Source organism: Pseudomonas sp. 20P_3.2_Bac5, assembly GCF_025466035.1.
Classification (GTDB): domain Bacteria; phylum Pseudomonadota; class Gammaproteobacteria; order Pseudomonadales; family Pseudomonadaceae; genus Aquipseudomonas.
In genome coordinates this window covers 57,672-113,772 of record NZ_JANLOA010000061.1, presented here as the reverse complement: position 1 = coordinate 113,772, position 56,101 = coordinate 57,672, and the positions used below count along the sequence as shown (strand labels likewise).

The following is a 56,101-nucleotide window of genomic DNA, read 5'->3' as shown; positions in this document are numbered from 1 at the left end:
CACCTGTTCCTCGACCTGGGTCGGGAACACGTTGACCCCGCGGATGATCAGCATGTCGTCGCTGCGCCCGGTGATTTTGTCGATGCGTCGCATCGGCCGCGCGGTGCCCGGCAGCAGGCGGGTCAGGTCGCGGGTGCGGTAGCGCACCATCGGCAGCGCTTCCTTGCTCAGGGTGGTGAACACCAGCTCGCCCAACTCGCCGTCCGGCAGCACTTCGCCGGTCACCGGGTCGATGATCTCGGGGTAGAAGTGGTCTTCCCAGACGGTCGGCCCGTCACGGCTTTCGGCGCATTCCATGGCGACACCCGGCCCCATGATTTCCGAAAGACCGTAGATATCCAGGGCGGTGATGCCCAGGCGCGCCTCGATCGATGCGCGCAGTTCCGGCGTCCACGGCTCGGCGCCGAAGATGCCCAGGCGCAATGCCAGCTTGTGCGGGTCGATGCCCTGGCGTTCGATCTCGTCGGCCAGGTTGAGCATGTACGACGGCGTGACCATGATGATGTCGGGCTGGAAGTCGCGGATCAGTTGCACCTGTTTCTCGGTCTGCCCGCCGGACATCGGAATCACCGTGCAGCCCAGGCGTTCAGCGCCGTAGTGGGCGCCGAGGCCGCCGGTGAACAGGCCGTAACCGTAGGAGACATGCACCTTGTCGCCCTTGCGCCCGCCCGCGGCGCGGATCGAGCGGGCCACCAGGTCGGCCCAATTGTCGATGTCCTTCTGGGTGTAGCCGACCACCGTCGGCTTGCCGGTGGTGCCGCTGGACGCGTGCAGGCGGACGATGTCGTGCTGCGGCACGGCGAACATGCCGAACGGGTAGTTGTCGCGCAGGTCGTTCTTCACCGTGAACGGGAAGCGCGCGAGGTCATCGAGGCTCTTCAGGTCGGAAGGGTGAACGCCCAGTTCGTCGAAGCGCTGCCGGTACATCGGCACATTCTGGTAAGCGTGCTCCAGGCTCCAGCGCAGGCGCTGCAACTGGTGGGCGCGCAGTTCGTCGACGCTGGCGGTTTCCATCGGGTCAAGCACGGGGGCGGGGGAAAGCTGCATGTTCATGGGTTCACTCTAATGTTGTTGTTGTCTGCGGCCGGCACGTCGGCCCGAGTGCATGGCGCCAAGCATAACCCGGCGCCATGGAGCGTTCAGTGTTCAGTCGTCGAGGCGTTCGATAATCATCGCCAGGCCTTGGCCGACGCCGATGCACAAGGTGCACAGGGCATAGCGGCCATGGCGTTGCTCCAGTTCGGTGAGGGCGGTGGTGACCAGCCGTGCGCCGCTCATGCCCAGCGGGTGACCCAGGGCAATGGCGCCGCCGTTGGGGTTGACCCGCGGATCGTCGTCGGCCACGCCGAGTTCCCGCAGGACCGCCAGGCCCTGGGCGGCGAAGGCCTCGTTGAGTTCGATCACGTCCATGTCGGCCAGCGCCAGGCCGGCCAGTTCCAGTACCTTGTGGGTCGCCGGCACCGGGCCGATGCCCATGATTCGCGGTTCGACCCCGGCGCTGGCCATCGCCACCACCCGGCCCCGGGCCTTCAGGCCGTAGCGGCGGGCTACTTCGCGGCTGGCGAGGAGCACGGCGCAGGCCCCGTCATTCACGCCCGACGCATTGCCGGCGGTGATGCTGCCGCCTTCGCGGAACGGCGTGCCGAGGCGTTGCAACTGTTCCAGGGTGGTGTCGGCGCGCGGGTGCTCGTCCTGTTCCACCAGTTTCGCCGGGCCTTTGCGCTGCGGGACCGGCACCGGCACGATTTCCAGCCCGAGGCGGCCGCTGGCCTGGGCGGCTGCGGCGCGCTGCTGGCTGCGCAGGGCGAAGGCGTCCTGGTCGGCGCGGCTGATGTTGAACTGCGCGGCGACGTTTTCGGCGGTCTCCGGCATGCTGTCGATGCCGTACTGTTGCTGCATCAGCGGATTGACGAAGCGCCAGCCGATGGTGGTGTCGAACAGTTCCGCCTGGCGCGAGAACGCCTGTTCAGCCTTGCCCATCACCAGCGGCGCGCGGGACATCGATTCGACGCCGCCGGCCAGCACCAGCCCGGCTTCGTTGCAGCGGATCGCCCGCGCGGCGGCGCCGACCGCTTCCAGGCCGGAGGCGCAGAGGCGATTGAGCGTGACGCCGGGTACGCTGATCGGCAGGCCGGCCAGCAGCGACGACATGCGCGCGACGTTGCGGTTGTCTTCGCCGGCCTGGTTGGCGCAGCCGTAGAACACATCGTCCACCTGGCTCCAGTCCACCTGCGGATGGCGTTGCATCAGGGCGCGCAGCGGCACCGCGCCGAGGTCGTCGGCGCGCACGCCGCTCAGGGCGCCGGCATAGCGCCCGATGGGGGTGCGCACGGCGTCGATGATCAGGGCGTCATTCATGTCAGGGTCTCCGGTTCGAGTACGCTGCCGCGTACCTGGTAGGACTTGCCGCGAAACAGCGCGATCAATTTGCCGTGCTGGTTCTCGATGCGGACGTCATAAGTGCCGGTGCGTTTGCCGCGGCTCAGTTCAGTGCAGTCGGCGGTCAGGGTGTCGTCGAGAAACGCCGGGGCGATGTACTCAATGCTGCAACCCTGGGCCACCGTGGCGTCGTTGTGGCTGTTGCAGGCGAAGGCGAACGCCGAGTCGGCGAGGGTGAAGAGGAAGCCGCCGTGACAGGTGCCGTGACCCTGCAACATGTCGGCGCGCACGCTCATGCCGACCCGCGCGGTGCCCGGGCCGCTGGCGAGCAGGCGCATGCCCAGGCCCTGGCTGGCGGCGTCGCGGTCGAACAGGGCCTGGGCGCAGCGGCTGGCCAGATCCAGACGGTCATTCATGAAAGCGTGCTCCTTCGGCCCGTTGCCGACGCAGTTGCAGGGAGGGGCGATAGCGTTCTTCGCCATAGGCGGCTTGCAGGTGGTCGAGCACGCTCACCAGGGTGTCGGCGCCGAGCTGGTCGGCCCAGGCCAGCGGGCCGCGGGGGTAATTGACCCCGGCGCGCATCGCCAGGTCGATGTCCGCCGCCGAGGCCACGCCTTGCAGCAGGGCGTCGGCGGCCTCGTTGGCGAGCATGGCGACGGTGCGCAGCACGCACAGCGCCGGGCTGTCGCGCAGCGGGGTGACGGCGATGCCGGCGGCGTTCAGCAGCGCGGCGACCTGGTCCACGGCGTGGGTCGAGGTGCCATTGGCCCAACTGATGCCCACCCGGGTGCAGCGCCGGTAATCCAGGGCCAGGTCCAGCAATACCAGTTCGGTCAGGCCGTCATCGGCGGCGCGCTGGCTGGCGAGGCGGCCGTCGCTCAGGGCCAGGGTGGCGTCGCCGACCCGCAGCAGCCCGCGTCCGGCGCGGCGGCTGATGCTCACGCCGTGTTCGCTCAGGCGCTCCAGCAACGGCTGCAGCAGTCCGGCGTCGCCTTCGACGATCACGGCCGGCGTTTTCGCCGGGCTGATGAGGCTGGCGGCGGACGGGCGCACGGCGCCTTCGCGGTAGTCATAGAAACCGCGGCCGCTCTTGCGCCCGAAGTGACCGGCGTCCACCAGTTCTTTCTGGATCTGCGAGGGCTGGAAGCGCATGTCCTGGTAATAGGCGTCGAACACCGAGCAGGTCACCGCGTAATTGACGTCGTGGCCAATCAGGTCGGTCAGTTCGAAGGCGCCCATGGCAAAGCCACCGGCCTCGCGCAGCAGGGCGTCGAGGCTGGCGCAGTCGGCGGCGCCTTCCTGCAGCAGGCGCAGGCTTTCGGCATAGAACGGCCGGGCCACGCGGTTGACGATGAAGCCGGGCGTGGAGCGCGCCAGCACCGGTTGCTTGCCCCAGGCCAGGGCGGTGGCGAGCACGCGCGCGGCAACGTTCGGATCGGTGGCCAGGCCCTTGATCACTTCCACCAGGGCCATGACCGGCGCCGGGTTGAAGAAGTGCATGCCGACCAGGCGCTCGGGCCGGCGCATGCCGGCGCCGAGACGGGTGATGGAGATCGACGAGGTGTTGCTGGCGAGGATGCAGTCAGGGGCGCAGAGCGATTCCAGTTGGTGCAGCAGCGCCTGCTTGACCTCCAGATTTTCGACGATGGCTTCGATCACCAGCCCGGCATCGGCCAGGCGTTCCAGGCTGTCCGCCGGCACCAGCGCGGCAAGGCAGGCGTCGCGGGCGCTGGCCGCCAGTTTGCCGTTATCGACCCGCTTCGCCAGTTGCCGGGCGATGCCGTCGATGGCTTGGGCGGCGGCGCCGGGGCGGTTGTCGTAGAGCCAGACCCGGTGCCCGGCGCTGGCGGCCACCTGGGCGATACCGGCGCCCATGGCGCCGGCGCCGATCACCGCGACGGGCACGTTGCTGTTGAGTGCGCTCATCGACTCAGTACCCCTTGAACTGCGGCGTGCGTTTTTCCATGAAGGCGGCGACGCCTTCGCGGTAGTCCTCGCTGCGTCCGGCCAGGCGCTGCAGGTCGCGTTCGAGGGTCAGTTGCTGTTCAAAGCTGTTGTCCAGGCTGGCGTGCAGGCTGCGCTTGATCAGGCCGAGGCCATAGGTTGGCTGGGTGGCGAGCTGGCGGGCGAGGGCGATGGCCTGGTCGCGCAATTCGGTGTCATCGACCACGCGGTAGATCAGCCCCCATTCCAGCGCCTGCTCGGCGCTCAGGCGTTCGCCGAGCAGGGTCAGTGCCTTGGCCCGGGCCATGCCGACCAGCCGTGGCAACGCCCAGGTGCCGGCGGAGTCGGGAATCAGGCCGATCTTGCAGAACGCTTGAATAAAGCTCGCCGAGCGCGCGGCCAGGACCAGGTCGCAGGCCAGCGGGATGTTGGCCCCGGCGCCCGCGGCGACGCCGTTGACCGCGCAGATCACCGGGATCGGCAGTTCGCGCAGGGTGCGGATCAGCGGGTTGTAGAAGCGCTCGATGGACAGGCCGAGATCGGGCATTTCCGCGCCGGGGGCGACGTTGCGGTCGCTGAGGTCTTGCCCGGCACAGAAGCCGCGGCCTTCGGCGGTCAGCAGCAGGACGCGGACGTCGCTGTTGTTCTGCACGGTCTTCAGGGCGTCACGCACTTCCTGGTGCATAAGCGTATTGAAGCTGTTCAGTTGCTCGGGGCGGTTGAGGCTCAGGGTGGCGACCCCGGCTTCAATGGAAAACAGGATGTGCTGGTAGCTCATGGCGGGTCCTCTTAACGGCCTTTGAAATCGGCCGGGCGTTTTTCCTGGAAGGCGCGGATGCCTTCGTTGCGGTCGGCGGTGCCGGCCAGCAGGGTGAAGGCGTGGCGTTCGAAGCGCAGGCCGCTGGCCAGGTCCAGGTCCTGGGCCTTGAGCAGAGCTTCCTTGGCCAGGCGCACCGCCAGCGGCGCTTTGGTAGCGATGCGTTGGGCGATCTGCAGGGCGCGTTCGACGGTCAGTTCCGGCAGGGTGATTTCGCTGACCAGCCCGGCATCGAGGGCGCGACGGGCGCTGATGGATTCGCCGGCGAGGACCATCTGCATTGCCAGCGACTTGCCCACCGCCCGCAGCAGACGCTGGGTGCCACCGGCGCCGGGCATGATGCCGAGGTTGATTTCCGGCTGGCCGAACTGGGCGTCGTCGCCGGCGATAAGGATGTCGGCGTGCATCGCCAGTTCGCAGCCACCGCCCAGCGCGTAGCCGTTGACCGCGGCGATCAGCGGTTTGGGGAAGCGGGTGATTTGTTGCCAGTAGGCCTGGCGCGGGTCGTCGAGCATGCCGACGAGGTCGCGCTCGGCCATCTCGTTGAGGTCGGCGCCGGCGGCGAAGGCCTTGCGGCTGCCGGTGATGACCACGGCGCGGACCTCAGGGTCATCGGCGCAGCGTTGCAGTTCGTCCGCCAGCTCGCCCAGCAGTTCGGTGGTCAGGGCATTCAGTGCATGTGGACGATGCAGGGTGATCAGGCGGGTGGCCTGATGCGCCTGCACCACAAGGGTGTGCGGCATGACGACTTCCTCGCAAGGCTCGCCGGACCCGAGGGTCGGCGTTTTATTGTTGGACGGGCTCGATGGCCGTTTCGCCAAAGTATAGGCATAATGCGATACAGAAAAACAATATAGACAATGAAAAATGTGTCCAATGATCGATTGTAATACTCAGGGAAGTCCGTTATTCCTAAGTAAAACCTCGTGTTAAGGGTTTTCGTTAGTCCGCCTGTTGCGTATCGTTTTCGAGGAGAAATGGCATGACTTGTTACAGCATTGACGGCCTGACCCCGGTCATTCACCCCACCGCCTACGTGCACCCGTCGGCGGTATTGATCGGTGATGTGATCATCGGGCCGAACTGCTACGTCGGCCCGCTGGCCGCGCTGCGCGGTGACTTCGGACGGATCGTCCTGGAGGAGGGCGCCAACCTGCAGGACACCTGCGTCATGCACGGCTTTCCGGCCAGCGATACGGTGATCGAGCGCAACGGCCATGTCGGCCACGGTGCGGTGTTGCACGGGTGCCGGGTGGGCGAGGACGCGTTGATCGGGATGAACGCGGTGGTGCTCGACAACGCCCGCATCGCCCCGCGCTGCATCGTCTCGGCGGGCGCGCTGGTCAAGGCCGGGTTCCACTGCGAGGAGCAATCGCTGGTGCTGGGCTCGCCGGCAAAGGTGACCCGGCGCCTGAGCGACGACGAAGTGGCCTGGAAACAGACCGGCACCCGCGCCTATCAGCAACTGACCAGGCGTTGCCTTGAAAGCCTGCGCGAGTGCGAGCCGCTGAGTGAAATCGAGGCCGGCCGCGGCCGTTACCGTGACGACGCCGTGCGCCCGAAATTACCGGGCGGCGCCTGAACCGCCGGCGCGCGCCGAGCATGGTCATGCCGCGGGCGCGCGGGTATATTCCTTCCTTTTCTGACCGGAACGCTTATGTCGTCCCTCACGCCACTCGACCACCTGATCGACCGCTTCCAGCAGCAGACCCCGGTTCGCGCCAGTTCCCTGATCATCACCCTCTATGGCGATGCCATCGAACCCCGTGGCGGGACGGTCTGGCTGGGCAGCCTGATCCAGTTGCTCGAACCCATGGGCATCAACGAACGGCTGATTCGCACCTCGATCTTTCGCCTGACCAAGGAAAACTGGCTGACCGCCGAGAAAGTCGGCCGGCGCAGCTACTACAGCCTCACCGGCACCGGGCGGCGGCGTTTCGAAAAAGCCTTCAAGCGTGTCTATGCCGCTAATCCACCGGCGTGGGACGGCTCCTGGTGCCTGGCGGTGCTGACCCAGTTGCCGCAGGACAAGCGCAAGGAAGTCCGCGAGGAACTGGAATGGCAAGGCTTCGGCGCCATTTCCCCCGGCGTGCTGGGTTGCCCGCGCTGCGAGCGTGCGGATGTCAGCGCCACCCTCGCGGACCTCGGCGCCCAGGAAGACACCATCCTCTTCGAAACCACCGCCCAGGACGTGCTGGCCTCCAAGGCGCTGCGCATGCAGGTGCGCGAAAGCTGGAAGATCGACGAGCTGGCGGCGCACTACAGCGAGTTCATCCAGTTGTTCCGGCCGCTGTGGCAGAGCCTCAAGGAACAGGACACCCTCGACCCGAAAGCCTGTTTCCTGGCGCGGGTGCTGCTGATCCATGAGTACCGCAAGCTGCTGCTGCGCGATCCGCAACTGCCGGACGAACTGCTGCCGGGTGATTGGGAAGGCCGCGCGGCGCGGCAGTTGTGCCGCAATATCTACCGGTTGATCCACGCCGCCGCCGAGCAGTGGCTGGAGGCGGCGATGGAGACGGCAGACGGGCCGTTGCCCGAAGCGGGTGAGGGGTTTTACAAGCGGTTTGGCGGGTTGACCTGATAAAAATGCCAGTTGTGTCGCTCATGCCCCAAGAGGCTTACTGAAGTCCTTCTGAGAGGGGCTTCAACATGGCCAAACCTTCGCTGGCGCAACTGAAGTCCTGGCTTGCAAGCGGGCCCAGAGGTCTGGGCTGGGAGATGATCGTTGCCTATGATCGGGACATGATCAACGAACTGCTTCAACAGCAGTACATCCATCGGTTCAGCCAAAGCGACTTCATACCGGCAATTTCTCAAAGCATCGACCTCACGCACTCCACCGAACACATGCAGGGCATCAGGCTCAGGGCGCCGGTGGCTTCATTTGAAGGTGACTCGCTGCGCCTGAGCATGGACTGCATCAGCGGAACGATCATCACGGAGGTAACGATAACGGGCGCCGTGCCTTACATCGGCACGGTCCGAAACCTGCTGCCCGTTGGCGGGCCTCAACTGACCTTGGGCGTGCCGCTGACGGAACTGACCGGGCAGGTGGGTGACGGTCGAAGAATTGTCCTGGATATCAGCAAGGGCACCGAGTTCTCGGCCAACTTCGTGCTCGACACACAGTCTCAGCAGGTAATTGGCCAGCGCTTCAAGCATGTCTTTCAGAGCCTGCCTGAAGCACAACGGATGTACGATCTGGGCCAGCTCGCCGATGATTTTCCCGTGCCGAAAAAGGTTGTCATGCGCGTCATGCCCGTCCCCGGAACGCGGGATAGCTCATCTTCCACGCTGGGAGGCGGCGCACTGCTGATGTTCGTGCGTTTCGAAAAGAACGCCGACGGTTCATTTCCTGGCCCGGACTTCCTGTACCCGATACCAGAGCACACCGCGTCCAAGCGCTACACGATATCGACCCTGACGTTCTGGGACTCCGCGAAGGAGTTTCCCGGGGATACCGGTGGAGGAGCCCCCCCCGAAGTCATGAGTAGCATCGGTTTTGGTGACCACTATCAGGTGTTAGTGAACGACATCAGCTTTAGTGGGCAACCGGCGGCGCATCAAGGGTGGTACGGCGACCTTCAACTGTCGAGCAGTGTGTATGACGTCACTCCGGCATTTCCGGTTATCTGGGCGGGGGCCTATTTCGGCTTCTCCACAGTACCTCCGGTGAGTAACTGGGTACTGAGCTGGAGTGCGCGTGGAACGGATCCGGCCAACAGCAACGTCGGCTCTATCAGCACCGTTGGCAATTACGTTCCGCCTGAGCCCGCGTCGATGAAGAGTGATTGCGAGAACGTCACGGTATCGGCCAGTTGGAAAGTCGCAGGGCGGGATTTGCGCTCTTGCGCACTGGTTTCCATTTTGAAACACCCCTTGGCGGTTTCACCGACGTTTGAGGTCTGCAGCGCCGGGAAGAGCGTCAGCATGACGGCGGCAATTCCCTCCTCGCACGCGTCGACGCTGTCCTGGCGGATTGTTTCCCCTGGCATGGGCGGAACGCTCAGTACAGCAACCAACCGGCTGAGCTGTACCTACCAGGCGGCCGCTCCAGGCACGCAAAAGCAGGCCATTTATCTGGAGAGGGTGCGCGTCAAAAGCACGTATTCCCATGCCCCGGAAGACGAACAGGACATCACGATACTGGTACTGAACGTTACCCCCTCGGTGCCGATGTTCATCAGCGCGCAGAGCCAGCCTGAAACCAATCGCGTCCAGCTTCAGGTTCTGCGCAAAGGCGTTCCGGTCAATCTGAACGAGGTGGGCGACTATGTGCTTGAGCGAATGCTCATGCCCGCTACCTGCAACGTCACGGAGGACGGTATTTTTTCGGCGGCTTCCACGGCGAGCGGTATTGCCATCTTGCACCTGACAGTGCTCGATGACTTCTCCGACCATCACGGCTTTATTGTCATTCCCTTGCCATTGTGGGCTCATGGCGAGATTTTGCAGCGGGCGAATCTATCGATCCAGCAACACGCCATGGCGAGCGCAGTGAACTGATCCGGTTCACTCCACGTGAGCCGGTATCGACGCATCGGGTGCCCGCCACAACACATAGCGGTCCTTGCCCTCATGCTTGGCGTCGTACAGCGCGGCATCCGCCCGGCCGAGGGCGTTGCTCAGGTTGTCACCGGCCTCGATGCGGGTCAGGCCGATGCTGATGGTCACCGGGTGGTCGCCCGGAGTCTCGCGCACCAGCGCGCACAGCGCCGCCACGCGTTCTTCGGTAGCCTGCTGGTCGAGGCCCCAGAGGTAGATCACGAACTCCTCGCCGCCCAGCCGGGCATAGACGAACTCGTTCATGCTGGCCTTGATATTGGCGGCGATGCGCTTGAGCACGACGTCGCCGCTGTCATGGCCGAACTGGTCGTTGACCCGCTTGAAGTTGTCGATGTCGATCATCGCCAGGTAGCGGCCCTGGCCTTCCTCGTCGGCGCTGAGGTGCTGCTCGGCCTGGGTCATGAACGAGCGGCGATTGGGGATTTCCGTGAGCACGTCGATGTAGGCCTGGTCCAGCAGCAGGCGCGACATGTAGAAATTCTGCAGCTTGGACTCGCGCAACACGCTGTAGCTGTGGAAGGTCAGGCCGGTGATGAAGGCGGCATAGCTGATGATCATCAGGCCGCGCAGGTCGAACAGCACGGTGCCGTCGGCCTGGAACGGGTTGAGCAGCAGCCAGGTGACCAGGGCGCTGGCGAAATAGGACCAGCGCCGCACAGGCAGCACCGAGATCGAGTAGAGGATGCTCGACGCCGCCATGATCAGCCAGCCGGCTTGCAGGTCTCCCAGGGTGTCGTCCACCACCCAGTGCACGGCGAAGGCCATGAGGCTGACGAACAGCAGGTTGAGCACGCTGAAGTGATCGGCCTTGCGCACGAACAGCAGGACCACCGTGAGGATGCACATGCCGCTGATCAACAGCATCGAGCGGTAGGTGAAGCCCTGGCCGCCGATGAAGCTCAGCAGCAGGTCGAAAAGCACCCAGATGGCGATGCTCAGGCAGAACACCAGCAGGCAGAAACCGCGCAGGCGATCGAAGTCGTGCTGACGGAACTCGGCGCGGATCGCGGCGGGGGCGGTGTGTTTGCGGAGCTGGTTTTCGATGGTTTTGTACATGGCTTCTAAATGTATGGAGAGCTTGAGGGCCTCATCGCGGCGCACTGGGCAGCACTTTAGCCCAAGGCCGGTAATTCAGCGCGAACACCGCTTCGGTATGACACCTCGCACCCATGGTCGGGGCGCGGGGTACCGCGCGGAAGGCCTCGCCCTCGGCGCTGACCTGGCGAAACGCTTCGCGAATGATGCCCACCTCGCACGGCAGGGCGTCGGCGTATCGTTGCCGCACCAGCGGGCTGAGGCGGCCGGTGCCGCTGCCGTCCTGCCACCAGAGGTTGAGCTTGAGTGCCGCCAGTTCGGCGAACCAGCTCGCCTGCACCCCCGGTGCCAGCTTGCCGGTGCTGAAGGCGCTCAGGTGCAGCGGGCCATCGAGCTTGCGGTTGAATTCCTGCAGTTGCGTGTACAGCACCTCGCGGCGATCGGAGGCCTGAAAGTGCAGGTCGTCCAGCTCCATCGGCAGGTACCAGCCGGCTACCGGCAGTTTCCACTGGTCGCGTACTTCGCGCTGCTGGGTCAGGGACTCGCCGAGCTGCGCTTGCCAGTAGGCGGCCAGGCCCGCGCTGTCCAGTTCATTGATGCGGGTGTAGTACGCGCTGTCCATATGCAGCCCGACCACCAGTTCCAGCCCCTGGGCATGGGCTTCGCGCAGGCTGGTGGCAAGCCAGCCGGAGCCGCCGCCGAAGCGCTCGTCGCCGTAACGCGTCCATTGCACGATCAGCGTTCGCCCACCGTTCTGCACGGTGTCGCGCCAGAGCTGGCGCCACTGTTCGGCGGTCAGGACGGCATCCTGGTTCAGGGGTTGATAGATCACCCGCTGGTCAGCGACGACCGGCAGGCAGACCAGCAATAACAGCAGCAACAGTCGACGCATCAGAAAGTCAGCTCCACACCCAGCAGCACGCCGTTGGCGCGTTCGTAAAGATTGCCGCCGAGGGACTGCTGGTACTCGGTGCGTACCTTCAGTGAACCGCGATAGGCGTTGTAGCGGTCGTCGTCGAACCACCATTGCCAGCGCAGGCCGACCCCGGCGCGCAGGTCCTGGCGCCAGTCGTTGCTCGGGTCCTGGCTGGCGAATTCGACGAAGCCGTAAGGCATCAGCGTTTGCGGCGACTGGCTGTCGAGCTTCCAGGTATGACCCTGCTGGTAGCGCGACAGCCATTGATGGTCGCCGGCGCGGGTCCACCAGGCGGCATCGAGGTAGAGGAAGCGCTCGTTCCAGTCGTCCTCATCGACGCGCCAGTCGGCGCGGTAGTCGCCCTGGTCGAAGAACGAGGCGGTGGCCCGCAGCAGCAGGTCGTTGCTGCTTTCGGCGTGGCTGCGCAGGTCTTGCCAGTTGTCGCCGACCTTGGCCGGGCTGAGCAGTTGCCCGAGGCTCAGGCCGTTGTAGTGCTCGGCGTCGGTCTGGCGCTGGTGATACAGCTCGGCGTAGAGGTTGAGGTTGGCCTGGCCCAATGGCTTGTAGCGCAGGCCGACGCCGGTGCCCATGCTCTGCGCGTAGTCGCTGCGGCCGCTGCCGCCGAACAGCACCCGCCCATACACCGACAGGGTGCTGCCGTTGCGGCTGGGTTCTTCGCCGAGGGCGTGGTCCCACATGGCCAGTTGCACATTCTGCGACTGGGCGCGGCGTTGCGGGTTGTCGGCGGCGCGGAAGTTGTCGTTGGTCGAGACTCCGGCCGGTGACCAGGTGCTGGCCAGGGTCACGCTGTCGCGCCGCGACAACGCTTCGTGGGCGCGGCGTTGCCGGTACTTGCGCGCTTCGAGGCTGCCGTATTCGTCGCCGCCGCCCACCAGGTCCTGTTCCACGTCGAGCACCCGGCGCAGTTCCTTGCGGGCGGCGGCGCTGTCCTCGACCTCATCGTAGCGCCAGGCCAGGGTTTCGCCGATCCGGTAATCCTCGGGGAAGCTGCGGGTGGCCTGTTGCAGGTACGGGATGGACTGGCGGCGCACGGCCGGGTCTTTGTCTCCGGCCAGGCGCATGCCGTAGTCGGCGCGGTAGCGCGGTTGCTGCGGCGCCAGGTGCACGGCTTCGGCCAGCCAGGCGGTGCTCTGGGCCAGGTCGCCGTTTTTTTGTGCGGTGATCGAGGCGTCGTAGTAGTGCTCGGCACGGGGTTGGTGTTGCAGGGCCTGGCGACGCCGTTCCAGCGCCAGCGGCAGGTCGCCACGGTGTTCGGCGATGGCGGCGCCCAGCGCCCAGTCGTCGGCGTGCGGATGGGCCGCGCTGTTCCAGTGTTGCCCGGCGCTTGCGGTGTTGCCGGCTTTCAGCGCACTGCTGGCAGCGGTCAGGCGGGCATTGTCGGTCCATTCGGCGGCAGGCAGGCTGTCGAAGATCCGCACAGCCGCAGCCGGGTCGCCGGCGGCGTCGAGGGCATAGGCCAGCGGCAGGCGGCTGCCACGGTCGCCCAGGCGTTCGGCGGCCTGGTAATAGATCACCGTTTCGCCCGGTCGCTCCGGCATTGCGCAACGGCCCAACGCCCGAAGTTGGCCGACCTCACGCGGTTCGCCGGGCATCGCCGCGCGCACGGCATCGCACTGGCCGCTTTCCGCCAGCCGCGCCAGCAGCAAGGCGCGGCTGGCCGGATCGACACGCGGGATCAGGCTGCTGACACGTCGGGCATCGAGGGGCGTATCGGTCTGGCTGTAAAGCCCGGCCAGGCGTTGCAGTAGCGGGGCGGACAGGCGTCCCTGACGGCGGTCGTAAGCTTGTTCCAGCAAGCTCCGCGCCTCGGCCTTGCGGCCAGCTTCGAGCATCAGGTAGGAGGCCTGATTCAGGGCGTCGAGGCTGCCGGTCTGACGATAGAGGGTGATCCAGGTGGTGCTGGCATCGCCTCGACGGCCGCTGTTCTGCAGCAGTTCGGCGCGTTGCTGGAGCACCGTCGGGGTCTGCGGCTGCGCGGCGAGCCAGTCCATGACCTGGCGGGTCTTGCCTTCTTCGCGCCAGACCTCCAGCAGACGCTGTTGCCGCTGGCTGTCCCACGGTTGCGGCAGGCGCTGGTTCTGTAACAGGTCGTCGGCGTGCAGGCGCTGGGCGAGCACCAACCAGGTTTTCGGATCATCCTCGGCATTGCACTGGCGCAGTTGCTCCAACGCCTGTTGCGAGTCATGCCGCGACAGCCACTCGGCGGTTTCCAGGCAAGGGCGCTGGAGGTCGTTGCTGAGTTCCCGGACCAGTGCGCTGTCCTCGCTCTGGCGGGCCAGTTCCAGCAACTGCTGGCGTTGTTGAGGGGGGTTGCGGTCGGCTTCCGGCAACGACTGCAGCCAGCGCCGGGCCTGCTGTTCGTGGCCCATGGCGACGGCGCGGTCGACCATCGCCAGGCGGGTCTTGCGCGCGACCTCTTCCGAGGGCGCCTGTGCGAGCAGCTTTTGCAGCGGCGCATCATCCAGCCGCTGCACATAGGCATTGGCCAGGCGTTGCCAGTCGTCGGCAGCGAGGGTGCCGCTGGCGGCCAATGGCGCGAGCTGATCGACGGTTTCGTTCCAGTCGCTGACCTGCTCTGCCCAGTTGGCCCGGGCCTGGCGCAGTACATTGTCGTCGCCATGGGGGCGCAACTGGTTGAGCCAGGCCAGGGCTTTCGCCGGACCGCCGGACTTGCCCAGGCTCAGGCTGTAGGCCTGCCACAGGCGCACGCGCTGGTTGAGGTCGCTGTCCTGCAGCCAGCGCTCCACGACACTGGCGTCGGGCGGGTCTTGTTCGATCCAGACCAGGCGCAGTTCCAGCAGTTCATCGTGCTGCGTGGCAGCGGCCTGGGCTTCGGCCAGTTGCGCGGCGTCGCGGTAGCGGCCCTGGTGCGCCAGCGCCTGGATCAACAGGCCGCGGGCCTCGTCGTTGTTCGGCACACGTTCCAGCAGGTGCCGAGTGAGACGCTCGACCTCGGCCCAGTTGTTGTTTTTCGCCTCGCGGTAGCTGCGGTCCATATAGGGGAAGCTGCGGAAGCGGTCGAAGTCGCTCATCGGCGCGGCGACCGTGGGCACGCCATACAGGCACAGCAGCAGGCCGGTGAGGGCCAGGGGCGCGCGGCGGCTCATGCCACCTCCTGGATGAGCCGGAAGGCGGCCTGTTGTTCGGCGGCCTGTTCGGCGAGGGCGTCCTGCAGCACCTGTTCGGTGATGATGCCGCGTTCGATCAGGTGCTCGCCCAGGCTTGTGCGCTCCGGGTCGAAGTCGATCAGTACCTGGTTGAACAGGGTGGCGGGGACCATGCCGCGGGTCTGCAGCAGGGTGCCGAGCAGTACCTGGTGATGGCTGACCCGTTCGATCAGCGCGGCGTCATCGCGATGCTGTTCCAGTGCGGCGAGCATCTGCCGGGTGTCCTCCTTCTGCCAAGGGCTGGGGTAGTGATAGCGCAGGCCGAGGGTGACCCGGCCCTGAGGCGCCAGCCGACAACTGACCGGGCGTTTGAGCTGGCGGGCGATGGCCCCGAGCGACACCTGGCTGACCGGGCTTTCGCTGGCCAGCACCAGGGTCTTGCCGTCTTCGGCCACCGGCAGCACGCCGTAATGCACGGCGAGTTTGCGCGGCAACTGGGCGATCAGGTGCGGCTCAATGGCGAAGGGGTCCAGCGGCGCCCATGGCAAATCCAGTTGTTCGGCGAGGGTTTCGGCCAGTTGTTCGCTGGTGATCAGCCCGCGGATCAGCAATTCGCGGCCCAGGCGCCGGCGTTCCGGGGAGGTGATCGCCGCCTGCAGCTGCTGCTCGGTGAGCAGGCCTTTTTCGATCAGGCGCTGGCCCAGCGGGGTGCGCGCCGGCGCGGCCAGGGCGGGGAACTCATGGGTGGTCTTGTCCCAGGCCACTCGCCGCGAATCACCCATTTCCAGCACCTGGCGCAGGGCGCGGACGTTGGCGAAGAAGTTGACGAAGTTGCTCCACATCATCCGTGGTGCCGACAGCAGGCCCTGGAAAATGCCGTAGTAGCGGGTGACGAACCAGGCGCGCTGGAACAGCCGGTTGAGTAGCAGGAAACCGTTGAGCCAGAGCAGGGTGCTGAGCAGCGCACTTTCGCCGAGGATCGACGGGAAGCGCCAGGACTCGGGGAAGATCACGGTGATCAGCAGCATCACCAGCAGCACCAGCAACAACAGGTTGACCAGGAACCCCAGCAAGTAGGCGAACAGCCCGCGGCGGTCGCGCCAGAGGAAGTAGTTGAGCGCGCCCTTGCGGCTCCAGCCGAGGTTGGTGGTGCCCTGGAAGACGATGCCGACGATCCACCGCGATTTCTGCCGGATCGCGTGCTGCCAGTCCCGCGGGAAGTGTTCGCGCACGCAGATCACCTGGGCGAACGCCTTGCTCATGCCCGGCGCCCAGACCCGCTCCAGGGCCAGTTTCGGATCGCTGATGGAGTAGCGGGCGAAGATGCACTTCATGCCTTTCTGCTTGAGGCGAAAACCGATGTCGTAGTCCTCGGTCAGGCTCTGCACGTCGAAGGCGATGCCGTCGCCGTCTTCCAGCAGGGCGCTGATCGCGCGGCGGCTGAAACAGGTGCCGACCCCGGCGCTCGGCACCTGGCCGGTGAGGGCCTCGCGGACGATAACGTCCTTGCCGTGGTTCTCGGCGAACTCGTCGACGTAGTGCCCGGCCGTGAACCCGTTCCACTCGGGGGCGAAGGGGTAGACCGGGATCTGGATCATGTCCTTGGCCGGCAGCAGGTAGTTGAACAGGCGCAGCTCCATGGGCGAGATGACGTCTTCGGCGTCATGCAGGATGAAGCCTGCGAACTCGATACGGGCGTCGCTCTCGAAGCGCAGGATGGCGTCGATCACGTTGTTCAGGCAGTCGGCCTTGCTGGTGGGGCCGGGGCGGGCGCAAACCACCTTGTGCACGTTGGGGTAGTGCAGGCACACGGCATCGACGTCGGCCTGGGTCTGCGGGTCGTTGGGGTAGGTGCCGACGAAGATCTGGTAGTTCTCGTAGTCGATGGTCGAGGCCGCCAGCCGCGCCATTTCGCCGACCACGCCGACCTCGTTCCAGGCCGGAACCATGATCGCCAGTGGTTTTTCCGCCACCTCGAACAGGCGTTTTTCGTCGGCGCGCGCGTGTTTGTCGTAGATGCGCAGGCTGCGAAACAGCTTGCGCGACCAGTAGACGATATCGATGAAGAGGTCATCCAGGCCGAGCAGGAACATCAGGCTGGCGAGGATGATCGCCAGCCATTTCAAACCGAACAGGATATAGGTGAGGGCATCGACCCAGAACAGACTCATGAGGCCGCAGGCCCGTTGGCGTCTTCCTCCAGCCAGCGGCTGAGTCGTTCTGCGATGCGTTCACTGGCGTGGCCGTCACCCACGGGGAAAAACACCCGGCTCATGCGTGCGTAGGTGTCGGGGTCATCAAGCAGATGACTGGTCTCGCGGACGATGCGCTCGGTCAGGGTGCCCACCAGCATGACCGTGCCGCCTTCCAGCACCGCCGGCCGCTCGGTGACCTTGCGCAGCACCAACACCGGTTTGCCCAGCGCCGGGGCTTCTTCCTGGACGCCGCCGGAGTCGGTGAGGATCAGGTAGGCGCGGTCCATCAGCCAAACGAAATGCTGATAGTTCTGCGGCGGGATGAGCAGGATGTTGGGCTGGTTCGACAGCAGCGAGTACACCGCTTTCTGTACTTGCGGGTTGAGGTGCACCGGGTAGACGAACTGCACGTCCGGGTAGCGCAGCGCCAGCTCGGCCAGGGCCAGACAGATGCGTTCGAAGCCCGGGCCGAAGTTCTCGCGGCGGTGGCCGGTGATGAGGATCATCCGCTGGTCATCGCGCAGGGCGCGCAGCGGCGAGTCGGCGGCCGGTTGCCAGGCGTTGCGGTGCAGGTACTCGCGCATCCACAGCAGCGCATCGATTACCGTGTTGCCGGTGACTTCCAGGTGCTCCAGCGGCACGCCCTCGCGCAGCAGGTTGTCGCGCGAATCCCGGGTGGGCGGAAAGTGTAAGTCGGCGATGACCCCGGTCAGGCGGCGGTTGGCTTCCTCCGGCCACGGCGCGCGCAGGTTGCCGGTGCGCAGGCCGGCCTCGACATGGGCGATGGGAATCTGCCGGTTGAAGGCGGCGAGGGCGGCGATGAAGCTGGTGGTGGTGTCGCCGTGGACCAGCACGATCCGCGGCTTGAAGCGCTCGTAGGCGGAGTCGATGTGCCCGAGTAGCTGCTGCGAGAGGCTGTTGAGGGTCTGGTTCTGGGTCATCACCTGAAGGTCTTCGTCGACGTTCAGGCCGAAATCGTTGAGGACCTGCTGGAGCATTTCCCGGTGCTGTCCGGTGGAGCAGATGTTCAGGTCGATGTCCGGCCATTGGCGCAGGACCCGCGCCAGCGGCGCCATCTTGATCGCTTCGGGGCGTGTGCCGAATACCATCATGACTTTGTAAGGAATCCCTGCGCTCATGGTCCGGCCCCTCAGAGGCTATGAGTTATCCGCGTCTTGCATGTGTGTAGGACCTAGATACAAGCAGGGGAGTTGGAGGTTGTCCAACCAACGGCCGGCTTTTGCGGGACAGTCGCCAGAGGCGTTGGCAGGTGGCTGCCGGAAGCTTTTTGAATCAATCGTTGACTTGGTAAAGGCACTTCGCTAGTTTCGCTGGTATGACGAACCTCCCGCTTGTGCCGACCCGCAGCATTATTACCGCCATTATCAGATTGGCGGGTTAGCTGGCACTTGCACCGAACCCGCCCTGGAGGCGGGTTCTTTCTCTCGACTCCTGGGCTTTTTGAAAAAACCAGGAGTTACCGATGACCAGCCTCACCGCATGCCCCAGTACAGCCGTTGTCGCACCGAACCTGCTGTCGGACTATGTGCGCCGGATTCTTGCCGCTCCGGTGTACGACCTGGCCATTGAAACCCCGCTGCAACCGGCCCGCGCCCTCTCGGCGCAACTGGGCAATCAAGTGCTGCTCAAGCGCGAAGACCTGCAGCCGACCTTCTCCTTCAAGATCCGTGGCGCCTACAACCGCCTTAGCCGGCTGACCCAGGCCCAGCGTGATCGCGGCGTGATCACCGCGTCCGCCGGCAACCATGCCCAGGGCGTGGCGCTGGCGGCCCGCGAGCTGGGCATTGTCGCCACCATCGTCATGCCGGAAACCACCCCGGCCCTCAAGGTCGAGGGCGTTCGCTCCCGCGGCGGCAACGTGGTGCTGCACGGCGACGCCTTCCCCCGTGCCCTCGCGCATGCGCTGCAACTGGCGCAGAGCGAAGGCGCGACCTTCGTCCCGCCCTTCGACGACCCGGACGTGATCGCCGGGCAGGGCACCGTGGCCATGGAAATCCTTCGCCAGCAGCAGGGCCCGCTGGATGCAATCTTCGTCCCGGTCGGTGGCGGCGGCTTGATCGCCGGCATCGCCGCCTACGTCAAATACCTGCGGCCCGAGGTCAAGGTCATCGGCGTCGAACCCCACGACTCCAACTGCCTGCAGGCGGCCCTGGCGGCCGGCGAGCGGGTGGTGCTGCCGCAGGTCGGCACCTTCGCCGACGGCGTGGCGGTGGCGCAGATCGGCGCGCATTGCTTCGATGTCTGCCGGCACTACGTGGACGAAGTGATCACCGTCAGCAGTGACGAACTGTGCGCGGCCATCAAGGACATCTACGACGACACCCGCTCCATCACCGAGCCGTCCGGCGCGCTGGCGGTCGCCGGGATCAAGAAATACGTGGCCGCCCGTGGCGTGCGCGGGCAGACCCTGGTGGCGATCGACTCCGGCGCCAACGTCAACTTCGATCGCCTGCGCCACGTCGCCGAGCGCGCCGAACTGGGCGAGCAGCGTGAAGCGGTGATCGCGGTGACCATCCCCGAGCGCCCCGGCAGCTTCCGCGCCTTCTGCCAGGCCCTGGGCCGGCGGCAGATCACCGAGTTCAATTACCGCTACTACCCCGGCAAGGAAGCGCGGTTGTTCGTCGGCGTGCAGACCCATCCAGTAAACGATCCGCGCGACGCACTGCTGGCCAGCCTGCGTGAACAGGGCTACGAGGTGGTGGACCTGACCGACAACGAACTGGCCAAGCTGCACATCCGCCACACCGTGGGTGGGCACGCCGGGCCAGGCGCGGACGAGCGCGTGCTGCGTTTCGAATTCCCCGAGCGGCCGGGCGCGTTGCTGGGCTTCCTCGAAAGCCTGGGCAAACGCTGGAACATCAGCCTGTTCCATTACCGCAATCACGGCGCCGCCGAAGCCCGGGTGTTCGCCGCCCTGGAAGTGCCAGCGGAGGAGCGCGACGGCCTGCCGGGCGCGCTGGATGCCATGGGTTATCGCTATTGGGACGAGACCGATAATCCGGCATACCGGCTGTTTCTTGGCTGAATTGTCGTAGATCAACACGTGCTGATCAGGACAGGTGGATGCTTGAAAGTACCGAGATAAAGCCACTGAGGGACAAGACCATGAGCAGCACGTTTTTCATTCCAGCCGTGAATATCATGGGTATCGGCTGCCTTGACGAGGCGATGGCCGCGATTGTCGGCTACGGCTTTCGCAAGGCCTTGATCGTCACCGACGCGGGCCTGGCCAAGGCCGGCGTCGCCGAGCGGATCGTCGAGCAACTGGCGCTGCGCGATATCGATGCCGCGGTGTTCGATGGCGCCAAACCGAACCCGAGCATCGCCAACGTCGAGCAGGGCCTGGCGATGCTGCAACGCGAGAAATGCGATTTCGTGGTTTCCCTGGGCGGCGGTTCGCCCCATGACTGCGCCAAGGGCATCGCCCTGTGCGCCACCAACGGCGGCAAGATCGCCGACTACGAGGGTGTCGATCGCTCCGCCAAGCCGCAACTGCCGCTGGTGGCGATCAACACCACCGCCGGCACTGCCAGCGAAATGACCCGTTTCTGCATCATCACCGACGAAGCGCGCCACGTGAAAATGGCCATCGTCGACCGCAACGTCACGCCGATTCTCTCGGTCAACGACCCGGCGCTGATGGTCGGCATGCCCAAGTCACTGACCGCTGCCACCGGCATGGATGCGCTGACCCATGCAGTGGAGGCCTACGTGTCCACCGCGGCGTCGCCGATTACCGATGCCTGCGCCTTGAAGGCCATCGAACTGATCAGCGCCAACCTGCGCCAGGCCGTGGCGGACGGCACCGACATGCAGGCGCGCGAGAACATGGCGTATGCCCAGTTCCTCGCCGGCATGGCATTCAACAATGCGTCGCTGGGCTATGTGCACGCCATGGCGCACCAGTTGGGCGGCTTCTATGACTTGCCGCACGGCGTGTGCAACGCGGTGCTGCTGCCCCATGTGCAGCGCTTCAACGCCCGTGTGGCTGCGGCGCGGCTGCGGGATGTCGCGGCGGCGCTGGGTGCGCAGGTGGGCGAACTGGACGCGGAGCAGGGCGCGGCGGCGGCGATAGCCGCGATCGAGCAACTGAGCCGGGATATCGACATCCCGCCGGGATTGGCGGCGTTGGGGGCGAAGGTGGAAGACGTGCCGATCCTCGCGGCCAACGCCCTGAAAGACGCCTGCGGCCTGACCAACCCACGGCCGGCGAGCCAGGCGGAGATCGAGGCGGTGTTCAAAGCGGCGTTTTGAGTTTGGGTTGAGGGAGATTTCATCGTGACCAGGCGCTAGCCGAGGGTTTTTCTTCGCTCTCAAGATCGAGCGCTGTCCGCGCATCGCGAGCAAGCTCGCTCCTACAGTCGTGCATGCGCCAAGGCCCGCAACGCTATTTCCGCAGGCCATGGTGCGGTAGGAGCGAGCTTGCTCGCGATGCGCGGGTAGCGCTCGATCTCAAGAGCGCTGGAAAACTTCCGGCATACGCCTGGTGGCTACTACCCTCAATCACACCAAAAACCTACCCGCCTGAATCCTTGCCAGCCCGCCGCCGCATCTCTAACCTTGCCGGTCTTTGCGTCTTGCCCCCGAGCCCCCATGACCCGCAGCACCTCCCGCACCACCGGACGTCCCACGCTGGCCGAAGTGGCTCGGCTTTCCGGGGTTTCCCCGATCACCGTGTCCCGCGCCCTGCGCGGTGTCGCCACGGTGGCGCCGGATCTGGTGGAAAAGGTCCGCGCCGCTGCCACTGAACTGGGTTACGTCGCCAACCCGGCCGCCCGCGCCCTGGCGTCGGCGCAGAGCCAGTCGGTGGTGGTGCTGATTCCTTCGCTGTCCAACCAACTGTTCGTCGAAACCCTCGACGCCATTCATGACGTCCTGCGCCCTCGCGGCCTGGAAGTGCTGATCGGCAATTACCACTACGACGTCACGGTGGAAGAAAACCTCATCCGCAATTACCTGGCCTATCAGCCCCGCGGCCTGCTGCTCACCGGTTTCGAGCGCAGCGACGCCGCCCGGCAGATGCTCGCCGCCAGCCGCGTGCCTTGCGTGCACATGATGGAACTGAGCCACGCGCCGGGAACGCTGTCGGTGGGTTTCTCCCAGCAGGACGCCGGTCGTGCCGTGGCCCGCCACTTGATCGAGCGCGGGCGGCGGCGCCTCGGCTTTATCGCCGCGCAACTGGATGCACGGGTTATGCAGCGCGCCGAAGGCTTCCGTCAGGCCCTTCTTGAGGCAGGGTTGTACGATCCGTCCCTGGAATTGCTGGTGCCGCAGCCGTCGTCCATCGGTCTGGGCGGTGAGTTGTTCAGCCAGTTGCTGGCCCGCCACGGCGATATCGACGGCCTGTTCTTCTGTAACGACGACCTCGCTCAAGGCGCGATCTATCAAGCACAACGCCAGGGCATCGCGGTGCCGGAACAGGTGGCGATGGTCGGTTTCAACGACCTGCCGGCCTCGGCCCATATGGTCCCGCGACTGACCTCGATCCGCACGCCACGGGCCGCCGTAGGCCATCACGCGGCGCAAGCGCTGCTGGCCTTGCTCGACGGAAAGAGTGGGCAAGCGCTCACCCGCGACCTCGGTTTCGAGCTGATGGTGCGGGAAAGCAGTTGATTAAAGCCGATAAGCGGTGCTGGCAGACTGCTTGCAGCGCGCTTTGGCGCATCTACGCTTAGCTCAATTCCGCCCATGGAGTGAGCGCGACATGTTTGACTCCCATCGCAAAACCGATCTTGCAGAAATCGAGCGGTGTAACCGGGCCTTGGCTGAGGCCAACGCGAAACTGGCCGCGATCAGCCGTTCCATGGCGATGATCGAGTTCAGCCCCGACGGAGTAGTACTCGACGCCAACGAGCACTTTTGCAACACCATGGGCTACCGCCTCGAAGACATCCGCGGTCAACACCACCGCATGTTCTGCGAGGAAGCCTTCACCAAGACCGAGGACTACCGCCAGCTCTGGCGCGACCTGGCGCGGGGCGAGCCGCGCAGCGGGACCTTTGTGCGACTGAACCGGCAGCACCAGGAAATCTGGCTCGAGGCCAGCTACATGCCGGTGTTCGGCACGGGCGGGCAGGTCACCAGCATCATCAAGGTGGCGACCGATATCACTGAACGGGTGGTTCACGAGCACGAGGCTGACTGCCTGCTCGAAGCCATCGGCCGCTCGATGGCGGTCATCGAGTTCACCCCCGACGGGCGGGTGATCAAGGCCAACGACAATTTCCTCACCACCATGCGCTACCGCCTCGACGAGGTGGTCGGCCAGCACCACAGCCTGTTTTGTCACAAGAGCGAAAGCGAGTTGCCGGCCTACAAGGCGTTCTGGGCTTCGCTCAACCGCGGCGAATACCATTCGCACCGCTTCGAGCGAGTCAACAAGCTGGGTCAGATGGTCTACCTCGAAGCCTCCTACAACCCGATCTTCGACACCCATGGCCGGCTATACAAAGTGGTCAAGTTCGCCAGCGACATCACCCAGCAGGTCTGCACCCAGCAATCCGCCGCCGAGGCCGCCCACGCCACCTCGGTGCAGAACGACGCCTGCGCCCGCAAGGGCTCGGAGGTGGTGCAGCAGACCGTGCATGTGATCGAAGAAATCTCCCACGACCTCAACGAAGCGGCGCGCAGCATCGATGCAGTGAGTCGCCAGTCGGAACTGATCGGGCAGATCGTCCAGACCATCCGCGGCATCGCCGACCAGACCAACCTGCTGGCGCTCAACGCCGCCATCGAGGCGGCCCGGGCCGGTGAGCACGGGCGCGGGTTCGCGGTGGTGGCCGATGAGGTGCGCAACCTCGCGGCGCGCACCAGCAAGGCGACGCTGGAGATTGTCGAGGTGGTGCGGCAGAACCACGACCTGTCGCTGAATGCCGTGGCCAGCATGCAGTCAAGCCTGAGCCGCACCGGGCTGGGGGTGGAACTGGCCAATGAGGCCGGGGAAGTGATCCTTGAGATCCAGCAGGGCTCGCAGCATGTGGTGGATGCGATCAGCCAGATCAATTCGACGTTGCAATTGCATTAGCCTGTCGGGGCCTCATCGCTGGCTTGCCAGCGATGGGGCCCTCAGCTCAAACAGCCGCCGCCAACTGCGCCACCACATGCTCCCGGCGAATCCGCGCCAGCGGCACGCTGACCAGCGCCAGGGTCAGGATCACCGTCACGGCGATGCCCCACGCCGCAAGGGTGAAGCCGCCGAGGGAAATCAACCCGCCAGAAATCGCCGGACCCACGGCCAGGCCGAGGCTGAGGAAGCTGCCGGCCGCCGCCACCACGCGACCTTCACGGTCCAGTTCCGCCGCCAGGCCGGTCAGGTAGCTCAGGGCGTAGAAATAGGTGATGCAGATGGTCATGACGCCGGCGGTGTACATGGTCTTGGAGTGTTCGCCCAGCACATAGGCGAGGCTGGTGCCGCCGGTCAGCAGCACCGCGAGGATCACCGGGGTGCTCATGCCGAAGCGCTTGCCGATCATCGCCGCCAGCAGCGGGCCGATCAGGCCGACCACCGATTGCACCGACAACAGCACGCCCAGTTCATCGCCGCTGTAGCCGACCATGGTGCCAATGCGTTCGACGAAGGCCCAGCCCATGGTGTCGCGGGCCTGAAAGACGAACATGGCGAGCATCATGCAAACCGCGGGCAGGCTCAGCAGCACATTGCCTTTGCCGCCGGCCGGGCTGGCGATAACGGTTTCTGGCAGCGGTGCCCGTTGGGCCATCGCCGGAATCGCCAGCAGCATCACTGCCATGGTCGCCGCCATCGCGTAATACAGGCCGGGCAGGCCGTACAGCGCCATGACCTTGGCGTAGCCGAGCATGACCACGATCATCAGCAGCACCGACAGTACGTTCATGTGCCCGGCGATGCGGTCCGGGTGTTTGGCGCTGGCCACCGCGGCGTTGCCGCAGGCCAGGGCCAGGCCCGCGCCGATGCCGGCGATGCAGCGCACGGCGGCGAGGGCGTAGAGGTTCTCGATGTTGGCGCTGACCAGGTTGGCGGCGATCGCTAGCAGGGTGCCGGCCAACGCCAGCGTGCGGCGTGGCGCGCGGCCCATGAACGGCGCGACCAGCAGCGAAGCGAGCATGGTGAAGCCGAATTCCGCCGACATCAGCAACCCGGCCTGGGCTTCGTTGAGTTGCAGGTCGTGGATGATGGCGCTGATCAGGAACGGCAGGGCCCAGAGTCCCAGCAGGCCAACCCCGTAGGCGGACCCCGCGGCGGAGAACACCAGGCTCCAGCTTTCAGGCAGGACGTTGCGTATTGTTTTCATTGTGTATTCCCGGAGTGCACGCAAAAAAGCGCGCCATTATCGGCGCGCTGATGGAGATTTACTGCTGACTTTCGTCGACTGGCGTGCCGTCGTCGTACTGCGACAGCCAGGTCACCATGGCCTCGCGGTAACGGGTGAAGCCCTTGTAGTCCACCAGTTCCTGGTCGAGGTCGCGGATTACGCGGTGCATGCGCTTGGCCCATTGCGGGGCGAACTCGGCCAGTTGAGCGAGGCTGACCAGGTAGGTGCGTACCGGGAACAGCACGGCGTTGCTGCGCGGCAGGCGGTGCAGCGGTTGCAGCTCGATTCGCAGGTTGACCAGCTCGCCGGCGTTTTCTGCGGTGACGATGGTGCGGTCCGGCGCCCAGTCCGGCAGGGTCTCGGCGGAGGTTTCCAGACGCGGGTTGACGGTGATCGACCAGTTGGTGCGGCGCACCGGGTGGCCGGGACGCAGGCGCAGGAGGAATTTCAGCGCGCGCTGCAGGATGCCCATTTCATGCAGCTTGGGCACCGGGCCGTGGAATTCCATGAAGCTCATGCCGAGGTTGAAGCGCAGCGAGTAGTCGGCGCGCTGGGTCGCCATGCCGGCGCCCATCACCAGGGTGTCGTCGCGCTCTTCGAGCAGGATGAATTCGCCCTGGGCCTGGCGGGTGATGTATTCCATCGGGTCCATCGGCAGGGTGCTGGCGTCGCCGAACACGAAGGTGTCGTCGAGCTGCAGCGGACGGTTGATCCAGTGCCACTGGGTGCCTTTCTTCTCCAGGGTGAAATGCTCGGGGTAGTCCCGGGAATAGGACTCCATCAGCAGTTCCAGCAAGTCCCACTGCGCTTCCATCATGTGCGGCAGGGCGGCGTAGTGCACGCCCGGCTGGCTTTCGAGGATCTGCGCGCGGTGATGGCATTCGGAGATGTAGTGTTCGTCGATGTCGAACTGGCCGCGCAGCGCGCCCTCGCCGAACGGCACATGCGGCTCGACGTTCATCGAGTACATGTACTGGTCTTCCGGATAGGGGAAGGGCAGGCGCAGCACCGCGTCACGGCTGTTGCTGTAAGTGAAGTCGCTGGCGTCGACGTCGGCGTAGGTTTCGATCGGCTTGAATACGGTCATGTGTTGTCTTCCTGTCTCAGAGGTCTACGACCAGGCGGCTGCAGTTGGCGCGGGATACGCAGGGCATGAATTTGCGCTTGCTCAGCTTGTCTTCGTCGCTGAGCCAGTCATCGCGGTGGTCGAGTTCGCCCTCGACTTCCAGCACTTCGGTTTCGCAGTAGCCGCAGGCGCCGCCGCGGCACAGGTACGGCACGGTGTAGCCGGCCTGTTCGGCGGCTTCGAGCAGCGACTGTTCGGCCGGCACTTCGATGGTCACGCCCTGGCGCGCCAGGGTGACGCTGAACGGCAGGCCGTTGGAGCCTTGCTCGACGAAGCGTTCGTAGTGGATGTGGCTGTCGGTCCAGCCCAGGGCGTGGGCGCTTTCGACGGTGTCGTCGATCATGCTGTCCGGGCCGCAGACGTAGACGTGGCTGCCCAACTGACGGCCGGCGAGGATGCGCGGGATGTCCATGCGCTCGTCCTCGCCCTGCACATACAGATGCACCCGGGCGCCGTAGCGGGCTTGCAGTTCGCGACCGAGGGCGAGGTGCTCCGGGCCGCGCACGGCCAGGTGCAGCTCGAAGGTGGACTGCTTGAGTTGCAGCTCTTCCAGTTGCGAATACACCGGGGTGATGCCGACGCCGCCGGCGATGAACAGGTGCTGGCGGGCGTGCTTGGCCAGCGGGAACAGGTTGGCCGGTTGCAGGATTTGCAGCAGGTCGCCTTCGCTCACGCGGTCGTGCAGGTAGCGCGAGCCGCCGCGGCCTTCGCTGACCCGGCGCACGGCGATCTGGTAGGCGCTGGCGTCGTAGGGCGAACTCATCAGCGAGTAGGCGTTGCGGTGAGTCTTGTCGCCGTCTTCGAGGACCACCACCACATGGCTGCCGCCGGAGAAGGCCGGCAGGCTCTTGCCGTCCGGATCGACCAGGGTGAAGCGGGTGATTTCCGGGGTCAGCGGTTCGATCCGGGCCACGCGGACGGCGAGGGTGCCGTTATGGGTATTCATGTGTCGAGCTCCTCGGCAGCGGGCAGTTCGCCTGGGACTTCGCCGTCGGCCTTGATGCCCTGGAAGGCGGCCAGACGACGGGAATAGTGGTCGCGTACCACGAGGTTGAGCTGGCAACCGGGGCAGGTGAAGACACGCTGCGCGACGTTTTCGGTGTAGGTGTCGCAGTGCGCGCACCAGACCCGGCGAACCAGGGTGCCGCTGTGTTCACGCAGCACTTCGTCGCGGTTCAGGTCGACTTCGTTGGCGGCCTGCATGGCGGTGCCGATAAAGCTTTCCGAGCCGCTCAGGTACAGGCGGGTGCCCATGCGGGCGGCGCCGAGGCGTTCGCGCAGGGCGTCGAGCAGCGCCTGGTTGCTGGGGAACACTTCCAGTCCCGCCACGTCGGCGTCTTGCAGGTCCTGCAAGTGGGTGTGGCCGGAGAAGGATTCGGTGGAGTAGAGCAGGGCGCTGTTGTGGCGCTGTTCGGCGGACATGTCCGCGATCAGGCGCAGCATGGCCGCGCCGCCGCTGCCCTGGCCCGCGATCAGGTGGCGCAGGCCGCCCGTCATGGGTTGCAGCCGGTCGTAGACCGGACGGCTCTTGATGCCGGTGATAAGCATGGGTGACACACCTCGTAAGTCGTTACCCCGGTTTTGGGCCGGTGGGTAACAATGGCGACCGGTTTCTGCTTCGTGTCGGGGATAAAGCAGAACCTATGCCATATTGCCTATGGTTTTATATGTTTTATCGCAAAGGCCGGTTTTGGGCCGGTTTCATCAGGTGGTGCAAAGGTGAAGGGTGGTGCCGCGAAATGGGGCGCAAGGCACCCCTTCGGTGCGAATCAGTGCTTGAACATCACGTGGCGGACGCAGGTGTAGTCTTCCAGGCCGTACATCGACATGTCCTTGCCGTAGCCCGACTGCTTCATGCCGCCGTGGGGCATTTCGCTGACCAGCATGAAGTGCGTGTTGACCCAGGTGCAGCCGTATTGCAGGCGCGCGGCCAGGCGGTTGGCGCGGCCGACGTCGCGGGTCCAGACCGAAGAAGCCAGGCCGTAGTCGGAGTCGTTGGCCCAGGCCAGGGCCTGCGCTTCGTCGTCGAACGGGGTGATGCTGACCACCGGCCCGAAGACTTCGCGCTGGACGATTTCATCGTCCTGGCGGGCATCGGCCAGAACGGTCGGCTCGAAGAAGAAGCCCGGGCCGTCGACGCGGTTGCCGCCGGTGACCACACGGATATGCGGCTGCGCCTTGGCGCGCTCGACGAAGCCGGCCACGCGCTCAAGGTGATCGCGGGTGATCAGCGGGCCGAGTTCAGTCTCCGGGTCGTCCTGCATGCCCATGCGCAGGCTTGATACCGCCTCGCCCAACTGGCTGACGAAGCGCTCGTAGACCCCTTTCTGAACGTAGAGGCGGCAGGCGGCGGTGCAGTCCTGGCCAGCGTTGTAGAAGGCGAACGCGCGGATGCCCTCGACGGCGGCGTCGATATCGGCGTCATCGAAGATCAGCACTGGCGCCTTGCCGCCCAGTTCCATATGGGTGCGCTTCACGCTGCTGGCGGTGCTGGAAATGATCCGCGCGCCGGTGGCGACTGAACCGGTCAGCGACACCATGCGCACCTTGGCGTGGTTGACCAGCGGCTCGCCGACGCTCGGGCCGCGACCGAAGAGGATGTTGACCACGCCGGCGGGGAACAGCTCGGCGATGATTTCGCCGAGGGCCAGGGCGGTCAGCGGCGTCTGCTCGGACGGCTTGAGCACCACGGTGTTGCCGGCGGCCAGGGCCGGGGCGAGTTTCCAGGCGACCATCATCAGCGGGTAGTTCCACGGCGCGATGGAGGCGACCACGCCCAGCGGGTCGCGGCGGATCATCGAGGTGTGGCCCGGCAGGTATTCGCCACCCGCGGAGCCCGACAGGCAACGGCTGGCACCGGCGAAGAAGCGGAACACGTCGGCGATGGCCGGGATTTCATCGTTGAGGGCCGCCTGATAAGGCTTGCCGCAGTTCAGCGATTCGAGGCGCGCGAGGGTTTCGGCCTCGGCCTCGATGCGATCGGCCACTTTCAGCAGCAGGTGCGCGCGGTCCTTCGGCGGGGTCTGCGACCAGCCGTCGAACGCCTGGTCGGCGGCCTGCACCGCGGCGTCAACCTGGGCGCTGCTGGCTTCGGGGATGTTCACCAGAACGCTGCCCTCGGCGGGGTTGTACACGGCGTAGGGAGCACCTTGCCCATCGATCAACTGGCCATTGATCAGGAGTCGGGTTTGCATGGCGTATTCCTTGGTTGGATTTGTTGACGGAAATCGCTGATGCAGGCGCGGACGTCGTGGATGCTCGCGTTCCTGCTTTAAACATATGAAACCATATCTTAAAGTTTGATTCTTGCCAACTGGCTTTAAAAAGCTAAGTCGAGGCGAATTCGGCGCTATCACGCGTCCGGTTCTTCGCTATAAGATGCGGGATTGAATTTTTTCGCCGAGGCTGGCTTCAGGCTCTGCAATGCTCGATAGGGAGAGGCAATGACTGCCCTTAATAGTGCTCGTAACACCGCATTCATCCGGCTGCGCCAGGAAGGGCGCACCGATGAGGTGGCGCGCCGGCTGGTGGAGGCCATCGAACTGGGGCTGTTCGCCGAAGGCCAGCAGTTGCCCAGCGAGGCGGAACTGGCGCTGCAACTGGGCGTGGCCACGGTCACGCTGCGCGAGGCGCTGGTGGTGTTGCGCCAGCGCGGGTTGATCGAAACCCGGCGCGGGCGTAACGGCGGCAGTTTCGTCTGCGCGCCGATCGAATTACCCGAGGCGTTGCTGCTGCAACGCCTGCGCGACATGAGCGGCCCGGACCTGCGTGACCTGGGCGACGAGCAGACCGCCATCTCCGGCACTGCGGCGCGCCTTGCCGCCCGGCGCAGTTCGCCCGAGCAGCAGGCGCGCATCGCCCATCACATCGACATGCTCCGACAAGCCGCCTCGCGCCAGGCACGGCACCGCGCCGATGCCCGTTTCCACATCGAGGTGGCCGCGGCCGCCCAGTCGCTGCGCCTGACCAACGCAGAGATGCGCTTGCAATCCGAAGTGGGCGAACTGTTGTGGATGGACGCGGCGGGCGGTGGCGATGTGGCGGTGGTCGAGCAGGAGCATCAGGCCATCTTGCAGGCGCTGGTCGCGGGAGACGCGGTGCTGGCCGGTGCGCTGGCCGAAGCGCATGTCAGCCGCGGTATCAAGCGCCTGATCAGCCTTCGCCTGGAACTGCTGGCCGAAACCGATGAAGACTGAAATGGCGTGACACAACGCCTGATGACATAACAAGAAATGCCGAACCTGCGTGAGGTAATGCCATGTTTGCCCTGAGCGATAACGCGTCCTTTTCGGCCTGCGCCCAGCAGCTGGACAGCACCCTGGGGACTATTTTCAACCAGGTCCGCGAGTTGGTGGAGGACACCCGCTCGCTCTGGGAGCGGGTTCTGGCCGAGGGCCGGCAGCCCGCCGCGAAAGACCTGGCGTCCTTGCGCCCGGCCATCGACCGCCAGTTGCTCGCGACCGGTGCCTTTGGTTGCGGTGGCGGTGTGATCGTCGAGCCCAACTGTCTGGCCGACCGGGAAATGCACCTGGAATGGTGGTACCTGGCGGACGGTGGCAAGACCCTGCCGCTGCGGCCCAATTTCGACCGGCGCCGCGAAAACTACTACGACTACACCGAAATGCCCTGGTACCGCCGTCCCCGCGATACCGGCAAAAGCGTGGTGGAGGGGCCTTACGTCGACCTCTACGGCACCAACCTGTACGTGTTGACCTTCACCATGCCGATCATGGTGCAGGGGCGTTTCATTGGTGTCGCCGGGCTCGACCTGTCGCTGCACAACGTCGAACGCTTGCTGGTGCGCAGCTTGATGCGCCTGGACCATGAGGCGGTGTTGTTGTCCGCCGATGGCCGGGTGATCGCGTCCAACACGGCCAACTGGATGGTGGGGGATCTGGTGTCGACGTTGCTGAGCAATATGCAACTGGACGAGATTCGTTTGACCTTGTCGGAGTCGGAGACGGGGTGGTCGCTGGTGCGGTTGCCGGGGTTGCGCAAGGCGCTTTGATCTTTTATTGCGAGTATCGCGAGCAAGCTCGCTCCTACAGGGTTCAATCGCAATCCTGTAGGAGCGAGCTTGCTCGCGATGCGGCCCCATCAATCAAGCCTGCGCAACAACCTCTCCAAACTCTCCTCCAGCCGCCCCTTCAGCACCTGCAATTCCCCATCCCCCAACTTCTGCGCACACCCTCGTTCCAGCGCATCGCAATGCGCCACCAGCCCACGTGCCTTGAGCATTTTCATGCCGCCGCGAATCCGGTGGACCAATGCCTTGAGCGCCGGTCGCGGCGAGTCCGGGCCGAGGGCGCGCAAGGCAGCAAGGTCCAGGGTGGTGCTGTGGGCCAGTTCGGCGATCAGGCGCTGGATCAGTTGCGGGTCGTTGAGGGTCAGGTGACGCAGTTCATCGAGGTCGAAACCGCTGTCGTCCTCGCTGGCTGCCATGGCGGGCGTCACGTCCAGCCCGCTCAGGTGCTGGCGCAAGGCGCCAAGGCCGATGGGCTTGAACAGGCAGTCATCCATTCCCGACGCCAGGCAATGCTCGCGTTCCTCGGCCTGGGCATTGGCGGTCAGGCCGAGGATCAGGCAGCGGCGCCGCTGGCTCGCGGCCTCTTCAGCGCGCACCGCCTGGGCCAGCTCATGACCGTCCATGCCCGGCATATTGCAATCGGTGATCAGCACGTCGAACTGGCCGTCGCGCCATAGCTGCAACGCCGCGCTGCCGTCGCTGGCCTGGCTGACGCGGTGGCCGAGTACGCCGAGTTGCTTGTCCAGCAGCATCAGGTTGGCCGGGTAGTCATCCACCACGAGGATGTTCAGCGCCGGGCTGTTGGCCTGCGTCTCGCTGGTCACTTGCGCGCGCTCCAGCGGGCCGGCCCACGGCAGGCTCAGGTCGATCACCACCCGGGTGCCCTGGCCGGGTTCGCTGGAAAGCCGCAGCGCGCCGCCCATCAATTCGCACAGGGTCCGGCTGATCACCAGGCCCAGGCCGGTGCCCTGGCGCGCCGGCTGCTGGCCGACCTGGGCGAAGGGGCTGAACAGCCGCGCCTGATCCGCCGCGCTGATGCCGATGCCGCTGTCCCGCACGCTGAGTTCGATGCGGGCATTCAGGTCGTCGCTCGCCGCCTCGATGTTCAACTCGACCCGCACCACGCCGTGTTCGGTGAACTTGATGGCGTTGCTCAGCAGGTTGGACAGCACCTGGCGCAATCGCAGCGGATCGACCAGCACCGACCGCGCCGGGCCGCGCAGGTCCAGTTCCAGGGTCAGGCCCTTGAGCCGGGCGCTGCTGTCGAAGACTTGCGCGGCACCGCGGATCAGCAGCGGCAGGTCGGTAGGTTCGAGCACCAGGGCCATGTGCCCGGACTCGATGCGGGCGATGTCGAGCACGTCACCGATCAGTTCCAGCAGCCCGCTGGCGGAGTCGAACGCGACCTGCAACGACGGCTGGTCGATGCGGCCCTGTGCGGCATCTTTCAGGGCCAGTTCCAGCAGGCCGATCACCGCGTTCATCGGCGTGCGGATTTCATGGCTCATGGTGGCGAGAAACGCACTCTTGGCGTGGTTGGCGTTGTCGGCCTGTTCCTTGGCCTGGCGCAGTTCGAGCAGCAGTCCTTCGCTGATTTTCAGTTGCCGTTGCAGCGCCTGTTCGGCCTCGGTGCGCTGGCCGATCAGGCGGCGCAGGTAGCGGTTCCAGAACACCACGGCGGCGATCAGCAGGCCGGCGACCACCAGAATCTGCAGCACCAGCCCGCGGTAGTTGCGCCACGGGTTGTCGCTGATCAAGGCATTGGTCCGCCAACGGTTGGCAAGCTGGGTCATCTCATCCGGCTCAATGCTGAGCAGGGTCTTTTCCAGGATCGAATGCAGCAAGGTGTTGCCGTGGGCGGTGGCGAACGCGGCGGTCGCCGGGGTGTCGTCGAGCAGCGCGGCGATGCGCAGGCGGTCCTTGAACAGCCGGCTGATGAAATAGGCGGCGTTGATCTGTGAGCTGATGGCGGCATCGGCGCGGCCCTGAGCGACGTACTCCATCAACGCCAGCGGGTCATCGACCTCCACCAGCTCGATAGCCGGGTGCTCGCGGCGCAAGGTCTGCGCGTACGGCGTGCCACGGATCAGCGCCAGGCGTTTGCCGGCCAGCGCTTCGGCGGTGTCGGGGGCATTGGCGTGGGCCGCGGTAACCAGCACCCGCGGCGTGGTCAGGTAAGGCCGGGTGAAATCAAGGGTACGGGCGCGCTCGGCGCCGTAGGGCAGGGTGCCGACCAGATCGGCCTGACCGTCTTCGACCAACTGGATCATCTCCGGCACCGAGGCCGCCTCGACGACCTGGAAGTCGAGGCCGGTGCGCAGGCCGATCTGTTCCAGCAGGTCGGCGGTGATGCCGCGAAACTGCTGTTTGTCATCAATGAACGTCAGCGGCGCAAAGTACTTGTTGATCGCCACTCTGACCTTGGGATTAGCGCGGATCCACGCCAGTTCGTTTGGCGTCAGGACCAGCGCGCCGCGGTTGAGCAGGACGCTGTTGAGGCCGCTGCTCCAGCGCCGGGCGACATTCATCCGGTCGCTTTCCGAGAGGCTGTCGAGGGCCTGGTTGAGCACCCGCAGCAAGGTGCTGTTGTCGTGTTCGAGGGCGAAGTTGAAGGACGAGCGCAGCGGTTTGACGTAGTAGCTGATCTGCACGCTGTCGCGGTAGTGGTTGCCGATCAGGTAGTCGGCGCTGATGGCATCGCCGATGAAGGCGTCGGCATCGCCCTGGGTCAGGGCCGACAACGCGGCCATGCTCGACGCATAAAGCTGCAGGTTCGCGCGGGGATAGACCTCGCGAATGCGTTCGGCCGGCAGGTAGTGATCGACCATCGCCAGGCGCAGCCCGGCGAGGTCATCGTCGGGGTTGCGTGGTTTGCCCAGTGGCGTGGCGATGACCGCCTGATCCTCGGCGTAGGGCAGGCTCGACAGCAACTCGCTGTCGGCGCCCTCGAAACCGTTGGCGCTGCCTAGCAGGTCGATTTCGCCACGGTGCAGGGCCTGGATCGCCTGGCTGCGGTCGGGGTAATGCAGCACCTGGACGCCGACCCGCAACTGCTCAGCCAGCAGCCCGGCGTAGTCGGCGGTGAGGCCTTCGTAGTCGTGCTGGCTGACGTTGATGTCGAAGGGCGGGTAGTCCGGCGCCGAGGTGCCCAGGCGCAGGACTTTCTTGCGTTCCAGCCATTGCCGGTCGGCGCTGCTGAGGATTGGCGCCGCGCTGCTGCTGACCGAACGATCGAGCAATTCGCGCTGGGTCACCGGCTCGCTGGCCTGCAGCGGCGCGGGCAGCAGCAGGAGCAAGCCGCCGAAGCCCCAGGCGCAGAACAGATGGGCGTTCATGAGCGCTTCAGAGCATTTCGTGGCGGTTGGCCAGGTCGAGCAGTTCCGCCAGCGAGCGGACCTGGAGCTTGTCCATGATGCGGGTCTTGTAGGTGCTGATGGTCTTCGCGCTGAGGATCATGGCGTCGGCGATTTCGTTGTTGCTTGCGCCTTTGGCCAGTTGCCGCATCACCTCGAACTCGCGATTGGACAAGCGCTCCAGGCGCTCGGCCTCGGAGTTGGAGCGGGGCGCCATGCGCAGGGCGTCGGGCAGGTAGGAGTAACCGTTGAGCACGGCCTTGAGCGCGCCGCTGAAGATCTGCAGATCCTCGTCCTTGCGCACGAAGGCCGACGCGCCGGCCTCGATGCAGCGCTTGGCGAACAGCCTGGGCGGCAGCCCGGTGAACACCAGAATCCGTGGTGGCGGGTCCAGGGCACGCAGGCGTTCCAGCACGCTGAGGCCGTCGAGCCGCGGCAGGCCGAGGTCGAGAATTACCACATCGGGGCTGTGTTCCTGGCTCAGGCTGACGGCGGTGACGCCGTCGTGGGCCTCGCCGACGACCTCGTAGCCTTCGCGCTCAAGCAGCAGGCGAGTGGCAAAACGAATGGTGGGGTGATCATCGACGATCAGAATCTTGTGCATCGCAGGCCCTGCATCAGGAATGGATTTTTCCCGAGTCACTCAGGAGAGGAAACCGCCGGTTCTGACGGGCCGCTCACGATACGTCGAATCAGGTTCGATGAGTACGAGGAGTATAGAAGCGTGGAACAATTCCGGCTGGATAGATGAAAAGTCCTACAGGAACTGTGAAGAGTCTGTCAGTGGTACACGGCGCCAAGGGCGTTGGGCGCCGGGTGTGTTGCTGACGGGGCAGGGGGAATTGTGCTGACACGCCGTTTCCCCTTGAGTCGCTTGAAGGGTCGGCTCAATGCGCCGGATGCGCGGCGAGGGTGGCGCCCGGCGCCAGTTTGAGCGCTTTGCCGACCTCGGCCTGGATCGCATAGGCCGGCGCTTCCACCGCATCGAAATTGCGCGTGTAGCGCGCGGCGAACCCTTCCACGCCCCATTGCTGGTATTGCTGCACATGCTTGAGTTCGTGGGCCCACAGGGCGACGTTGTCGCGGGCGTCCTCGGCAGTGCGGAAGACGATCACGTCGACCAGGGTCACGGCGCTGACGTCGGGGTTCTGCAGGAAGGCGCTGGCCGCGTCGAGTTGCTGGGTGTTGCCGACCTGATAGCGGGCCGCATCGAGCACCTGGAAGTCGTACCAGCGCTCCAGTTGCGCGCGGATGTGCAGCGGAATCGGTTCGACCCCGCTGGCCACGGCGCTGTCGCGTGACAGCGCGAGCCAGTTGGCCAGCCCCGAAGAGGCCATGCGTGTGACATTGTGGAGCAGGGTGAACAGGTCATCGGCCTGGCCCGTCGCCGGTGTGGCGGCGGATGCGCCAGGCGCGGCGCCGAGCGCCAGGCACAGCAGCAGCGAGGGGCACAGCCTGAAGGGAACGCGGAGGGACATGTAGCTCCTGCCGGGGATCAGCGGCGAATGTCGGGGATGTGCAGTTTGACCGGTCGCGCAAACTTTAGTTACTACCGTCCGACAAATTGTCCGGGGGCTTGAGCGGGAAGGGCGGCGCAGGCATCCTTCGCGCTTTGATCTGCCTGGAGCCGTCATGGACGCCTCGACCCTTCTGCTTTACGTCATCGCCGCCAGCGCGGTGATGGTCACGCCCGGCCCGGCCATGCTGCTGGCCCTCAACAACGGCGCCAGCCACGGCATGCGCGTGGCCGGCTTCGGCATGGCCGGGGCGATGCTCTCCGACCTGATCCTCATTGGCGCCGTCGGCTGCGGCCTCGGCGCCTTGCTGCAGGCGTCCGAACACTTGTTCAGCCTGGTCAAATGGGTGGGCGCGGCGTACCTGCTGTACCTCGCGGTGATGCTCTGGCGTGCGCCGGTGCAGGCGTTGAGTACCAGCGGCACGGCGGTCGCTGTGAGCGGTCGTTCGAGCTTTCTGCGGGCGCTGTTCGTCGGCCTGTCCAATCCCAAGGGCTTGCTGTTCTTCTCGGCATTCCTGCCGCAGTTCATTCGCCCGGACCAACCGGTGTTGCAGCAGTACCTGGTGCTCGCGGTTGTCACCGCGTCGCTCGACTGCCTGGTGATGATTGTCTATGCCCTCGGCGGGCGACACGCGGTACGTGCCTTCTCGGCGCGGGTGATGCAATGGATCAACCGCGGCTGCGCCGGCATGCTCGCGGTACTGGCGGTCGGCGTCAGCCTGTACCGCCGCAACGACCTGCACTGATTCCCCTCACGGCACTTGCTCCAGCGCCTTGCGCGCAAATCCCCGGCTGGCCGCCAGCACGGCCTCCCGGGTGTCTTCCCCGGCGAGCATCCGCGCCACCAGCAGCGCCCCGACACACTGACTCAGCAGCACCCAGGCCAGGGCTTCGTCCTTCAAGGTGACCGCCCACGCCTGGTGCAGGGTTTTCAGCCAGTGCTCCGCTTCTTCCCGCACCTTGATATCCGCCCGGGCGATTTCCGCGCCCAGGCTCGGAATCGCGCAGCCGTTTTCCGGGTTGTGCAGGTGGGCCAGGCTCAGGTACTGGTCGAGGCAGCGTTGCAGCTTGTCCCGGTTCAGCTCGCCGGCCTGGGTTTGCAGGTTGATGAAACTGTGGGACAGCTCCTCGCGGACGATCTCGCTGAACAGGTCGTCCTTGGACGGGAAGTGGTTGTAGAAGGCGCCGCCGGTCAGGCCGATGGCCTTCATCAAACCGGCCACGCCGGTGGACGCAAAGCCGCCCTGCTTGGCCAGGGCGCCGCTGCTTTGCACCAGCCGCTGCCGGGTCTGTTCCTTGTGGTCGTTGGAATAGCGCACCTGGGAAATCCTCTGTTACACGCTTGACGAATGTGCGGATCGTAGCATAGCGTTCGTTCACTAAACGATCATTCATCAATGAGGCGACACCCATGACCGATAACAACAAAAAAGTCGTACTGGTGATCGGCGCTGGCGATGCCACGGGCGGCGCCATAGCCAAGCGGTTTGCCCGTGAAGGCTATATCGCCTGCGTTACCCGGCGCAGTGCCGACAAGCTGCAACCGCTGCTGGATGAAATCCGCGCCGAGGGCGGCCAGGCCCACGGTTTTGGCTCCGATGCGCGCAAGGAGGAGGAGGTCGCGGCTCTGGTGGAGGAGATCGAAAGCAGCATCGGCCCGATTGACGCCTTCGTCTTCAATATCGGCGCCAACGTGCCTTGCAGCATCCTCGAAGAAACCCCGCGCAAATACTTCAAGATCTGGGAAATGGCCTGCTTCGCCGGCTTCCTCACCGCGCAGGCGGTGGCCCGGCGCATGGTCACCCGCGAGCGCGGCACCATTCTCTTTACCGGCGCCACCGCCGGTTTGCGCGGCGCCGCCGGGTTCGCCGCCTTCGCCGGGGCCAAGCACGGCATCCGCGCCCTGGCCCAGAGCATGGCGCGGGAGTTGGGCCCGCGTGGCATCCACGTTGGCCATGTGGTGGTGGATGGCGCCATCGACACCGCCTTTATCCGCGACAGCTTCCCCGAGCGCTACGCGCTCAAGGACCAGGACGGCATCCTCGACCCCGCGCATATCGCCGACAACTACTGGCACCTGCACGCTCAGCCGCGGGATGCCTGGACCTTCGAACTGGACCTGCGCCCGTGGATGGAACGTTGGTAAGCCCCGTCGCTCGCCCTGAAATGACCCCACCTGCGCACAAGGACCTGAATCTCATGAGCAAGACCGTCGAATTCTTCTTCGATCTCGGAAGCCCCGCCAGCTACCTGGCCTGGACCCAACTGCCGCGTCTGCGTGCCGAGCACGGCGCCAACGTGGTACTGCGCCCGATGCTGCTGGGCGGCGTATTCCAGGCCACCGGCAACAGTTCGCCGGCGACCGTCCCGGCCAAGGCCCGCTACACCTACGCCGACTTCCAGCGCTATGCCGCCCGTTATGGCGTGACCCTGCGTTTCAGCCCGCATTTCCCGATCAACACCCTGACCCTGATGCGCGGCGCGATCGGCGTGCAACTGCGCCAGCCAGAGCGTTTAGGCGACTACCTGGCGGCGATGTTCACGGCGTTGTGGGTGACCGGGCGCAACCTCGGTGACCCGGCCGTGGTGGCCGAGGTGCTGACGGAGGCGGGATTTGAAGCGGACGGCTTCGTCGCGCTGGTGGGCGATGCCGAGGTGAAGGCGGCGCTGAAGACTGTGACCGAAGAAGCGGTGGCCCGCGGGGTGTTTGGTGCGCCGACGTTCTTTGTCGGCGAGCAGATGTTCTTTGGTCAGGACCGCCTGGACTTTGTGGTGGACGCCCTGGGCTGATCGGCCGTCGCGCGCTGGGCGGTGTCCTTCACGAACACCGCGCCAGCGCCGGCCGGGGTTTGCCGCCGCCGCGAAAGTCGCTCGGGCTCATCCCGGCGTGCTTGCGGAAGAACCGGCTGAAGTAACCGACATCGACGAAGCCCAGCTCATGGGCGATGCCTTTAACGCTCAGATCGGAATGCCCCAGGCCGCGCTTGGCCTCCAGCACCATGCGGGCGTTGATCACGTTCATCGGGGTCATGCCCAAGTGTTCCTGGCACAGGCGGCCGAGGGTTGCGACCGTCATGCCCAGATCGCTGGCGTACGCGTTTAGCGGGCGATGCTCGCGAAAATGCATGTCCACCAGTTCGCGGAATGCAGTGAGCTGCTGGCTGCGACGGGACGGCACGCGGCGCTGCGCGTCATCGCCGCCCAGATGTTCGTGGCGCAGGGCCTGGACAAACAGCGCCAGCAGCAGCGACATGCTGCACGCCACATGCTCGCGGGCCCGGTTGTGGTACTCCTCGCTCAAGGCGCGGCACAGCGGCAGCAGCGGGTCTTCGTCCTCGCGCCAGTGCGGCAGGGCGATCACATGGGGTTTGCGAATCTGGCTCGACAGGCTAGGTGCCAGCACCTGGGCGATGCTTTCCAGCGGATGCTGCGCCGCCGTGATGACCTGGCCCTCGACCTGGCCGGCCCAGTGGAAACCATGCACCACTTGGGCGGGCACGAACACCACGCACGGCGCCTGCACCGGCACCCGGTCGCTGTCGAACAGCACTTCACCGCCGCCGCTCTGCACGTAGAGCAACTGCAACAGGCCGTCATGGCGGTGGGCGGCGATTTCCCAGTTGTGGGCGCCGGAGCGTTTCGAGATCGACTCCACATGCAGCGACTCGTGCCACACCGGCTGGGCCGTCTCGCCGTAGAGGGCGTAATTGGGGATCTTGTTCATGTTCTTGTAATTGTGTGATCGCGACCCGGCCACTGTGCCACAGCCCTGGCCGGGCATCAGGCGTGGCCGGCAATTTTGTCGAAAATGTCTGGACGGTTGCAGGTTTTGTCCATTCTTGCCGCAGGGCCGCGGTCCTAGTCTGTTCGCCAGAACAAGCGACACTCTGGAGAGCAGCATGAATAACAACACTTCCTCCCATTGGCTGGGCCTGGACGCCGCCGTTTGCGTGGTCACCGGCGGTGCCGGCGGGATTGGCGCGGCGCTCGCGGCGGCATTGGTGGAGCAGCAGGCCCATGTGGTCCTGCTGGACCGCGACGCCGATAAATGCCGCGAACTGGCGGCCACCCTTGGCGAACACAGCGTCGGCGAGGTCAGCGCCCTGGCCTGCGATATCGCCGACCCGCGCAGCGTGGCCGAGGCGGCGGCCAAGGTGCAGGCGCTGCACGGCCGCTGCGATGTGCTGGTCAACAACGCCAGCGTGCTGCGTCCGGGGGCGCTCGAAGGCCTGGACCTCGATCACTGGAATCAGGTGCTGGCGGTCAACCTCAGCGGCTATCTGCTGTGCGCCCAGGCGTTCGGCCGCTCGATGCTGGAGCGCGGTAGTGGCCGCATCGTCCATATCGCTTCGATTGCCGCCCATTTCCCGCAACCCAACAGCGGCGCTTATAGCGCGGCCAAGGCCGGGGTCAGCATGCTGTCGCGCCAGCTCGCGGTGGAGTGGGGGCCGCGCGGGGTGCGCAGCAACGCGGTGTGCCCGGGCTTGATCCGCACGCCGTTGTCGGCGGCGTTCTACGCCGACCCGGAAATCGAGCGCCAGCGCAGCGCCATGACTGCCAATCGCCGTATCGGCGAGCCGGTGGATATTGCCCAGGCGGCGCTGTTTCTTGCCAGCCCGCGGGCCGACTACATCAACGGTGCCGAACTGACGGTGGATGGCGGCCTGGAAAGCATGCCCATGGCGCTGATTCCGCGTCCCGGTTTCGAGGGGGCACGGTCATGAACGAGAGAAGCTGCGATGTGCTGGTGATTGGCGCCGGTGCCGGTGGCCTGGCCACCGCGATCACCGCGAAGAAACACGGGCTGGATGTGCTGGTGATCGAGAAGGACGACTGCTTCGGCGGCACCACGGCGTTTTCCGGTGGCGTGCTGTGGGTGCCGGGCAATATTCACGGCAAGGCCCAGGGCGCCGGTGACAGCCGGGAAAAGGCCCTGACCTATCTGCGCAATGAAACCGGCGCCTGCTTCGATGAGGCCGGGGTCGAGGCGTTCCTGCGCTACGGCCCGGAGATGGTGGAGTACTTCGAGCGGGAAACGGCGGTCAAATTCGTCCCCACCCTGTACCCGGACTACCACCCCGAAGTGGGCGGCGGCCTGGACATCGGTCGCTCGATTCTCGCCGCACCCTATGACATCCGTGGCCTGGGTGCGGACATGGCGCGCCTGCGCCCGCCGCTGAAGACCATCACCTTCATCGGCATGATGTTCAATTCGTCCAATGCCGACCTCAAGCACTTCTTCAACGTCACCCGTTCCCTGACCTCGTTCGCCTACGTCACCCGGCGCCTGTTGACCCACCTCAAGGAGCTGGCGCTGTACCGCCGTGGAACCCAGGTCACCAGCGGCAATGCCCTGGCGGCGCGGCTGGTGCGCTCGGCGCTGGACCTGGGCATCCCGATCCTCACCGGGACGCCGGCTCGCCAGTTGCTCAGCGAAGGCGGGCGGGTCACGGGCGCGCTGGCCAGCGAAGGCGGGCGTGAATTGCGCATCAATGCCCGGCGCGGCGTGGTGCTGGCCTGCGGTGGTTTCTCCCACGACCTGCAACGGCTGAAACAGGCCTATCCCCATGTGCGTCGCGGTGGCGAGCATTTCTCGCCGGTGCCGGCGGGTAATAGCGGCGACGGCGCGCGCATGGCCGAAAGCCTCGGCGCGCGGGTGGAAATCCGTCTGCAGGCGCCCGCTGCGTGGATGCCGGTGTCCAAGGTGCCCATGGGCGGCGGGCGCTATACCGCGTTTCCGCACTTGCTCGACCGCTACAAACCGGGGGTGATCGGCGTGCTGCGCAGCGGCCGGCGTTTCACCAATGAATCGGACTCCTATCACGATGTCGGCGCGGCGCTGATCGACGCCTGCACCGGAGAGACGGAAACTGCCATGTGGCTGGTCTGCGACCGGCGCACCCTCGGCAAATACGGCCTCGGCTACGCCAAACCGGCGCCGATGCCTCAAGGCCCGCTGCTGCGCAACGGCTACCTGTTCAAGGGCCGCACCCTCGCCGAACTGGCGGCGCGCACCGGCATCGATGCCCAGGGGCTGGAGCAGACCGTCCGCCAGTACAACCTCGGTGCGGTAAAGGGCGAGGACCGCCAGTTCGGGCGCGGCACCACTACCTTCAACCGCTACCTGGCCGATCCCGCGCACCAACCGAACCCGTGCGTGGCGCCGATTGGCGAAGGCCCGTATTACGCAGTGAAAGTGATCATGGGCGATCTCGGCACCTTCGACGGCATCCGCACCAGCGTCGTCGGCGAAGTGCTTGGCGCCGACCAGCGGGCGATTGCCGGCCTCTACGCGGTGGGCAACGACCGCGCGAGCATCATGGGCGGCAACTACCCCGGCGCCGGCATCACCCTCGGCCCGATCATGACCTTTGGCTACATCACCGGCCGCCATCTGGCCGGCGTCGACCAGGGCCTTGACGATGCCGGTGCTGCGCAGGAGGTGGCGTGATGGACAAGGCCATCGTCGATCACCGCATCTACACCATCAGGCCACGGTGCATGGCGGCCTTTCTCGACGCCTTCGACCAACTGGCGATGCCGATCCTGCTGCGCCACCTCGGCGCGCCGCTGGCGTTCTACACCAGCAGCATCGGTCCGCTGAATCAAGTGGTTCATCTATGGGGCTACGACAGCCTCGACGATTTCGAAAAACGCAGTGCCGCGCGCGACGCCGACCCGGATTTCGCCGCCTACCTGCACGCTACCCGCGATCTGGTGCTGGCCCAGGAGACCCGGATCATCAAGCCCGTACACCTGCGCAGTCTCGACCGCCGTTGAGTTGCCGACCGCCGCGCGCCCACACGCGTGCGGCGGATTTCCGCGTGCTGCAACCACACACAAAAACAACAAGAGGCAAGGGCAGTGGACACTTCCAACAGCATCAACATCCGCCGGCTGATCGATGATCAGCCGGTCAGCGGCTACCAGAAATGGGTGGTCTTCCTCGGTTTCCTGATCATCGCCCTGGATGGTCTGGATGTGGCAATCATCGGCTTCATCGCGCCGCAACTGAAAAGCGAATGGGGGCTGGGGCCGCAGGACCTCGGCCCGGTGCTCAGCGCCGCGCTGATTGGCCTGGCCTTGGGCGCGCTGGTGGCCGGGCCTCTGGCGGACCGCTACGGGCGCAAGCTGGTGCTGTTGGGCAGCGTGTTGCTGTTCGGCGGCTGGACCCTCGCTTCGGCCTTCGCACCGAATCTGGAAACCCTGGTGGCGCTGCGTTTTCTCACCGGGCTCGGCCTCGGTGCGGCGATGCCCAACGCCAGTACCCTGGTCAGCGAATACGCGCCGACGCGCAGCCGTTCGTTGCTGATTACCCTGGCGTTCTGCGGGTTTTCCCTCGGCGCGGCGCTGGGCGGCTTCGCCAGCGCCTGGATGATTCCCAACCTGGGCTGGCGCAGTGTGCTGGTGCTGGGTGGCGTGCTGCCGTTGCTGGTGGCGCCGCTGCTGTACTGGCGGCTGCCAGAGTCGGTGACCTTTCTGGTGCGCCAGGGCGCCGACCCCGAGTGCATTCGCGCCATCGTCCGCCGCCTGGCACCGAAGCGGGTCGGGCCGGGCACGGTCTTCACCTTGCCGGCAGCCGTGACGGCAGGCGGCGGGGCGGTCGGCACCATCCTGTCGCCGGGCTATCGCTTCGGCACCCTAATGCTCTGGGGCGGTTACATCCTCGCGTTGTTTCTGGTCTATCTGTTCAGCGGCTGGTTGCCGACGCTGGTGAAGGAGGGCGGTGGTTACTCGGTGGCCGAGGCCGCGATCGTGACCGCCTGCTTCCAGATTGGCGGGCCGGTGGGCGCGATTTCGGTGGGCTGGGCCATGGACCGCTGGAACCCGCAACGGGTACTGATGCTGGCCTTCGTGTTCAGTGGCGCGGTGATTTTCGCCATCGGCCAGGTGGCCGGTGCGTTTGCCTGGTTGTGCGTGATCGCCTGGGCCGTGGGCTTTGGCCTGAACGGCGCCAGCGTCGGCATGAATGCGCTGGCGGCGGCGTTCTACCCGGTCGAGGTGCGGGCCACCGGCGCCAGTTGGATGAGCGGCATCGGTCGTCTCGGGGCGATTCTCAGCGCCTTCGCCGGGGCGCAGATGCTGGCGGCGGGCTGGAGCTTCGCCCAGGTGTTCGCGTCATTGCTGATTCCGGCCGGGCTGGCGGCGCTGGCGGTGTTGCTGCAGGGGCGCCAGACCGGTCGAAGCGCCCCAGTGGCCGTCCGCGCGCGCTAGCTACTTGTCCAGCTGCTCCAGCAGGTTCCAGGCCAGCTTCACCCGCTCGCTATTGGGGTAGTTGCGGTTGGCCAGGATCACCACGCCACGCTGTTGCTCCGGCACGAACGCGATATACGCGCCGAAGCCGTTGGTGGCGCCGGTCTTGTTCACCCAGGCCCGTTGCTGCGGCGCCAGCGGCGGGTCGAGGGCCTTGACCGGCGCGCCCTGCAGCGCGGTGAGGTTGTCGTTGCCGTCGAGCAGGGTCTGCAAGGCCAGAGGATAGGCGTATTGCTCCCAGATCAGGTCCTGGGTCATGGCGCCGCGCTGGAAGTAACCGCGATGGGTTGCCTGCACGGCCTGTTCATAGGGCGCTGCGAGTTTCACCCGGCCGAGGTTGATCTCGACGAAACGCAGCAGGTCGCTGCTGCTGCTTTTCAGCCCGTAGGCTTGGTTGGCCAGAACGCCGGGATTGACCCGCACCGGGGCGCCGCCCTTGTCGTAACCCCAGGCATACAGCGTCTGTTGGTCTTTCGGCACGGCGAGATAGGTGTGCTTGAGTCCAAGTTCGGGCAGAAGCTGTTCCTGCATGGCTGTGACGAACGGGGTTTGCAGTTGCTTGGCGGCAATTACGCCGAGCATGCCAATGCTCGGGTTGGCGTAGGTGCGCCAGGTGCCCGGCGGCTGTTGCGGCGTCCAGGCCTTGAGCCAGGCCAGCAGTTGCGCGTCGTTGCTCACGGCATCGGGGAATTGCAGCGGCATGCCGCCGGTGGTGTGGGTGGCGAGGTTGATCAGCGACAGTTTGCCGAACGGCGTGCCGGCCAGTTCCGGCAGGTAGTCGCCGGCGCTGGCAGTCAGCGACAGCGTGCCCTTGGCCTGGGCGTAGCCGGCGAGGGTGGCGGTGAAGGTCTTGCTGATGGAGCCCAGCTCGAACAGGGTGTCGCGGGTCACCGGCTGGCCGCTGGCCTTGTCGGCCACGCCGAATTCATAGAAGTGCTGGCGGCCGTTATCCGTGATGGCGATGGCCAGGCCAGGAATGGCGTTGTCACGCATCAGCGCTTCGGCGGCGTCGCGAACCTGTCGGTCGAAGTCGGTATCGGCCCAGGCGACCAGGGGCGTGGCGCAGAGCGCAACAAGGGCAAGAAGGCGCATGGAAAGCTTCCGTGTCGAAAAACACGCACCCTGCTTGAGATGGGCGGAAGTATCAAGGCCGATACTTCCGCCGTGTCACCTCAGGACTTGAAGCGGCCCACCAGGCCACTCAGTTCCTGCGACAACTCCGACAGCCGTCCGGAGTCCTGCTGCGCCGAACGGGCCAGGTCCTCGACCCGCCGTGCTTCGTCGTAGATCTGCTGGATATGCCGGTTGATCTCTTCGGCAACGCTGTGCTGCTCTTCCGCTGCTGCCGAGATCTGCAGGTTCTGGTCGCGGATCTCGTTGACCGACAACTGGATGCCTTCGAAGCTGTCTTGCGCGCTGGCGATGGACGACACGCTGGCGCGGGACAGGTCCAGGCAGCTTTCCATCTTCTGCGAGACTTCCTGGGTCTTGCTGCCGAGGGTGCCGAGCAACTGATCGATCTCGCCGGTGGAATCGGAGGTGCGCTTGGCCAGTGCCCGCACTTCATCGGCCACCACCGCGAAGCCGCGGCCCTGATCGCCGGCCCGGGCCGCCTCGATGGCCGCGTTCAGCGCCAGCAGGTTGGTCTGCTCGGCGATGGCGCGGATGGTGCCGAGGATCTGGTTGATGTCGCGGCTGCCCTGTTCCAGCTCGACCATGGCTTGGGACGATTCAGTCAGGCGATTGCTCAGGCGGTTGACGTTATTGGTGGTCTGCTCGATCTGCTGCTTGCCTTCGGCAACCCGGCGGTGGCCATTTTCCGCCGCGTCGGCGGCGCTGCTGCAGGAACGGGCGACTTCGTTGGCGGTGGCGACCATCTCGTTGAAGGCGGTGGACACCAGTTCGACGGCTTCGCGCTGGCGGCCGGCGGCGTCGTTCATGTTGCCGGCCATTTCGCTGTTGGTCTGCGAGGCGCGTTGCAGATTGCCCGAGGCGGCGCCGATGTGCTGGATCAACTGGCGGATCGCCGCGAGGAACTTGTTGAACCAGCCGGCCAGCTCGGCCGTTTCATCCTTGCCTTGCACCTGCAGGTCGCGGCGCAGGTCGCCTTCGCCTTCGGCGATCGACTGCAGACCGGTGCTGACCTGGCCGATCGGCTTGACGATCACCCGCGAGAACGCCGCCGCGACGAGCGCGAAGACCAGCGCCAGGACGATGACGATGATCGCCGTGAGCCAGGTCATGCGGGTGGCGGTGCCCATCACTTCCTTGTGCTCGATCAGGCCGATGAAGTGCCAGCCCAGGCCCGGGGAGGTCCAGGTGTTGGCCATGTAGCGCACGCCATTGAGTTCGACTTCGGTGACGCCCTGGCCGGTGGCTGCCAGGTGTGCGTACGGCGCGCCGAGGTCGGCGAGCTTCTTGAAGCTGTGGCTGGCGTCGCGCGGATCGACCAGCACGGTGCCGTCCTCGACCAGCATCACGTAGCCGCTGTCACCCAGCTTGATGCTCTTGATCAGCTCGGTGAGGTTTTTCAGCGAGACACTGACGACGAACACGCCCTTGGCCTTGCCGGCCTCGTCGAGCAGCGCCCGCGCGGTGCCGACCAGGGCCACGTCATCCTTTTCGTAGTAGTACGCCGCCGTGCGCACGGTCTTCTGCGGGCTGGCCATCGCGGCCTTGTACCAGGGGCGGGTGCGCGGGTCGTAGTTGGCCAGTTGCGGGTCATCCGGCCACTTGGCGTAGCTGCCGTCTTCCAGGCCGATGGACAGAATCGCCGCGGCCGGATGAGTGGCGCCATAACGGGAAAAAGCTTCAATCACTTGTTTCGCCGCTGGCGGCAGTGGTTGGTTAGGGGCGTCGGTACTGATGTACTGTTTTAATTGTTCTACAGAGTTGTATACAGGATCTTTAGACATTTGATCGACGTTCTGCGAAGTGCCGTCGAAGAACTGCCGCATATTACCGTCGATCTGGCGTATTTCACGGGTGCTGCTTTCGACGAACTGATCGACCGCATCACTGCGGATACTCAGCACCGACAGGGCACCGACAAGGCTTACCGGAATAAATGCCACCAGTACGAAGGCAAGTATGAGTTTGTTCTTTATTTTCATCGTGAGGTACATCCATGCAGGCGGTAGGCAGATGGCAGTGTTGTTTGCGGTAATGGCAACTTGCTATTTTTTGCTTCATCAGACCGTGTACATAAATATTTGGCAAGTACTTCGTATACACGTTGCGAGTTAATTGTTTTGATCTGTTGGTCAGGTTTTACCCTGTTGCTTACTGGCCTTTCTGTTCATCCGATGGAACTCCGTCCTCGGCGTGCGCATCCTAGACTGAGTAATACCTGTCATTTCCGGAGGATTCCGTCATGCGGCGTACATTGCTCGTTTCTTCGTTGTTGCTCTGCCTGCCTTTCGGCACGGCGCTGGCCCGGGTTGATGCTGGTGATGTCGCCACTTCGGCCGGTGTCTCCGCTTCGCTGTATTCCACCTTCAAGGACGACAAACGGATCATCCCGGCGCGGGACGAGGCGTCCAGCTTCGTCGCCAGCGGCGGTGCGATCCGCGGCGCTTACCTGGAGTCGGTGCTGCAACGCGTGCGCCAGGAAAACCCCGGCATCCAGGCCAGTGACGAAGAACTGGCGCGGGCGATTCTGGTGAGCGATCACTTCGGTGATGAGCGCTGAAAACGGCACCAGGCGGACGGCTGGACGCCGCGCGGGTCTTCGACTTGACTGGTTACACCCCGTGACCTGACCAGGAGATGACCATGAGCAGCAACACCGTTCGCCTGCACCGTGTGTTCAAGGCGCCCGCCGAGCGCGTCTACCGGGCGTTTCTCGACGCCGAGGCGATGGCCAAATGGCTACCGCCCCACGGCTTCACCTGCAAGGTCGATCACTTCGACCCGCGGGTGGGTGGCACCTACAAGATGTCCTTCAGCAATTTCTCCAGCGGCCAGCGCCACGGCTTCGGCGGTGAGTACACGGAATTGCTGCCCAACGAGCGCATCCGTTACACCGATCGTTTCGACGACCCCAACCTGCCCGGCGAAATCATCGCGACCATCACCTTCAAGGCCGTGTCGTGCGGGACCGAGGTGCATATTGTCCAGGAGGGTCTGCCCAGCGTGATTCCGCTGGAAGGGTGCTACCTGGGCTGGCAGGAGTCGTTGAATCAATTGGCGGCACTGGTGGAGCCGGAAATCCCCGGCTGAGTCGCTTTCCGCGAGAAAGGGCATCGTATTCATGTTTTGTTACTGTTTTAATGGCGAGTCCAGTTGCACGGACCGCCTGAATCATGCCCGAAGCTCACGACGCCGTTCTCCCATCCTGCGCTGAAACCTCGCCGCGCCGCCGCGCCTTGCTGGCGGCCTGCGGCGCCCACGCTGTACACGATGGCCTGACTGACCTGATCTATGTGCTGCTGCCGATCTGGCAGGTCCAGTTCGGCCTGAGCTATGCGCAGATCGGCCTGCTGCGCGGCGCGTGGTCAGCCACCATGGCAGCGTTCCAGTTGCTGGCCAGCCGTGCGGCACGGCGCTTTGGTCGCGAGCAGTTGCTGATTGGCGGCACCGTGCTGATTGGCGTGGCCTACCTGCTGGCGGGGCAGGCCGGTGGCCTGATCGCCTTGTTCGCCGCGCTGGTGCTTGGCGGCCTTGGCGCCAGCACGCAGCACCCGCTGGCCTCGTCGCTGGTCAGCGATACCCACGAGCCCGGGGCGCCGGTCAAACAGGCGCTGTCGCATTACAACTTCGCCGGTGATATCGGCAAAACCCTGATTCCGGCGCTGGTGGGCGTGTCCCTGACGGTAATGAGCTGGCGCTTGAGCGTGACCCTGGCCGGGGTGCTCGGCTTGCTGGCGGCGCTGGCGATGTACTTGCTGATCCCGCGCGGCAACAGCGAGCATGCGGCCGCCGCGAAAAAGGTCGGCGATCATGCCGGCACCGGCTCGGTGGCTGGCCTGCGGGCGTTGCTGGCGACCGGCTTTCTCGACAGCGCCGTGCGCATGGGTTTTCTCACCTTCCTGCCGTTCCTGCTCACCGACAAGGGCGCGGGTACGGCCGGTATCGGCCTGGCGTTGACCCTGCTGTTTATCGGCGGCGCCTTCGGCAAGCTGATCTGCGGCTACCTGGGCGCGCGCTTCGGCCTGCTGAAAACGGTGTGGCTGAGTGAGTCGCTGACGGCGGCGCTGGTGGTGGCGGCGGTGTTCCTGCCGCTCAACGCGCTGATGATCATGCTGCCGCTGCTCGGGCTGGTGCTCAATGGCACCTCGTCGGTGCTCTATGGCGTGGTGCCGGAACTGGCGGCGGCGGGCCGGCGGGAACAGGCGTTTGCCCTGTTCTACACCGGCACCATCGGTGGCGGGGCGCTGGCGCCGATCGTCTTCGGACGCCTGGGGGATGCCAGCGGGGTGCCGTTCGCGCTGATGGTGCTGGCGGCGACCCTGCTGTTGACGCTGCCGCTGACCTGGTATGTGGACCGCGGCCTGCAGCGCTGAGCTCAGCCTTGTGGCAAGGCGTCGAGGGCTTTGCGCAGGGCGTCGGCGTCGCTGAAGGTCTGTTTCGACACCAGCGTGCCGTTCTCCAGTTGCAGCACCAGCACCTGCGCTTCACCGACTTCGTACTGCGGCACCACCTGGCCGTCGCGGTCGAGCACCACGCGGTAGTTGTAATCGCGCATTGCAGGGACGGCGAACAGCTTGCTGATCAGCGCCGGCATGCGCTGGATATCGGCGACGAACACCGCATGGCGCGCTTCCAGGTAACCCTTGGGCTGTTCCGCCACGGCGGCCTTGACCAGCTTGGCGCCGTCCATGTCGCCGGCGGCGAGCAGCACCCGGGTGCCGGCATCGAGGCTGAACGCCTGGTCATGCTGGTCGTTGAGGGTGAAGGGCTTGAGGGTGTCGCCGACTTCGGCGGCGTTGGCCATGAACGGCAGCAGGCCCAGCAGCAGTACGCAAGCAGCTTTCACAAATCGAATCCTTGAGCAGATTGGTAGGGAATTGCAGCAGGGGCGCAGCATAGCAAGCCTGCGCGGTGGCGACCTGCGGCATGCTGCCGCTCAGTGCGAGTGGTCCCGCCCCAGTTCCCCCGGCGACAGGCCGAACAGCCTGCCGAACGCGGCGCTGAAGGCCGATAGCGAGTCGTAGCCACAGGCCAGGGCCACATCGGTGACCCGCTCGCCGCGTTCCAGCGCCGGCAGCGCGCTGACCAGGCGCATGCGCTGGCGCCAGGTGCGGAAGGTCATGCCGGTTTCCTTGAGAAACAGCCGGCTGAGGGTCTTTTCGCTGACCCCGGCTTTTTCGCTGGCGTCGATCAGGCTGATGCTGGCGTGCGGGCGGGCCTGGGCCTTGCGGCACAGTGCGCGCAGGCGCGGATCGCGGGGTTGCGGCAAGACCAGGTCGAGTTCTTCGGCCAGGCGCAAGCGGTCCACCAACACCTCGGCGAGGCGGCCGTCGGCGCCGGTCAGGTCGTAGTCCACCGGCACCTCGCCAAAGCTGCGGATCAGCTCGCGCAACAGCGGATCGACGGCGATCACCCGGCACTGTTCGCCGGGCCAGAGATCCAGCGCGGGGTCAAGGTAGAGGCTGCGGATGCAGGCGTCGGCGGTGCAGGTGACCCGGTGCGCGACCTGCGCCGGCACCCACACCGCGCGGTGCGGCGGCACTACCAGCCGGGCGTTGTCGGTATGCACTTGCAGCACCCCATGCAAAGCGTGGGACAACTGGCCCCACGGATGCCGGTGGCGATAGTCGAGGGCGATGTTCGGCAAACTGCTGCGCTGCCCGTACAGCGGTCGCGGCAGGGCGGTGAGATCGCTCAGTTGCGGCTGGTTTTGTCCATTCGACGACATTAGTGGCGTTCTGGCGTTAGTCGGAAATTGCCGGACACCTTATCGTCTCCGCCACCTCCACCACAACACGCCGGAATGCACGATGAAACATCTGCGCTTACTGTTCGACAACTTCACCCTGGCCCTGCTCGCGGTGGTCGCCCTGGCCACCTGGCTGCCGGCGTCCGGCGCGGTCGCGACGTTCTTCGAAGGGCTGACGCACCTGGCCATCGGCCTGTTGTTCTTCCTGCATGGCGCCAAGCTGTCGCGTGAGGCGGTGGTCGCCGGGGCAGGGCACTGGCGCCTGCACCTGCTGGTGTTCGCCTGCACCTTCGTGATGTTCCCGCTGCTCGGGCTGCTGCTCAAACCGCTGATCCTGCCGCTGGTGGGCGATGCGCTGTACCTGGGCGTGCTCTACCTGTGCGCCTTGCCGGCCACGGTGCAATCGGCCATCGCCTTCACCTCCCTGGCCCGCGGCAACGTGCCGGCGGCAATTTGCAGCGCGGCGGCGTCCAGTTTGTTGGGGATCGTCCTGACGCCGTTGCTGGTGATGTTGCTGATGGGTGTTGAAGGCGACAGCGGTTCAAGCCTCGAAGCGGTATGGGCGATCGTCCTGCAACTGCTGGTGCCGTTTGTCGCGGGGCAACTGGCGCGGCGCTGGATTGGCGGCTGGGTGGCGCGCAATGCCGGCTGGCTGAAGGCGGTGGACCAGGGTTCGATCCTGCTGGTGGTCTACACCGCGTTCAGCGGTGCGGTGGTCAGCGGGCTGTGGAATTCGGTACCGGTATCGCATTTGCTCGGGCTGACGCTGGTGTGCTGTGTGTTGCTGGCGCTGGTGCTGTTCTGCACCCAGAGCCTTGGGCGCTGGCTGGGGTTCAATGTCGAGGACCGCATCACCATTCTGTTCGCCGGATCGAAGAAGAGCATGGCGACTGGCGTGCCCATGGCCCAGTTGCTGTTTGCCGGCAGCGCGGTGGGGGCGCTGATCTTGCCGCTGATGCTGTTTCACCAGATTCAGTTGATGGTGTGTGCGGTGCTGGCGCAGCGGTATGCGGGGCGGGGGAGTGATGTCTGAGGCTTGGATCGAGCGATGCGCATCGGTATCTACACATTTTTCGGTCATGTGGTGGTTGGAAGGCGCTTGTCAACAGACCGAGGAATGGCCACCAGGCGCATGCCGGAAGTTTTCTAGCGCTCTCAAGATCGAGCGCCGCCCGCGCGGCGCTCGATCTTGGCAACGCTGAAAAAACGCCGCCATAAGCATTCCTTACAAATCAATGATGACTTCGTCGTAAAGCTGGTCTGGCGCCAAACGCTCGGTGTCGTGCAGGTGCGAGTCCTTGGCCAGTGCTTCGAGCAGGGTGCGCCTTGGCACTTCGGTGTTGCCGGCCTCGTCCTTGCTGCCGTACTGCTCGGGCAGGGTGGACAGCACGCTGGTCAGGCGCCCGGGCTTGTCGGCGTTGCCTTTCTTGTGGAAATCGTCCCACAGGTTTTTCGGCGTCGCGTTGCGGCTGCCATGGTGACCAACCTTGTACAGGTCCACCGAGCTCAGCCGTTCGGCGACGCCGGGCTGGCTGAGGGCATAGCGCCAGTTTTCAATTTGCGCATCACCAGGGAACAGCAGTTTCTTCTCGCCGATCTCGAACAGCAGGATCAGGCTGGTGTTGTTCATCGCCTTGTCCAGCGCGGTGACGATCGACATCCATTGCGTGCCGCGACTCTCGCGCACGCGCTGGGCGATCCAGCGCGCCCGCCGTGGCAGCTTGCCGCCGGGGCTGTAGGGCGCCTCTGGAAACGGCGAGGTGCTGGCGCCACGGCTGACCCGCTGGCCGAACAGCAGTTCGGGCTGGCGCAGCCAGTATTGCGGGTCGTCCTTGGCCTGGCGGCGGACTTCCGCGCTCTGTTCCACCGTCGGCGGGCCGAGCACCAGCGTGACGACCCCCGGCAGCACGTCGGCCAGCGGGTCGTCGGTGCCGTAGTGGGCGTAGGCGGCGCGGGCGCCGGGGCGGTTGCCCATGTCGATGAGGTTGTTCACCGCAGCCTTGTTCTTGATGTTGTTCTCGCCAAGGAATCCCAGGCGCCGGGTCTGTTCCGGGCTGAGGCCCTTGGGTTGGGTTTTCAGGCGTTCGGTAAGGTTTTCGGCGAGCTGGTTCATGCCGTCCAGGGCCTGGGCATGGGCACTGGCCAGCGGCGCGGTGGCTTTTTCCGGGAGGTCCGGTTGCTCGGTCCAGGGTTGCAGGACCACGTCCGGCTCCAGGGCGCGAATGATATCGCCCGGTCCCTGGCCGTCCTTGCCGGGGGTAAAGCCGCTGATATGGTCGGCGTGGCGGTGGGTGGCGACCAGCGCCTGCAGCTTGCCGCCGCAACGCGCTTTGATGTCGTTGGCAATCTTGAGGATCTGCGCGGACTTGCTCATGCCTTTGGGCATGCCCACGGTGCCGAAGTCGATCAGCACATGGCGCTGGCTGTCGTCCGGGTAGACGAAGCGCAGCAGGAAGCAATCGCCGAAACCGACCTGGTAGGCGAACAGGTGCAGGCGGACCGGGCTCATGGCTGCACCTCCCCGGCGGGCGGCTGCATGGCCCGGGCCCGGTGGATGCGCACCAGGTCGGCGGCGGAGCCGGGCGCCGCGCCGTTGCTCTCGGGACCGTACAGCCATTCCAGGCGCCGCACCTGCCAGCGGGCATCGGTCAGCGGACGATCGATGTGGTACTTGATGCGCCCGTATTGATCGAAAATCAGCGTCCCGGCGCCATACACGGTCATCGCGTCGGTGGTCGCCATCCACGCCGGGCGCGGCTCCTTGAACACTGCCTTGAACTCGGCGCCGAACAGGTTGACCCGGCTGGTGTACTCGCAGACCGTCTCGCGCAGGATGAAGCCGTCCGGGCCGAAGCGCAGGCTGGGGCGGACCGAGGTCACCTCGGTGTAAGCGTCGGTGTCGATGTGCAGCGTCTCGCGGTTTTCCCAGATGAAACGGAACACCTCTTCGGAGTCGCGCAGCATCGAGTCGAAGTGGCTGCTGCGGTACTGGATCTTTTCGTTGTCGGCGAAGGTCAGCCAGCAGCCATCGGCATCGGTGCGCCCGGCGGGCACCTGGATGCCGTAGGCGGCGAAAGTGTCGCGGATGATCTGCCGGTAGCTGTAGCGCGAATCGTCCGGCGCCACTTCGGCGTCCACGGTGAGCAGCGCGGCCAGGTAGTGGCCGAATTCCAGGTCCAGCGGCGGCGAGTAATCGAGGGCGCGGATGGCGATGGTCAGCAACTGGTCGGCGGCCTTGGCGCCTTCGTCGATCACCGCGTCGAGGTTGTAGCGATTGTGGCCGAAGGTGCCGAGGGATTTGCGCCGTGCCACCCACAGCTCCAGCATGCTGCGCAGCATGGCTGCGGCGAAGATTTCACCGCGGCTGTGGGGCTCGGCGTAGTCGGGGCTGTCGAGGTAGTCGGTGGACGGGCGCAGTTGCACCGAACGGCGCAGCGGGTTGGCGCGCAGGCCGGTCATGGCCTGGCCGAACTGCTCGCCGAGGCCGAACAGCAGGGTGTCGGCCAGGGCGTCGATTTCCAGGGCGTCGCCGTCGATCAGGCGCACGCCGTCCTGTTGCTGGATATCCACGCCGCGGTAGCGGGTCAGGGCGAATTCGATCACCTCGCGCAGGGAAAACACAGAGAGCAGCGCCACCACATCGGCGAAGCCTTCATGAAAAGCCGCCTGGTCCGGGCCCGAGGCGTTCATGAAGCCGGCGCGCAGGCCGTCAAGGATGGCGTGGGTCGCCTCGTGGGCAACGATGTCGTGGGAGAGGGCGGTGAATACCCAGTCCTCGCCGTCCTGGAAGTAACCGAACATCAGCGCGCGGTCATCCCGCGAGTAAAAGGCATTCGCCTCGACGAAGGCGTGGGGGACGATGTGCAACTGGTGCCCGTCGAAGCCCCAGGCGATACGCCGGCCCAGCGCCAGTTCGAAGCGCGACAGGGTACGCATGACCACCGCGTAGACCTGCTGGCAGTGAAAGCGCGGGTCTGCCAGCACGCCGGCCTGCGGCGGATCGAAGGGGTCGACGGCCTTGTCGCCTGGCGCCTGCTGGTAGGTGTGCGGGGTGTACAGGCGGTTGGCCGAGGCGTCGAAGTCGATCACCTTGACCCGGTAGCCGGTGGGCCCGTCCGCCAACGACTCCAGCGGTACGCTGACCTTGGCGAACAGCGGCGTGCCGTCCGGGCTGGCCACCGCCGGGTCCTGGGCGAGGATGGTGAAGGGCTGGGTATTCGCTTTCGCCGCCATGGTTGCTGTACTCCCCTGTTCAATCCGTCGAAGTGGGTGTGCTGCGGGTATCAGCCCTGGGCGAAGTTGCGCAGGGTGTCGCCCTCCATGCGGTAGCGCACCCATTCGTCCTGGGGTTGCGCGCCGATGGAAAGGTAGAAATCGATGGCCGGCTGGTTCCAGTCCAGCACGCTCCACTCCAGGCGACCGCAGTCGTTGGCGCAGGCCACCTGGGCCAGGTGGCGCAGGAGCAATTTGCCGGCGCCGGTGCCGCGGGAGTGCGGCGTGACATACAGGTCTTCGAGGTAAATACCGTTGCGCCCGAGCCAGGTGGAGTAGCTGAAGAAGTACACGGCAAAACCGATGGCCTGGCCGTCACGCTCGCAGATCAGCGCCTTGGCGCTGCTGTCCGGGCTGAACAGGCTGCGCTGGATGTCCTCGAC

General features: G+C 65.5%; 49 protein-coding genes and 2 pseudogenes (2 of these 51 only partly in view). 22 read left to right on the top strand and 29 right to left on the bottom strand.

Translation table 11 applies throughout. The features are described 5' to 3' along the window. The 6 genes from paaK to paaF all read right to left on the bottom strand — a co-directional run. Positions 1 to 1,053: the 5' portion of a phenylacetate--CoA ligase PaaK gene (gene paaK / locus NTD88_RS10310; protein ID WP_262154933.1), read on the bottom strand. Its footprint begins 267 nt before the window's first position; the window shows 1,053 of its 1,320 coding nt (coding positions 1-1,053); it begins with the start codon at positions 1,051 to 1,053; its stop codon lies off the left edge, out of view. Between the two features lie 93 nt (positions 1,054 to 1,146). Beyond that, entirely contained in the window at positions 1,147 to 2,358 is a 1,212-nt protein-coding gene (gene pcaF / locus NTD88_RS10305; RefSeq protein WP_262154932.1) for a 3-oxoadipyl-CoA thiolase, read from the bottom strand. Next, a complete protein-coding gene (gene paaI, locus NTD88_RS10300) occupies positions 2,355 to 2,795 on the bottom strand; it encodes a hydroxyphenylacetyl-CoA thioesterase PaaI (RefSeq protein WP_095155055.1) in 441 nt (146 codons plus the stop codon). Before paaI ends, pcaF begins: the two co-directional genes overlap by 4 nt. Then, positions 2,788 to 4,305 (bottom strand): 3-hydroxyacyl-CoA dehydrogenase PaaH, encoded by a 1,518-nt coding sequence (paaH, locus tag NTD88_RS10295; protein ID WP_262154931.1) that lies wholly within the window; start codon positions 4,303 to 4,305, stop codon positions 2,788 to 2,790. The genes paaI and paaH overlap by 8 nt, the downstream gene beginning before the upstream one ends. Before the next feature lie 4 nt (positions 4,306 to 4,309). Next, positions 4,310 to 5,101 carry a 2-(1,2-epoxy-1,2-dihydrophenyl)acetyl-CoA isomerase PaaG gene (gene paaG, locus NTD88_RS10290; protein ID WP_262154930.1) on the bottom strand — a complete coding sequence of 264 codons (792 nt, stop codon included), beginning with the start codon at positions 5,099 to 5,101 and terminating at the stop codon, positions 4,310 to 4,312. Positions 5,102 to 5,112: 11 nt separating this feature from the next. Further along, positions 5,113 to 5,883 carry a 2,3-dehydroadipyl-CoA hydratase PaaF gene (gene paaF / locus NTD88_RS10285; protein ID WP_262154929.1) on the bottom strand — a complete coding sequence of 257 codons (771 nt, stop codon included), beginning with the start codon at positions 5,881 to 5,883 and terminating at the stop codon, positions 5,113 to 5,115. Between the two features lie 239 nt (positions 5,884 to 6,122). On the opposite strand from paaF, the gene paaY reads away from it, so the two are divergent. From paaY to NTD88_RS10270, 3 genes are all read left to right on the top strand, one after another. Next, positions 6,123 to 6,722 carry a phenylacetic acid degradation protein PaaY gene (paaY, locus tag NTD88_RS10280; protein ID WP_095155051.1) on the top strand — a complete coding sequence of 200 codons (600 nt, stop codon included), beginning with the start codon at positions 6,123 to 6,125 and terminating at the stop codon, positions 6,720 to 6,722. 75 nt (positions 6,723 to 6,797) lie between these two features. Beyond that, positions 6,798 to 7,721, top strand: coding sequence for a phenylacetic acid degradation operon negative regulatory protein PaaX (paaX, locus tag NTD88_RS10275; RefSeq protein WP_095155050.1), 924 nt, complete (start codon positions 6,798 to 6,800; stop codon positions 7,719 to 7,721). A gap of 68 nt (positions 7,722 to 7,789) precedes the next feature. Continuing rightward, positions 7,790 to 9,646 carry a hypothetical protein gene (locus tag NTD88_RS10270; protein WP_262154928.1) on the top strand — a complete coding sequence of 619 codons (1,857 nt, stop codon included), beginning with the start codon at positions 7,790 to 7,792 and terminating at the stop codon, positions 9,644 to 9,646. 6 nt (positions 9,647 to 9,652) lie between these two features. Here the strand turns inward: NTD88_RS10270 and NTD88_RS10265 are convergent, their stop codons facing one another. From NTD88_RS10265 to wecB, 5 genes are read right to left on the bottom strand one after another with little or no spacing between them, the layout of a single operon-like run. Then, positions 9,653 to 10,762, bottom strand: a complete 1,110-nt coding sequence (locus NTD88_RS10265; protein WP_262154927.1) for a GGDEF domain-containing protein — start codon at positions 10,760 to 10,762, stop codon at positions 9,653 to 9,655. 31 nt (positions 10,763 to 10,793) lie between these two features. Then, complete coding sequence (locus NTD88_RS10260; protein WP_262154926.1) at positions 10,794 to 11,633, bottom strand: DUF4434 domain-containing protein; 840 nt, start codon at positions 11,631 to 11,633, stop codon at positions 10,794 to 10,796. Next, positions 11,633 to 14,785, bottom strand: coding sequence for an NfrA family protein (locus NTD88_RS10255; RefSeq protein WP_262154925.1), 3,153 nt, complete (start codon positions 14,783 to 14,785; stop codon positions 11,633 to 11,635). The genes NTD88_RS10260 and NTD88_RS10255 overlap by 1 nt, the downstream gene beginning before the upstream one ends. After that, positions 14,782 to 16,956, bottom strand: coding sequence for a cyclic di-3',5'-guanylate-activated glycosyltransferase NrfB (nrfB, locus tag NTD88_RS10250; RefSeq protein WP_262154923.1), 2,175 nt, complete (start codon positions 16,954 to 16,956; stop codon positions 14,782 to 14,784). The genes NTD88_RS10255 and nrfB overlap by 4 nt, the downstream gene beginning before the upstream one ends. After that, positions 16,953 to 18,107: a non-hydrolyzing UDP-N-acetylglucosamine 2-epimerase gene (wecB, locus tag NTD88_RS10245; protein WP_315975151.1), complete on the bottom strand. Its 1,155-nt coding sequence runs from the start codon at positions 18,105 to 18,107 to the stop codon at positions 16,953 to 16,955. Before wecB ends, nrfB begins: the two co-directional genes overlap by 4 nt. Positions 18,108 to 18,463: 356 nt before the next feature. On the opposite strand from wecB, the gene ilvA reads away from it, so the two are divergent. The 5 genes and pseudogenes from ilvA (at position 18,464) to NTD88_RS29190 (ending at position 24,025) form a co-directional block, all read left to right on the top strand. Continuing rightward, positions 18,464 to 20,026, top strand: a complete 1,563-nt coding sequence (gene ilvA / locus NTD88_RS10240; RefSeq protein ID WP_262154921.1) for a threonine ammonia-lyase, biosynthetic — start codon at positions 18,464 to 18,466, stop codon at positions 20,024 to 20,026. Positions 20,027 to 20,106: 80 nt separating this feature from the next. Next, a complete protein-coding gene (gene yiaY, locus NTD88_RS10235) occupies positions 20,107 to 21,255 on the top strand; it encodes an L-threonine dehydrogenase (RefSeq protein ID WP_262154920.1) in 1,149 nt (382 codons plus the stop codon). 339 nt (positions 21,256 to 21,594) lie between these two features. Beyond that, the gene (locus NTD88_RS10230; RefSeq protein ID WP_095155046.1) at positions 21,595 to 22,614 is read left to right on the top strand and encodes a LacI family DNA-binding transcriptional regulator; all 1,020 of its coding nucleotides are present in this window, start codon (positions 21,595 to 21,597) and stop codon (positions 22,612 to 22,614) included. 91 nt (positions 22,615 to 22,705) lie between these two features. Further along, a pseudogene (locus NTD88_RS29195) lies at positions 22,706 to 23,488 on the top strand (PAS domain-containing protein); the annotation flags it as partial. A gap of 42 nt (positions 23,489 to 23,530) precedes the next feature. After that, the gene (locus NTD88_RS29190) at positions 23,531 to 24,025 is read left to right on the top strand and encodes a methyl-accepting chemotaxis protein (RefSeq protein WP_225422445.1); all 495 of its coding nucleotides are present in this window, start codon (positions 23,531 to 23,533) and stop codon (positions 24,023 to 24,025) included. A gap of 46 nt (positions 24,026 to 24,071) precedes the next feature. On the opposite strand, the gene NTD88_RS10215 is transcribed toward NTD88_RS29190, so the two are convergent. The 5 genes from NTD88_RS10215 to NTD88_RS10195 form a co-directional block, all read right to left on the bottom strand. Further along, the gene (locus tag NTD88_RS10215) at positions 24,072 to 25,271 is read right to left on the bottom strand and encodes an MFS transporter (RefSeq protein WP_262129345.1); all 1,200 of its coding nucleotides are present in this window, start codon (positions 25,269 to 25,271) and stop codon (positions 24,072 to 24,074) included. Positions 25,272 to 25,329: 58 nt separating this feature from the next. Continuing rightward, complete coding sequence (locus NTD88_RS10210; RefSeq protein ID WP_095155043.1) at positions 25,330 to 26,379, bottom strand: heme-dependent oxidative N-demethylase family protein; 1,050 nt, start codon at positions 26,377 to 26,379, stop codon at positions 25,330 to 25,332. A 16-nt stretch (positions 26,380 to 26,395) separates the two neighbouring features. Beyond that, the gene (locus tag NTD88_RS10205) at positions 26,396 to 27,364 is read right to left on the bottom strand and encodes a PDR/VanB family oxidoreductase (RefSeq protein WP_262129346.1); all 969 of its coding nucleotides are present in this window, start codon (positions 27,362 to 27,364) and stop codon (positions 26,396 to 26,398) included. Next, complete coding sequence (locus NTD88_RS10200; protein ID WP_262129347.1) at positions 27,361 to 27,966, bottom strand: dimethylamine monooxygenase subunit DmmA family protein; 606 nt, start codon at positions 27,964 to 27,966, stop codon at positions 27,361 to 27,363. Before NTD88_RS10200 ends, NTD88_RS10205 begins: the two co-directional genes overlap by 4 nt. Before the next feature lie 221 nt (positions 27,967 to 28,187). Continuing rightward, the gene (locus tag NTD88_RS10195) at positions 28,188 to 29,612 is read right to left on the bottom strand and encodes a gamma-aminobutyraldehyde dehydrogenase (RefSeq protein WP_262154919.1); all 1,425 of its coding nucleotides are present in this window, start codon (positions 29,610 to 29,612) and stop codon (positions 28,188 to 28,190) included. 249 nt (positions 29,613 to 29,861) lie between these two features. Between NTD88_RS10195 and NTD88_RS10190 the strand changes: the two genes are divergently transcribed. Together NTD88_RS10190 and NTD88_RS10185 are read left to right on the top strand one after the other, a co-directional pair. Further along, positions 29,862 to 30,614, top strand: a complete 753-nt coding sequence (locus NTD88_RS10190) for a FadR/GntR family transcriptional regulator (RefSeq protein ID WP_262154918.1) — start codon at positions 29,862 to 29,864, stop codon at positions 30,612 to 30,614. A 62-nt stretch (positions 30,615 to 30,676) separates the two neighbouring features. Then, positions 30,677 to 31,426, top strand: a complete 750-nt coding sequence (locus NTD88_RS10185) for a cache domain-containing protein (protein ID WP_095155038.1) — start codon at positions 30,677 to 30,679, stop codon at positions 31,424 to 31,426. 89 nt (positions 31,427 to 31,515) lie between these two features. Here the strand turns inward: NTD88_RS10185 and NTD88_RS10180 are convergent, their stop codons facing one another. The 3 genes from NTD88_RS10180 to NTD88_RS10170 form a co-directional block, all read right to left on the bottom strand. Then, positions 31,516 to 34,779, bottom strand: coding sequence for a transporter substrate-binding domain-containing protein (locus NTD88_RS10180; RefSeq protein WP_262154917.1), 3,264 nt, complete (start codon positions 34,777 to 34,779; stop codon positions 31,516 to 31,518). A gap of 7 nt (positions 34,780 to 34,786) precedes the next feature. Continuing rightward, on the bottom strand, positions 34,787 to 35,401 hold the full coding sequence (locus NTD88_RS10175; protein ID WP_095155036.1) for a response regulator transcription factor: 615 nt from the start codon (positions 35,399 to 35,401) through the stop codon (positions 34,787 to 34,789). Between the two features lie 283 nt (positions 35,402 to 35,684). Beyond that, positions 35,685 to 36,275 carry a DUF4157 domain-containing protein gene (locus tag NTD88_RS10170; RefSeq protein WP_262154916.1) on the bottom strand — a complete coding sequence of 197 codons (591 nt, stop codon included), beginning with the start codon at positions 36,273 to 36,275 and terminating at the stop codon, positions 35,685 to 35,687. 154 nt (positions 36,276 to 36,429) lie between these two features. On the opposite strand from NTD88_RS10170, the gene NTD88_RS10165 reads away from it, so the two are divergent. After that, entirely contained in the window at positions 36,430 to 37,059 is a 630-nt protein-coding gene (locus tag NTD88_RS10165) for a LysE family translocator (protein ID WP_095155034.1), read from the top strand. Between the two features lie 6 nt (positions 37,060 to 37,065). On the opposite strand, the gene NTD88_RS10160 is transcribed toward NTD88_RS10165, so the two are convergent. Further along, a complete protein-coding gene (locus tag NTD88_RS10160; RefSeq protein ID WP_262154915.1) occupies positions 37,066 to 37,632 on the bottom strand; it encodes a TetR/AcrR family transcriptional regulator in 567 nt (188 codons plus the stop codon). 92 nt (positions 37,633 to 37,724) lie between these two features. On the opposite strand from NTD88_RS10160, the gene NTD88_RS10155 reads away from it, so the two are divergent. Together NTD88_RS10155 and NTD88_RS10150 are read left to right on the top strand one after the other, a co-directional pair. Beyond that, on the top strand, positions 37,725 to 38,459 hold the full coding sequence (locus NTD88_RS10155; RefSeq protein ID WP_095155032.1) for an SDR family oxidoreductase: 735 nt from the start codon (positions 37,725 to 37,727) through the stop codon (positions 38,457 to 38,459). 53 nt (positions 38,460 to 38,512) lie between these two features. Then, entirely contained in the window at positions 38,513 to 39,103 is a 591-nt protein-coding gene (locus tag NTD88_RS10150; RefSeq protein WP_262154914.1) for a 2-hydroxychromene-2-carboxylate isomerase, read from the top strand. Between the two features lie 28 nt (positions 39,104 to 39,131). Here NTD88_RS10150 and NTD88_RS10145 read toward each other — a convergent pair whose 3' ends face one another. Further along, entirely contained in the window at positions 39,132 to 40,037 is a 906-nt protein-coding gene (locus NTD88_RS10145) for a helix-turn-helix domain-containing protein (protein ID WP_262129354.1), read from the bottom strand. Between the two features lie 175 nt (positions 40,038 to 40,212). On the opposite strand from NTD88_RS10145, the gene NTD88_RS10140 reads away from it, so the two are divergent. The 4 genes from NTD88_RS10140 (at position 40,213) to NTD88_RS10125 (ending at position 44,527) form a co-directional block, all read left to right on the top strand. Then, positions 40,213 to 41,037, top strand: a complete 825-nt coding sequence (locus tag NTD88_RS10140) for an SDR family NAD(P)-dependent oxidoreductase (RefSeq protein ID WP_095155030.1) — start codon at positions 40,213 to 40,215, stop codon at positions 41,035 to 41,037. Further along, positions 41,034 to 42,764 carry an FAD-dependent oxidoreductase gene (locus NTD88_RS10135; protein ID WP_262154913.1) on the top strand — a complete coding sequence of 577 codons (1,731 nt, stop codon included), beginning with the start codon at positions 41,034 to 41,036 and terminating at the stop codon, positions 42,762 to 42,764. The genes NTD88_RS10140 and NTD88_RS10135 overlap by 4 nt, the downstream gene beginning before the upstream one ends. Beyond that, positions 42,764 to 43,093 carry an NIPSNAP family protein gene (locus NTD88_RS10130; RefSeq protein ID WP_095155028.1) on the top strand — a complete coding sequence of 110 codons (330 nt, stop codon included), beginning with the start codon at positions 42,764 to 42,766 and terminating at the stop codon, positions 43,091 to 43,093. The genes NTD88_RS10135 and NTD88_RS10130 overlap by 1 nt, the downstream gene beginning before the upstream one ends. An 84-nt stretch (positions 43,094 to 43,177) precedes the next feature. Further along, entirely contained in the window at positions 43,178 to 44,527 is a 1,350-nt protein-coding gene (locus tag NTD88_RS10125) for an MFS transporter (RefSeq protein WP_262154912.1), read from the top strand. On the opposite strand, the gene ampC is transcribed toward NTD88_RS10125, so the two are convergent. The 3 genes and pseudogenes from ampC to NTD88_RS29180 form a co-directional block, all read right to left on the bottom strand. Continuing rightward, positions 44,528 to 45,658, bottom strand: coding sequence for a class C beta-lactamase (gene ampC / locus NTD88_RS10120; protein ID WP_262154911.1), 1,131 nt, complete (start codon positions 45,656 to 45,658; stop codon positions 44,528 to 44,530). Between the two features lie 80 nt (positions 45,659 to 45,738). Further along, positions 45,739 to 46,506 (bottom strand): methyl-accepting chemotaxis protein, encoded by a 768-nt coding sequence (locus NTD88_RS29185; RefSeq protein WP_371864278.1) that lies wholly within the window; start codon positions 46,504 to 46,506, stop codon positions 45,739 to 45,741. Between the two features lie 87 nt (positions 46,507 to 46,593). Continuing rightward, positions 46,594 to 47,481 (bottom strand): annotated as a pseudogene (locus NTD88_RS29180) (cache domain-containing protein); the annotation flags it as partial. Between NTD88_RS29180 and NTD88_RS10110 the strand changes: the two are divergent. The 4 genes from NTD88_RS10110 to NTD88_RS10095 all read left to right on the top strand — a co-directional run bounded on the left by NTD88_RS10110 (position 47,482) and on the right by NTD88_RS10095 (position 50,070). Then, positions 47,482 to 47,706 (top strand): hypothetical protein, encoded by a 225-nt coding sequence (locus NTD88_RS10110; protein WP_262154963.1) that lies wholly within the window; start codon positions 47,482 to 47,484, stop codon positions 47,704 to 47,706. It begins immediately after the preceding pseudogene. Positions 47,707 to 47,939: 233 nt separating this feature from the next. Further along, the gene (locus NTD88_RS10105) at positions 47,940 to 48,257 is read left to right on the top strand and encodes a DUF2388 domain-containing protein (RefSeq protein WP_095155024.1); all 318 of its coding nucleotides are present in this window, start codon (positions 47,940 to 47,942) and stop codon (positions 48,255 to 48,257) included. An 83-nt stretch (positions 48,258 to 48,340) separates the two neighbouring features. Next, complete coding sequence (locus NTD88_RS10100) at positions 48,341 to 48,787, top strand: SRPBCC family protein (protein WP_095155023.1); 447 nt, start codon at positions 48,341 to 48,343, stop codon at positions 48,785 to 48,787. An 83-nt stretch (positions 48,788 to 48,870) separates the two neighbouring features. Beyond that, entirely contained in the window at positions 48,871 to 50,070 is a 1,200-nt protein-coding gene (locus NTD88_RS10095; protein WP_262154910.1) for an MFS transporter, read from the top strand. A 2-nt stretch (positions 50,071 to 50,072) separates the two neighbouring features. Here NTD88_RS10095 and NTD88_RS10090 read toward each other — a convergent pair whose 3' ends face one another. Beyond that, complete coding sequence (locus NTD88_RS10090; protein WP_262154909.1) at positions 50,073 to 50,543, bottom strand: FAD/FMN-containing dehydrogenase; 471 nt, start codon at positions 50,541 to 50,543, stop codon at positions 50,073 to 50,075. 90 nt (positions 50,544 to 50,633) lie between these two features. Beyond that, positions 50,634 to 51,425: an AraC family transcriptional regulator gene (locus NTD88_RS10085; RefSeq protein ID WP_262154908.1), complete on the bottom strand. Its 792-nt coding sequence runs from the start codon at positions 51,423 to 51,425 to the stop codon at positions 50,634 to 50,636. Positions 51,426 to 51,507: 82 nt separating this feature from the next. Here NTD88_RS10085 and NTD88_RS10080 point away from each other — a divergent pair, with 82 nt between their 5' ends. After that, positions 51,508 to 52,479 carry a bile acid:sodium symporter family protein gene (locus NTD88_RS10080; protein WP_262154907.1) on the top strand — a complete coding sequence of 324 codons (972 nt, stop codon included), beginning with the start codon at positions 51,508 to 51,510 and terminating at the stop codon, positions 52,477 to 52,479. A 192-nt stretch (positions 52,480 to 52,671) separates the two neighbouring features. Here NTD88_RS10080 and NTD88_RS10075 read toward each other — a convergent pair whose 3' ends face one another. The 3 genes in view from NTD88_RS10075 to NTD88_RS10065 are tightly spaced (at most 50 nt apart) and all read right to left on the bottom strand, a layout consistent with a single transcriptional unit that may run on beyond the window. Next, positions 52,672 to 53,955 (bottom strand): hypothetical protein, encoded by a 1,284-nt coding sequence (locus tag NTD88_RS10075; protein WP_262154905.1) that lies wholly within the window; start codon positions 53,953 to 53,955, stop codon positions 52,672 to 52,674. Then, the gene (locus tag NTD88_RS10070; RefSeq protein ID WP_262154903.1) at positions 53,952 to 55,679 is read right to left on the bottom strand and encodes a hypothetical protein; all 1,728 of its coding nucleotides are present in this window, start codon (positions 55,677 to 55,679) and stop codon (positions 53,952 to 53,954) included. The genes NTD88_RS10075 and NTD88_RS10070 overlap by 4 nt, the downstream gene beginning before the upstream one ends. A gap of 50 nt (positions 55,680 to 55,729) precedes the next feature. Next, positions 55,730 to 56,101, bottom strand: partial view of a GNAT family N-acetyltransferase gene (locus NTD88_RS10065; RefSeq protein WP_262154902.1) — the 3' portion only. 108 nt of this gene lie beyond the right edge of the window; only the last 372 of its 480 coding nucleotides appear in the window; its start codon lies beyond the right edge, outside the window; its stop codon occupies positions 55,730 to 55,732.

Bases quoted from the DNA above. Each gene is read 5' to 3' on its own strand.
- pcaF (WP_262154932.1), bottom strand. From the start codon at position 2,358: ATGAATGACGCCCTGATCATCGACGCCGTGCGCACCCCCATCGGGCGC.
- paaI (WP_095155055.1), bottom strand. From the start codon at position 2,795: ATGAATGACCGTCTGGATCTGGCCAGCCGCTGCGCCCAGGCCCTGTTC.
- paaH (WP_262154931.1), bottom strand. From the start codon at position 4,305: ATGAGCGCACTCAACAGCAACGTGCCCGTCGCGGTGATCGGCGCCGGC.
- paaG (WP_262154930.1), bottom strand. From the start codon at position 5,101: ATGAGCTACCAGCACATCCTGTTTTCCATTGAAGCCGGGGTCGCCACC.
- paaF (WP_262154929.1), bottom strand. From the start codon at position 5,883: ATGCCGCACACCCTTGTGGTGCAGGCGCATCAGGCCACCCGCCTGATC.
- paaY (WP_095155051.1), top strand. From the start codon at position 6,123: ATGACTTGTTACAGCATTGACGGCCTGACCCCGGTCATTCACCCCACC.
- paaX (WP_095155050.1), top strand. From the start codon at position 6,798: ATGTCGTCCCTCACGCCACTCGACCACCTGATCGACCGCTTCCAGCAG.
- NTD88_RS10270 (WP_262154928.1), top strand. From the start codon at position 7,790: ATGGCCAAACCTTCGCTGGCGCAACTGAAGTCCTGGCTTGCAAGCGGG.
- NTD88_RS10265 (WP_262154927.1), bottom strand. From the start codon at position 10,762: ATGTACAAAACCATCGAAAACCAGCTCCGCAAACACACCGCCCCCGCC.
- NTD88_RS10260 (WP_262154926.1), bottom strand. From the start codon at position 11,633: ATGCGTCGACTGTTGCTGCTGTTATTGCTGGTCTGCCTGCCGGTCGTC.
- NTD88_RS10255 (WP_262154925.1), bottom strand. From the start codon at position 14,785: ATGAGCCGCCGCGCGCCCCTGGCCCTCACCGGCCTGCTGCTGTGCCTG.
- nrfB (WP_262154923.1), bottom strand. From the start codon at position 16,956: ATGAGTCTGTTCTGGGTCGATGCCCTCACCTATATCCTGTTCGGTTTG.
- ilvA (WP_262154921.1), top strand. From the start codon at position 18,464: ATGACCAGCCTCACCGCATGCCCCAGTACAGCCGTTGTCGCACCGAAC.
- yiaY (WP_262154920.1), top strand. From the start codon at position 20,107: ATGAGCAGCACGTTTTTCATTCCAGCCGTGAATATCATGGGTATCGGC.
- NTD88_RS10230 (WP_095155046.1), top strand. From the start codon at position 21,595: ATGACCCGCAGCACCTCCCGCACCACCGGACGTCCCACGCTGGCCGAA.
- NTD88_RS10215 (WP_262129345.1), bottom strand. From the start codon at position 25,271: ATGAAAACAATACGCAACGTCCTGCCTGAAAGCTGGAGCCTGGTGTTC.
- NTD88_RS10210 (WP_095155043.1), bottom strand. From the start codon at position 26,379: ATGACCGTATTCAAGCCGATCGAAACCTACGCCGACGTCGACGCCAGC.
- NTD88_RS10205 (WP_262129346.1), bottom strand. From the start codon at position 27,364: ATGAATACCCATAACGGCACCCTCGCCGTCCGCGTGGCCCGGATCGAA.
- NTD88_RS10200 (WP_262129347.1), bottom strand. From the start codon at position 27,966: ATGCTTATCACCGGCATCAAGAGCCGTCCGGTCTACGACCGGCTGCAA.
- NTD88_RS10195 (WP_262154919.1), bottom strand. From the start codon at position 29,612: ATGCAAACCCGACTCCTGATCAATGGCCAGTTGATCGATGGGCAAGGT.
- NTD88_RS10190 (WP_262154918.1), top strand. From the start codon at position 29,862: ATGACTGCCCTTAATAGTGCTCGTAACACCGCATTCATCCGGCTGCGC.
- NTD88_RS10185 (WP_095155038.1), top strand. From the start codon at position 30,677: ATGTTTGCCCTGAGCGATAACGCGTCCTTTTCGGCCTGCGCCCAGCAG.
- NTD88_RS10180 (WP_262154917.1), bottom strand. From the start codon at position 34,779: ATGAACGCCCATCTGTTCTGCGCCTGGGGCTTCGGCGGCTTGCTCCTG.
- NTD88_RS10175 (WP_095155036.1), bottom strand. From the start codon at position 35,401: ATGCACAAGATTCTGATCGTCGATGATCACCCCACCATTCGTTTTGCC.
- NTD88_RS10170 (WP_262154916.1), bottom strand. From the start codon at position 36,275: ATGTCCCTCCGCGTTCCCTTCAGGCTGTGCCCCTCGCTGCTGCTGTGC.
- NTD88_RS10165 (WP_095155034.1), top strand. From the start codon at position 36,430: ATGGACGCCTCGACCCTTCTGCTTTACGTCATCGCCGCCAGCGCGGTG.
- NTD88_RS10155 (WP_095155032.1), top strand. From the start codon at position 37,725: ATGACCGATAACAACAAAAAAGTCGTACTGGTGATCGGCGCTGGCGAT.
- NTD88_RS10150 (WP_262154914.1), top strand. From the start codon at position 38,513: ATGAGCAAGACCGTCGAATTCTTCTTCGATCTCGGAAGCCCCGCCAGC.
- NTD88_RS10145 (WP_262129354.1), bottom strand. From the start codon at position 40,037: ATGAACAAGATCCCCAATTACGCCCTCTACGGCGAGACGGCCCAGCCG.
- NTD88_RS10140 (WP_095155030.1), top strand. From the start codon at position 40,213: ATGAATAACAACACTTCCTCCCATTGGCTGGGCCTGGACGCCGCCGTT.
- NTD88_RS10135 (WP_262154913.1), top strand. From the start codon at position 41,034: ATGAACGAGAGAAGCTGCGATGTGCTGGTGATTGGCGCCGGTGCCGGT.
- NTD88_RS10130 (WP_095155028.1), top strand. From the start codon at position 42,764: ATGGACAAGGCCATCGTCGATCACCGCATCTACACCATCAGGCCACGG.
- ampC (WP_262154911.1), bottom strand. From the start codon at position 45,658: ATGCGCCTTCTTGCCCTTGTTGCGCTCTGCGCCACGCCCCTGGTCGCC.
- NTD88_RS29185 (WP_371864278.1), bottom strand. From the start codon at position 46,506: ATGAACGACGCCGCCGGCCGCCAGCGCGAAGCCGTCGAACTGGTGTCC.
- NTD88_RS10105 (WP_095155024.1), top strand. From the start codon at position 47,940: ATGCGGCGTACATTGCTCGTTTCTTCGTTGTTGCTCTGCCTGCCTTTC.
- NTD88_RS10100 (WP_095155023.1), top strand. From the start codon at position 48,341: ATGAGCAGCAACACCGTTCGCCTGCACCGTGTGTTCAAGGCGCCCGCC.
- NTD88_RS10095 (WP_262154910.1), top strand. From the start codon at position 48,871: ATGCCCGAAGCTCACGACGCCGTTCTCCCATCCTGCGCTGAAACCTCG.
- NTD88_RS10085 (WP_262154908.1), bottom strand. From the start codon at position 51,425: ATGTCGTCGAATGGACAAAACCAGCCGCAACTGAGCGATCTCACCGCC.
- NTD88_RS10080 (WP_262154907.1), top strand. From the start codon at position 51,508: ATGAAACATCTGCGCTTACTGTTCGACAACTTCACCCTGGCCCTGCTC.
- NTD88_RS10075 (WP_262154905.1), bottom strand. From the start codon at position 53,955: ATGAGCCCGGTCCGCCTGCACCTGTTCGCCTACCAGGTCGGTTTCGGC.
- NTD88_RS10070 (WP_262154903.1), bottom strand. From the start codon at position 55,679: ATGGCGGCGAAAGCGAATACCCAGCCCTTCACCATCCTCGCCCAGGAC.